A 52,294-nucleotide genomic window follows, 5' to 3' on the forward strand; every position below is an offset into this window, starting at 1 on the left:
GAGAACCCGGCCGTCGTCGAGGAGATCCTCTCCGCCCTCAAGTTCTGGCTGGACCTGGGCATCGACGGCTTCCGGCTCGACGCCGTCCCCTACCTGTTCGCGCAGGAGGGCACCAACTGCGAGAACCTGCCGCCCACCCATGACCTCCTCAAGCGGGTCCGCAAGGAGATCGACGCCCACTACCCGGACACGGTCCTGCTGGCCGAGGCCAACCAGTGGCCGGAGGACGTGGTCGACTACTTCGGCGACTTCGCCTCGGGTGGCGACGAATGCCACATGGCGTTCCACTTCCCCGTCATGCCCCGCATCTTCATGGCCGTCCGCCGGGAATCCCGCTACCCCGTCTCCGAGGTCCTGGCCAAGACCCCGGCGATCCCGTCGGGCTGCCAGTGGGGCGTCTTCCTGCGCAACCACGACGAACTCACCCTCGAAATGGTCACCGACGAGGAACGCGACTACATGTACGCGGAATACGCGAAGGACCCGCGTATGCGCGCCAACATCGGCATCCGCCGCCGACTCGCCCCCCTCCTCGACAACGACCGCAACCAGATCGAACTCTTCACCGCCCTCCTCCTCTCCCTCCCCGGCTCACCGATCCTCTACTACGGCGACGAGATCGGCATGGGCGACAACATCTGGCTCGGCGACCGCGACGCCGTCCGCACCCCCATGCAATGGACCCCCGACCGCAACGCCGGCTTCTCCTCCAGCGACCCCGGACGCCTCTTCCTCCCCACGATCATGGACCCCGTCTATGGCTACCAGGTCACCAACGTCGAGGCATCCATGTCCTCCCCCTCGTCGCTCCTGCACTGGACCCGCCGGATGATCGAGATCCGCAAACAGAACCCCGCCTTCGGCCTCGGCATCTACACCGAACTCCCCTCCACCAACCCCGCCGTCCTCGCCTTCACCCGGCAGTACGAGGACGATCTGGTGCTGTGCGTCAACAACTTCTCCCGGTTCGCCCAGCCCACCGAACTGGATCTGCGCCAGTTCGCGGGACGGCACCCGGTGGAGCTGATCGGCGGGGTGCGGTTCCCGGCCATCGGGGAGCTGCCGTACCTGCTGACCCTGGGCGGTCACGGCTTCTACTGGTTCCGGCTCCGCAAGGACGCCGCGTAGAACTCGCGGGCGGGGCGGTTTCCCCCACCCCGCCCCGGGCACGCATACGTAACACCCCCGCCCCGGGGAAAGGACGCCCGCCATGTCGGAAGCCGTCACCCGTGCCGCCGCCACCGGCCCTGGTCTTCTCCCCGCCCTGGACCCCCTGCTGCGGCCCTGGCTGCCACGGCAGCGCTGGTTCGCCGGCAAGGGCCGTCCCGTCACCGGCTTCTCGCTGGTGGCGGCCACCGAACTGCTCCCGTACACCGGCCGGATCGGCCTGTACCACCTCCTCGTACGGGCCCATCAGCCACCACGCGGCGACTGCTACCAGCTCCTCATAGGGGTGCGCGAGGCACTGCCGCCCCGGCTGGCGCCCGCGCTGATCGGCCAGGTGACCGAAGGTCCGCTCGCCGGACGCACGGTGTACGACGCCCTCCACGACCCCCGGCCCGCCGCACTGCTCCTGGAGGCCCTGCGCTCCCGGGCCCGCATCGGCGGGCAACTGCGTTTCGACCGCGCCCCGGACCGCGAGATCGGCCCCGACCTCACCCCCCGGATGCTCACCGCCGAGCAGTCCAATTCCTCCGTCGTCTTTGGAGATACGTTCATCCTCAAGCTGTTCCGCCGTATCTCGCCCGGCGTCAACCCCGATCTGGAACTCCCCCTGGCCCTGTCCGAGGAGGGCTGCGCACGCGTCCCCGCCCCCACGGCATGGATCCGGGCGGAGCTGGGCAGCGACCCGTACGTCCTGGGCGTCCTCCAGCCGTATCTGCGCGGCGCCATCGACGGCTGGGAACTGGCGCTGCGCGCTCTGGCCAAGGGCGAGGACTTCACCGCCGAGGCCCATGACCTGGGCCGGGCCACGGCCGAGGTGCACACCGCCCTCGCCCGCGCACTGCCCACGGTGACCATGGGCCGGGCCCAGCTGGAACCGCTGGTCGCGGGGATGCGGTCACGGCTGACGGCGGCCGTGCGGGCGGTACCGGCACTGCGCGGGTACGAGCCGAAGCTGCGGCGGGTCTTCGACGCGCTGGCCGGAGCGGACGGGGAGGGCCGGGAGCGGCGTGCTCAGCGCGTCCACGGGGACCTGCACCTCGGACAGTGCCTGCGCGCCCCCTCCGGCACCTGGTCGCTGATCGACTTCGAGGGCGAACCGGCCAAGTCGCTCACCGAACGCCGGCTGCCGCAGCCGGTGGTCCGGGACATCGCGGGCATGCTGCGGTCCTTCGACTACGCCGCCCACTCGGTCCGCCCCCCGCTGCCGGAGCGGGCGGCGGCGGCCTGGGCGGACACCTGCCGGGACGCCTACTGCTCAGGCTACACGGAGGTGACGGGCGACGATCCGCGCGGTGACGCCGTACTGCTGCGGGCGTACGAGACCGACAAGGCGGTGTACGAAGTGGTGTACGAGGCACGGCACCGCCCCGACTGGCTCGCCGTGCCCCTGGCGGCGATCGACCGCCTGGCCGACCCGTCCTGACGATCCCCACCCGCGCCCAGGAGGCTCCTCCGTGACCGCCCTCCCCCCGTCCAGCACCCCGAACCCGAAGGTCACCCCCGCCCTCGACGCCACCGACCGCGCCCGGCTGCTCTCCGGCACCCACCACGCGCCGCACTCCGTCCTGGGCGCGCACCCGGCCCCCGGCGGAGTGGTCTTCCGGGCGTTGCGCCCCTACGCGCTGGCGGTCACGGTGGTGGCGGGCGAGCTGCGCACCGCTCTCCACCACGACGGCGACGGTCTGTTCTCGGGCCTGCTGCCCCTGCGGGACGTACCGGGGTACCGCCTTCAGGTGACGTACGAGGGGACTGTGCTGGAGACGGAGGACCCGTACCGTTTCCTGCCCGCGCTCGGGGATGTCGATCTGCATCTGATCGGCGAGGGCCGCCATGAGCAGCTGTGGAAGGCGCTGGGCGCGGAGCCGATGACCCACCAGGGCGTGACCGGCACCCGTTTCGCGGTGTGGGCGCCGAACGCCCTGGGGGTGCGCGTGGCCGGGACCTTCAACCACTGGGACGGCACGGGCTTCCCCCTGCGGTCGCTGGGCGGCACCGGGGTGTGGGAGCTGTTCGTGCCGGGGATCGGCGTGGGCGAGCTGTACAAGTACGAGATCACCCGGGCGGACGGTTCGAAGACCCTGCGCGCGGACCCGCTGGCCCGCCGGACGGAGGTACCGCCGGACACGGCGTCGGTGGTGACGGCGTCGGCGTACGAGTGGGGTGACGCGCGGTGGATGGCCCGGCGGGGCGAGGTCCCGGTGCACGAGGCGCCCTTCTCGGTGTACGAGCTGCACCTGATGTCCTGGCGACCGGGCCTGACGTACCGTCAATTGGCCGAGCAACTCCCCGCGTATGTGAGTGACTTGGGCTTCACGCACGTGGAGCTGATGCCACTGGCCGAGCACCCGTTCGGTGGCTCCTGGGGGTATCAGGTCACCGGCTTCTACGCGCCCACGGCCCGCCTGGGCACCCCCGACGACTTCCGGTTCCTGGTGGACGCCCTGCACCGGGCGGGCATCGGGGTGATCATGGACTGGGTGCCGGCGCACTTCCCGAGGGACGACTGGGCACTGGCGGAGTTCGACGGGCGTCCGCTGTACGAGCACGGGGACCCCCTGCGGGCGGCGCATCCGGACTGGGGGACGCTGGAGTTCGACTACGGCCGCCGTGAGGTGCGCAACTTCCTGGTGGCGAACGCCGTGTACTGGTGCGAGGAGTTCCATGTCGACGGCCTGCGGGTGGACGCGGTCGCCTCGATGCTCTACCTGGACTATTCGCGCGAGCCGGGCCAGTGGACGCCGAACGAGCACGGTGGCCGGGAGAACCCGGACGCGGTGGCGTTCCTCCAGGAGATGAACGCGACGGTGTACCGCCGGACGCCGGGGGTGGTGACCATCGCCGAGGAGTCGACGTCCTGGGACGGCGTCACCCGGGCCACCCACCACGAGGGCCCGAGCGGCTTCGGCGGCCTGGGCTTCGGTCTGAAGTGGAACATGGGCTGGATGCACGACTCGCTGGCGTACCTGTCCCACGACCCCGTCCACCGCAGTCATCATCACCAGGAGATGACGTTCTCGATGGTGTACGCGTACAGCGAGAACTACGTCCTGCCGATCTCGCACGACGAGGTGGTGCACGGCAAGCGCTCCCTGGTGTCGAAGATGCCGGGCGACTGGTGGCAGCAGCGGGCCGACCTCCGGGCGTATCTGGCCTTCATGTGGGCCCACCCCGGCAAGCAACTCCTCTTCATGGGCCAGGAGTTCGCGCAGGGCGCGGAGTGGTCGGAGGCCCATGGCCCGGACTGGTGGCTCCTGGACCCGGCGTACGGGGCGGAGCCGGACCACCGGGGAGTACGGGACCTGGTACGCGACCTGAACACGGTCTACCGGGGTACGCCGGCCCTGTGGCAGCGCGACACCGACCCGGCCGGGTTCGAGTGGATCGCCGGGGACTCCGGGGACTCCGGGGACTCCGTGGACGACAACGTCTTCGCCTTCCTCCGCCGGGCCGCCGACGGGACACCCCTGCTGTCGGTCAGCAACTTCTCGCCGGTCGTCCGCGCCGACTACCGTCTGGGCGTCCCGGACGACGTCCCCGCCTGGCACGAGTCCCTCAACACGGACGCCGTACGGTACGGGGGCGGCGGGGTGGGCCGGCCGGACCCGGTCAAGCCGGAGGCGGTCGCCGCGCATGGCCGTCCGGCGAGCATCAGGGTGACGTTGCCGCCGCTGTCCACGGTGTGGCTGCGTCCGGCTTGATGTCAGGGGGTGGGACGTCCGGCGGGACGTCATGAGGTGAGACGTCCGGCGGGACGTCATGACGTGAGACGTCCGGCGGGAGGTCATGGGTCGAGCTGACGGAGACGGGGTGGTCTCAGCGCTCCGGGGCCGTCGTCCCGCGGACCCAGCGGTACACCAGCTCCGGCCGCCCCACCTGCCCGTACAGCGGGCTGCGGCCCGCCCACCCGGCCTCGACCAGATGCTCCAGGTAGCGCCGGGCCGTGATGCGCGAGATGCCGACCGCCTCGGCGACCCCGGCCGCGGTGAGGCCCTCGGCTCGGGTGCGCAGCGTGGCGGTGACCCGCTCCAGGGTCGGGCCGCTCAGGCCCTTGGGGAGGGCGGCGGGGCCGGGGGCGCGCAGGTTGGCGAGGGCGCGGTCGACCTCGTCCTGCCCGCTGGCCTCGCCCGCCGACGCGCGGAACTCGGCGTAACGGACGAGGCGGTCGCGCAGGGTGGCGAAGGTGAAGGGCTTGAGGACGTACTGCACGACACCCAGGGAGACTCCTTCGCGGACCACGGCCAGGTCGCGGGCGGACGTCACCGCTATCACGTCCGCGTGGTAGCCGGCCGCGCGCAGCGAGCGGGCCAGTTGCAGTCCGTGCACATCGGGCAGATGGAGGTCCAGGAGGAGCAGATCGACCGGGTCGCGCTCCAGCGCGCGCCGCGCCTCCGCGCCGGTGTGGGCCTTGCCGACGGCGGTGAAGCCGGGCACCCGGCCGACGTACATGACATGCGCGTCGGCGGCGACGGGGTCGTCCTCCACCACCAGGACGCGGATCGGCCGCTTCCCGCCCCGGTCCGCCCTGTCCGCGCCGGTCATGCCCGTCCTCCCGTCACTGCGTCCCGTGTCTCCGTCGCCGTCTCTGGCGCTGTCGCCGTCTCTGTCGCCGTCTCTGTCGCCGGTAGGGGCAGCCGTACCTCGAACCGTGCCCCGCCGTCCGGCGCCTGTGTCACCGTCAGTGTCCCCTCGTGGCGGTGGACGGCCTGGCGGACCAGGGCGAGGCCGAGCCCCCGGCCGCCCGGCCCGGCCGGTTTGGTGGAGTAGCCGCGCTGGAACACCAGGTCGGTGTGGGCGGGGTCGACGCCCGCCCCGGTGTCGGTCACCCGCAGCACGAGTTCCTCGCCGGTCTCCTCCTGGCGGGACTCCGTGTACGCGGCCACCGTCACCCGCGCCCCCACACTCCCCTGCGCCGCGTCCACGGCGTTGTCGATCAGGTTGCCCAGGATGGTCACCAGGTCCCGGGCGGGCAAGGCCCGTGGCAGCGGTCCGTCGTCCAGGCCGCCGCTCTCCCGGGAGACCTCCAGCTCCACGCCCCGCTCATTGGCCTGGGCGGTCTTGCCCAGCAGCAGCGCGGCGAGGACCGGTTCGCTGACCGCGGCCACCACCTGGTCGGTGAGCGCCTGGGCCAGCTCCAGCTCGGCGGTCGCGAAGGCGATGGCCTCGTCCGCGCGGCCCAGTTCGATGAGGGAGACGACGGTGTGCAGCCGGTTGGCCGCCTCGTGGGCCTGGGAGCGCAGGGCCTGGGTGAAGCCGCGCTCGGAGTCCAGCTCGCCCATCAGGGACTGGAGTTCCGTGACGTCCCGCAGGGTCACCACCGTGCCGCGCCGCTCACCGCCGGAGACCGGTGAGGTGTTGATGACGAGCACCCGGTCGGCGGTCAGCTGCACCTCGTCCACGCGCGGCTCGGAGGACAGCAGCGCCCCGGTGAGGGGGGCCGGGAGTCCGAGGTCGGCGACCGAGCGGCCCACCACCTCGCCGCTGACGCCGAGCAGCTCACGCCCGCCGTCGTTGATCAGCGCCACCCGGTACTGCCCGTCCAGCATCAGCAGTCCCTCGCGCACCGCGTGCAGGGCGGCCTGGTGGTAGTCGTGCATCCGGCTCAGCTCGGACGCGTTCATGCCGTGGGTGTGGCGGCGCAGCCGGGCGTTGATGACGTACGTGCCGACCGCGCCGAGGGCGAGCGCGCCGCCCGCGACCCCGATCAGGGCGGTGACCTGCTCCTGCACCCGGCGGCTGATCGCGTCGACCCGGATCCCGGCGCTGACCAGGCCGATGACCTTGCCGTCGACGGTGATCGGGGTGACCGCGCGGACGGACGGGCCGAGGGTGCCGGTGTAGGTCTCGGTGATGGACTCGCCCTTGAGGGCGGCGTCGATGTGGCCGAGGAACGGTTTGCCGATCTGGCTCTCGTCGGGGTGGGTCCAGCGGATGCCCTGCGGATCCATGATCGTCACGAAGTCGATGCCGGTGTCCTCCATGACCCGTACCGCGTAGGGCTGGAGCTGGGCGGTGGGGTCGCTGGTGTGGATCGCCTCGGCCACCGAGGGGGCGTCGGCCACCGCGCGGGCGACCGCCATCGCCTGCTGTCCGGCCGCGTCCTGGGCCTGGCTGCGGTCGCTGACGTAGGTGAAGAGCGCGTACCCGGCCACGAGCACGGCTATCAGCACCGCCTGCATGGCGAACAGCTGACCGGCCAGGCTCCTCGGCCTCAGGAAGGGGATACGCGGCATGACGTCAGTGTGCCTCGCGACTTAAGCGTGAACTAAATGAACGTAAGGGTGACCGGCCTCACACGCCGGGAGATAGTCACCGCAATCCTCAAAAACTCCCGGACGTGAGCCGCACTCCGGTGATGCCGACGACGACGTCAAGGAGGGCCGCCGTGAGCAGCCGCACGCCCGAAACGGCACCAGCCGCACCTGCCGCGCCCGCCGCGAAGCGGGACCGCACCCATTACCTCTACATCGCGGTGATCGCCGCGGTCGCGATCGGCATCGCCGTGGGTCTGATCGCCCCCGACTTCGCCATCGAGCTGAAGCCGATCGGAACAGGCTTCGTCAATCTGATCAAGATGATGATCTCGCCGATCATCTTCTGCACGATCGTGCTCGGCATCGGTTCGGTCCGTAAGGCCGCCAAGGTGGGCGCGGTCGGCGGTATCGCCCTGGTCTACTTCGTCGCGATGTCGCTGGTGGCGCTGGCCATCGGTCTGGTCGTCGGCAACATCCTGGAGCCGGGGACCGGCCTCGCGGTGACCGACGCGATCCGGGAGACCGGACAGGCCCAGGTGGACGCCGAGGCCAAGGACACCACCGAGTTCCTGCTCGGCATCATCCCGACCACGATCGTGTCCGCCTTCACCCAGGGCGAGGTGCTCCAGACGCTGCTGATCGCGCTGCTGGCCGGCTTCGCGCTCCAGTCGATGGGCAGCGCCGGACAGCCGATCCTGCGGGGCATCGAGCACATCCAGCGGCTGGTCTTCCGCATCCTCGCGATGATCATGTGGGCGGCCCCGATCGGCGCGTTCGGCGCGATCGCCGCCGTCACCGGTTCGGCGGGCGTGGACGCCCTCAAGAGCCTCGCGGTGCTGATGCTCGGCTTCTACGTGACCTGTTTCCTGTTCGTCTTCCTGGTGCTGGGTACGCTGCTGAAGCTGATCTCCGGGCTGAACGTCCTGTCGCTCTTCAAGTACCTGGGCCGGGAGTTCCTGCTGATCCTGTCGACGTCCTCGTCCGAGTCCGCGCTGCCGCGGCTCATCGCGAAGATGGAGCACCTGGGGGTCAGCAAGCCGGTGGTCGGCATCACCGTCCCGACCGGCTACTCCTTCAACCTCGACGGCACCATGATCTACATGACCATGGCGTCCCTGTTCATCGCCGACGCCATGGGTACGCCGATGTCGGTCGGTGAGCAGATCTCGCTGCTGCTGTTCCTGCTGGTCGCCTCGAAGGGTGCCGCCGGTGTCACTGGCGCGGGTCTGGCGACGCTGGCCGGTGGCCTCCAGTCGCACAAGCCGGCCCTGGTGGACGGCGTCGGCCTGATCGTCGGCATCGACCGCTTCATGAGCGAGGCCCGCGCCCTGACGAACTTCGCGGGCAACGCGGTGGCCACGGTGCTGATCGGCACCTGGACCAAGGAGATCGACAAGGAGCGGGTCAACCAGGTGCTCGCCGGTCAGCTGCCCTTCGACGAGAAGACGCTGCTGGACGACGGTCACGGCGGTCCCGCGCCCGCGCCCGAGTCCACGGGCGGTGCGGACGGGGTGCCCGTCCAGCCGCAGGACGGCAAGACGCTGACCAGGGCCTGACCAGACGTGGGGGGCGGGGCCTGCCAACCAGGCAGTACCGCTCCCCGCAGGGTGCCCGTTCCCGCCTGAACCGGGGCCGGACACCCGACCCGGGACCCCGGGCAAGCCGAGTTCTCCCCCCGCCTCGGCAGGCCCGGGGTCCTTGCCGTGCGCCGACGAGGGGGGGGCGGCGCTTGCCATGACGCCGACGTCAAGTCGTACGTTCATCGGTATGCGAATCGGCGAGCTGGCCGAGCGTGCGGGGACCACCACCCGGGCGCTCAGGTACTACGAGTCACGGGGGCTGCTGCCCGCGAGGCGGGACGCCCAGGGGCACCGCACCTACGACGAGCGGGATCTGAGACTGCTGCGGCAGATCCGGACGCTGAAGGACTTCGGGTTCGAGCTGGAGGAGACCCGGCCGTTCGTGGAGTGTCTGCGCGCCGGGCACCCGGAGGGCGATCTGTGCCCGGCCTCGCTCGTGGTCTACCGGCGCAAGCTGGACGAACTCGACGCGCTGATCGGCGAGCTGACCGCCGTACGGACGCAGGTCGGGGCGCAGTTGGCGCGGGCCGAGCGGGAGCGGGCGGAGCTGGCGGCCGAGGCGGAGGTTCCGGGCGGTCCGGAACCCGTGTGCGAACTGGGACGGGGAGGACGGCCATGAGCAGGGCGGCGGGCGTTGCCGAGGTGACCGACGCGGACTTCGCGGACGAGGTGATCGGGGCGGAATTGCCGGTGCTGGTGGAATTCACCGCCGACTGGTGTCCGCCGTGCCGACAGATGGCGCCCGTGCTCAGCGCGCTGGCGGTGGAGGAGGGCGCGCGGCTGAAGGTCGTACAGCTGGATGTGGACCACAATCCGGACACCACGAATCGGTATCAGGTGCTGTCCATGCCGACGTTCATGGTGTTCCGCGGTGGTGAGCCGGTGAAGGCGATGGTGGGGGCCAGGCCCAAGCGGCGGCTGCTGGAGGAGGTGGCGGAGGTGCTCTGGGCTGCCGCCCGGGGCTGAGGGAGGGCTTCTGGGCCCTGGTGCGCCTCTTCGCCTCTCGAACGCCTCCGCACCTCTCGAACAGAGAAATCCCCCGAGCCAATTGCGCTCGGGGGATTTCTCTGCGTATATTCAAGAGTTCGCGACTTCGGAAATAGAAGCGGCGAAAGCAAGTCACTGAGCACAGTATATCCGGGCGGGAGCGGAATTGTCAAACAGTGAATTTCCAGATGATGAGCCGGACGTCGAAATGCGGGACGAGCAGGAATTCATCGACGGCCTGTATGCCCGGGTCGACGTGCTGCGCGGAGCCACCGAGGCGTCGGTCACCGACGCGCTCGCCCGGGGCGACAAGCCCATGCAGGCCCGGCTGGAGCGGGACATCCAGGTCGCCGAGCACTCGGCGACGCTCGCCGCGCTGAACGCGGTGGACGGCTCGCTCTGTTTCGGCCGGATCGACCTCACCGATGGCGCCACCCACCACATCGGCCGGATCGGGCTGCGCGCCGACGACCCCCACCGCACCCCGATCCTGATCGACTGGCGGGCCGGGGTCGCACGCCCGTTCTATCTGGCCACCGGCCACACCCCGATGGGCCTGCGCAGACGCCGTCACCTCACCACCGACGGCCGCCGGGTCACCGCCCTGCACGACGAGATCCTCGACCTCGGCGACCGGGAGCGCACCGGCCACGAGGACCCGTCCGGGGACACCGTGCTGCTGGCCGCCCTGAACTCGGCGCGCACCGGCCGGATGGCCGACATCGTGCAGACCATCCAGGCCGAGCAGGACGAGATCATCCGCGCCCCGCACCGGGGTGTCCTGGTGGTCGAGGGCGGACCGGGCACCGGCAAGACGGCGGTGGCCCTGCACCGGGCCGCGTACCTCCTCTACGAGCACCGCGAACTGCTGGCCAAACGCGCGGTCCTGATCGTCGACCCCAACCCGGCCTTCCTGGGCTACATCGGCGAGGTGCTGCCCTCCCTGGGCGAGACGGGCGTGCTACTCGCGACGGTCGGCGAGCTGTTCCCCGGCGTGAGGGCGAGTGCGACCGACAGTCCCGAGGCCGCCGCGGTGAAGGGCGGCGCCGGGATGGCCGAGGTGCTGGCCGCCGTCGTACGGGACCGGCAGGCGCTGCCCGATCCGGTGATCGCGATCGAGCACGACCGCGAGATCCTGATGCTGGACGACGGGCTGGTCAATGTCGCCCGCGAGCGCACCCGCGCGGCCAAGCTGCCGCACAACGCCGCCCGGGAGCATTTCGAGGGCCACATCCTCAACACTCTGACCGAGCTGTACGCCGAGCGCATCGGCACCGACCCCTACGACGGTTCCAGCATGCTGGACGCCGCCGACCTGACCCAGATCCGGGACGACCTGGCCGAGAACGCCGAGGTCTGGTCGGCCATCGACCAGCTCTGGCCCCGGATCACCCCGCGCCGCCTGATCGCCGACTTCCTGGCGGCGCCGGAGGGATACGTCGGCGACACCGAGGCCGCCGCGATCCGCAGGCCGGTGACGCGGGCCTGGACCACGGCGGACGTGCCGCTCCTGGACGAGGCGGCGGAACTGCTGGGCGAGGACGACCGAGTGGCCCGGACCCGGGCGGAACGCGAACGGGAGACCCAGATCGCGTACGCGCAGGGTGTGCTGGACGTGTCGTACGCGTCGCGGACGTTCGAGTTCGAGGACAAGGAGGACAGCGACCCGGAGTCGTCCGAGGTCCTGTCGGCGCACGACATCATCGACGCGGAACGCTTCGCGGAGCGCCACGAGGAGGCGGACCACCGCAGCGCCGCCGAACGGGCGGCGGCGGACCGCACGTGGGCCTTCGGGCACATCATCGTGGACGAGGCGCAGGAACTGTCCCCGATGGCGTGGCGGCTGCTGATGCGGCGCAGCCCGACCCGCTCGATGACCCTGGTCGGCGACCCGGCCCAGACGGCGGACCCGGCGGGTGTCGGCTCGTGGGCGGACATCCTCACGCCGTATGTCGAGGACCGCTGGACCCACACCCGCCTGGGCGTCAACTACCGCACCCCCGCCGAGATCATGGACCTGGCGGCGGCCGTGGTCCGCGCGCAGCACCCGGACTTCGAGCCGCCGAGTTCCGTACGGTCCACGGGTGTACGTCCCTGGATCCGCGCGGTGGACGACGTACCGGGCGCGATCGCCGAGGCGGTGGAGGAGCTGACCCCCGAGGAGGGCCGCCTGGCCGTCATCGCCCCCCGCGGCCTGCACCGCCGACTCGCGGCACGGCTACCGGGCGTGACGGCGGGCGCGGAACCCGACCTGACCCACCGGATCGTCCTCCTGGACCCCCGCCAGGCGAAGGGCCTGGAGTTCGACTCGGTGCTGGTGGTGGAGCCGGGCGTGTACGGGGTGAGCGACCTGTATGTGGCGCTGACCCGGGCGACGCAGCGGTTGGGGGTGCTGCATTCGGGGGCGTTGCCCCCGGCGTTGAGGTGACGGCCGCCCCGTGACGGCCCGGCCCGCAGGCCCGGAGCCCTGCGGGCCACGACGCCCGCTCCGTCCGGACGCGTCACGGGGTGCCGTGCGAGCCGGCCAGGGCATGTCGCCGGTCTAGGTGGTCGCGTCCCGTCGGCACGGGATGCCGGTGCGCATGTTGGAAGATGCACCGGCGATGACGGAATCGAGCCGGTCCCGGGTGCGGGCGAGGTCCGCGATGTGCCGGTCGAGATGGTCGCGCTCCTCGGCCAGGCGCTGGAGCAGCTCGGGGGTGGCCTTGCCGTCGATGACGCAGGACGTCAGCTCGGCGATGGCCTTGCTGGACAGCCCGGCGGCGTACAGCTGACGGATCAGACGGATCCGGTCGACGGCGCCTTCCGGGTAGTGGCGCTGGCCGCTGCCGCTGCGCTCGGAGGTGAGGAGGTCCTGCTCCTCGTAGTAGCGCAGGGCCCGGGTGGTGACGCCGGTGCGGCGGGCGAGTTCCCCGATACGCATGTCGGGCCCCCTTCTCATGACCTGAGCAAGTCTCATGACCTGAGCAAGAGATCTCATGACCTGAGTCACAGACCCTTGCCCTTCACGTCAACGTGAGGTTCTAGCGTAGCTGACGTGCCCGGTACCGGGTGATTCATCCCTTCGATGAGCAAGCCCGGACGAAGCCCGCTCGCCTCACCTCACCTGACCGCTGAGCGCGGCCTCAACCTCAAGGCAGCCTGAACCTCGCGCCACACCTGAAAGGCATCGCATGACCACGTACCAGGCGACCGGTCTCACCGGTCCCGAGCCCACCCCGACCGTATCGGTCAAGCCTCTTGTGCTGCCCGACCCGCGGCGCGGTGAGGACCTGCACGTACGCGTCTCCGCCCCGGTCACCGGCACCGGTCTGCCCGTCGTGCTGTTCGCCCATGGGTTCGGCTCGGACCTGGACGGCTACGCGCCGCTGGTCGACCACTGGGCTTCCCGTGGCTTCGTGGTCGTCCGGGCCACCCACCTGGACTCCAAGCGGCTCGGCCTGGCCGCGGACGATCCCCGCAGGCCCCGGATGTGGCGCCAGCGGGTGCGCGACATGCGGCACATCCTGGACGAGCTGGGGACTCTGGAGGCGTCCGTGCCGGGCCTGGCCGACCGGGTCGACCACAGCCGTGTCGTCGCGGCCGGTCACTCCTTCGGCGGCCAGACCGCGGGCATCCTGGTGGGCCTGCGCGTCAAGGACCCGGACACCGGCACCGCCGAGGACCTCTCGGACCCCCGGGTCATGGCCAGCATCCAGCTGGCCACCGCCGGCAAGGGCGGCGACGAACTGACCCCCTTCGCCCACGAGAACCTTCCCTGGCTGCGCGACCAGGACTTCTCCCACATCACCGCCCCCGGACTCGTCGTCGCCGGCGACAGGGACGACCTCCCGCTCTCCACCCGGGGACCGGCCTGGACGACCGACCCCTACACCCTCAGCCACGGCAACAAGAGCCTTCTCACCGTCCACGGCGCCGAGCACTTCCTCGGCGGCATCTCCGGCTATCGGTCGGCGGAGACCACCGACGAGGATCCCGCCCGAGTCGCTCTCGTCCAACAGGTCACCCTCGCCTACCTGCGCCACATCACCGGAATCGACCACACCGACTGGGAGCGGGCCCAGAAGGTCCTCACCGACGGCCACCCGCTGGGACGACTCGAATCCAAGTAACCTCTGGGACCGCCGCACCTTGCCGTTCTCAGCTACGAGCGAGGCCTGACCCCCTTGACCGACATCGACGTCCTGCGCGGGTTCGCGACCGTACTCGGGATCGACCCCGTCGAGCTGGGCCTGACGCCCTCCGTTCCCGCATCGGCGCCTGCGGAGAGTGCGGGCGGCCGGTCCGGGGCCGTGGGACCATGGCCGCGCCGGACTTCCCCCGACCTGCGCCCAGCGGAACGAGAAGGAGACGACCCCGTGAGGCGACGACGCCTGCTGGGTGGCCTGGCGGTCACGGCCGCCGCCGCAGCCGGAATTCCCCTCCCCTCCGGAGGCCCTCCGCCTGAGACCGACGCCGCCGCCGGCGACGCCCTGGTGGCCGGACTCCGTGACGCCATGCTGGGCATCGGCACCCGCCCGCCTGGTACGGAACTCCCGGACACGCTCGTGAAGCGGGCGCTCTCGGCGTTCCACGCCTGCGACTACACCGCGCTGGCGGTCCTGCTCCCGGCCGCCATCCGCACCGGCCATGCCGACGGCACCGACACCAGTCTCGCCCGCGCCTACGTCCTCGCCACCCGGATGCTCGTGAAGCTGGACGAGCATCAGTTGGGGTGGATGGCCGCCGACCGCGCCCGCCAGTACGCGGGCTCGACGGGCGACCCGATGCAGTCGGCGGAGGCCGCCCGGCAGCTCGCCGTGCTGGCACGCCGCGCCGGTTGGCACGACCAGGCGCTGTCCATCGCACTGGCCGCCGCCGCCGACCCCGCGCTTCGCACAGCCGGCCCGGACGGCGCGGCCCAACGCGGCCTCCTCGTCCAGTCCGCCGCCTACACCGCCGCCCGCGCCGGCGACGCCGACGGGATGCGGGAGCTGACCGGCGAGGCCGTGGCCATCGCCACCGCCCTGCGCGGCACCACCCGGCTCCGCCAGCACGGCGGCTTCTCCCCCGCCACCGTCCAACTCCACCTCGTCTCTGCCGAGAACTCCGCGGGCGACCCCAGCCGCGCCCTGACGGCCGCCAAGGCCCTGAACCCCGGGCAGCTTCCGACGGTGGAGCGGCAGGCCCGCTACTACAGCGACGTGGCCACCGCCTACGCGGCATCGGGACGGCGGGACGACTGCGTGCGCGCCCTGCTGGCCGCCGAACGCATGGCCCCGCAGGAGACCCACACCCGGCCCGCCGTGCGCGCCATGGTCCAGGGCCTGCTCGTCTCGGGCCGGACCACCACCGAGCTACGGAGCTTGGCCGCCCGCTCCAGCCTCACCTTCTGACCGGTCCATGCCCGAGCGGAGACCCGCACCACGACCAGCGTCGTGTCCAGGGGCCACAATCTTCGGCGCAGCGGAGAGGGCGGCATGTTCGACACCTGCACCAGCAGCTTCGACGCGGTGTGGGAGATCGCGACCCCGACAAAAGAAGGGTGACCATGGCACGAACCGAGTACTACGACGACCCAGCCGCACCGGAGCCGAACAGTCTGGTGGTCGCCGCGTCCGCCGTGGTCACCGACGACGAAGGCCGCGTGCTCCTTCAGCGCCGCCGGGACAACGATCTCTGGGCACTACCGGGCGGCGGCCTGGAGATGACCGACTCCCTGCCGGGAACGGCCGTCCGGGAGGTGAAGGAGGAAACGGGTCTGGACGTGGAGATCACCGGCCTCGTGGGCACCTACACCGACCCTCGCCATGTCATCGCCTACTCGGACGGTGAAGTGCGCCGACAGTTCAACGTCTGCTTCACCGCCCGCGTGACCGGCGGCCGACTCGCGATCTCGGACGAGTCCACGGAGCTGCGGTTCGTCCAGCCGTCGGAGATCGATCAACTGCCGATGCACCACACTCAGCGGCTCCGGATCCGTCACTTCCTGGAGCAGCGTGAGCGGCCTTATCTCGGCTGACCTCGCGGGTCGCGGTGGCGGCGAACCTGCGCTGGGCTCCAGGCTCTTAGGGCATCACCGCACGCGCAATCAATGTGCCGATGTGCCCTTGGGTCGGAGCCTCCCATACTCGCACTTCGGCTTCCCGGAATCCGGCTTTGGTCAGGAGGCTCACCCATCTCCGGGGGGTGTAGCTGTACCGGTACGCATACATGGCTTTGGCCGCGAATCCGCCCTTGTACATTCCCTGCGGTCCATACGCCCCGGGGATGGCCGGCGGGTGGGAGAATGCGAGCACTCCGCCCGGATTCAATCGGGAAATGATCAAGGGAAGTAGCTTTGCCGGGTCAGTGAACCACACAGCCCCAAAGATCGAATAAACGGCGTCGTAGGACTCGTGACTGGTCCTCAGATGATCCAGCACTTCGGCGCAGATGAACTGCGCTCCAAGAGGGCCCCACCGTTTCGTGGTGTTGCCGGTCATGACAGGAGAAAGATCCAACCCCGTCGCCTTCACGCCTTGTTGTGCTAGGTAGGCAAGTGCCCGCCCTGTGCCGCACCCGATTTCCAGTACGGTTTCCGGGTCTCCCAGCAGTTCGGGACCGGGCCCATGTCCGGCGTACTGCGTCCAACAAAACACGGGCTCGGATTCGAACACCTTGTCCTTGGTGCTCTCTGCGTAGGTGTCCCAGAGTTCGCGTTCACTGTCGATATCGTGTCGGGCTGGCAACGAAGCGTCCTTCTGATGGGTGAGGTTTGGCAATACTGCGGCCCCCGTCCTCGAATGCGTCGGGAGAGGACGGGGGCTGTGACCGTACCGCCGGTTCAGTGGCTGTCGGGGACCTTGTCGTTGCACGGTGAGCAGTCGGAGGCGTCCGTCTCCCACAGTTCGTCGTCGACAGCGAACCCGTTCGCGCGCATCAGCCGGGCCGTACGCTCCACGACCCCGTCACGACGCCGCTCGATCAACGGCGCGTGGTGCTTGTATCGGCCGTTGTTGTGGGCGTCGCACAGGGCGAAGTAGAGGGGGGTGTCGAGGATGAGCTGGTGAACACCGATGTCCACGGTGTACCCGACGCCCATATCCGTACCGGGGTTCTCCATGGCGGTGACGACATAGGCAATGCCCTGCCCGAGGATGCGTTCCGCCAGGCTGCGCACAGCCACGCTGTCCCGGAGGAGGAGGCGAACCTCCCGTTCCCACAGGTCGGCCACGCCCACATCGGCCACGAGGTGCGGAACGCGCTCTTCCAGCGCGTTCAGAATCGTACGCGGGTCACGGGTCCGCGTCTGGACTGCTGTGTTCATCCTGCGCATCCTCCTGCTGGCGGAGTGGTGCATTGCGGTTCGTCGCACACCATCCTCTGTCCAGGGTGGAACTCCTTCTAGTTTCTTTCCTGTTGCGGCAAGAATCCGTCTCGGATGCGCTCCACCAGAGTTCTCATCTCGTCCCCGTATACGGCGACCGCAGCGAATCTGTCGAATGTGTCGGCGTACAGCTGTACATCTCTCGGATCACGAGTGGTGACCTCCGAGTGGAATGTCTCCACGATCACGAGACGATCGTCATGGAGGCTGAAGCACGTCATCGGGAAGTCCGGCTTCCTCCCTGCCTGGGGCACGATGCCGAGACGGATTCCAGTCAGCCGGGACAGGGACAGGAGCCGATCGAGCTGTAGTGCCATGACTACCGGATCGCCGATCTGCCAGCGCAGTACGTGTTCACAGATCAGGAAGTGAAAGGTACGCCCAGGGGTGTGCAGCACGGCCTGGCGCTCCAACCGGGCGGCGACTGTCTTCGTGTGTGTCTCCTCCGGCAGCGCTGGAGGCAGGCTGAATACTGCCGACGCGTACTCCGGGGTCTGGAGCAGACCGGGAATGAGCTGTCCCTGAAACAGTCTGAGTCTCTGGGTGCCGGCCTCGATGGCCCGGATGGTCCTCTGGTGCTTCCATGGGCCCATGCGTCGCAGGACACGCCATGCGGTCTCTTCTGTGGCCGCCGCCCGAGCAGCGGTGAGGAATTGTTCCTTGGCGTCATCGGAGACACCGAGGGCCGTCAAGATCAGGTCAACATCCTGGACTGTTGGCCGGACCTTGCCGTTCTCGATCTTTGAGAGCTTGCCCGCCGACATGGAAGCCCTACGGGCCACCACGTCCCCCGTCCGTCCGGACGCGTGACGCAGTGCCCGCAGAGCAGTGCCGATTGAGTCGGTCAGCGGTGTCGCTCCCAGTACGCGGCGAACGGCACGGCGGCGGTCAGGGCCCGGTCGCGGTACCCCCGGTACTCCGTGAGCCTGTCCGGCGACAGCAGTTCACCACCGACGAACGCGCCCGCCTCCGTGTAGTGCATCCGGTACACGTCCCGGTCGTCGAAGAGCCAGAAGTCGTGGTCGGCCAGGCCCGCGACCGCCTGCTCGGTCAGGTCGATGATGCCGATGTCCTCCCCGGCCTTGATGTTGCCGGGGTAAGCGGACAGCTCGTACCGAAGGTAGTCCGTGAGCGGCGATCTGAGCACATGAACCCGGGAGACCCGCTTGCCCTTGTCGGTCATCGACCGCACCCAAGGGTTGTCCGCCCACTCCGGGCCCATGTCCGCACCGGCCAGGAACCGCGCGATCTCCTCGCGCTCCTCCTCGATGTCGTACACGTCCAGCGTCTCCAGCCGGAACGCGGTCCGTTCGAAGGTCTCGAAGAGACGGCCAAACTCCTCACCCACGAGCACGGAAGTACTCCTCAAGCACTGCGGCGGGGACGATCACTGCGGCTTCACCGTCGGGCAGCGCCAACTGTGCCAGCCGCCCGGGATCCGTCTCGATGTACCCCTGGACCACGTAGTTCTCCCGATCCTCCGTGCCCCACAGGGTTGGGCAGGTGCCGTTCTTGCAGTCCGGGTCTCCGGAGAGCTTCCGTAACGCTCCGCCCATGGCTTCCCCTTGGTCGTCGGTCGTCGGTCACGCTTTGTACCGATGCTCTCGACCCCTCGGATCACGGTCAAGATCCTGAGCTTTCCAGAACGGGAAAGCGGCCCAGGTATCCCAGAACGCCGGAACCCCGCCCGGCTTTGCGTGACCGGACGGGGCTCAAGGGAAACAGACGTACTCAGCCGACATCGGCACTGCGGGCCAACGCCACCAGTCCGGCGAACGCTCCAGGGGTGAGCATGAGGACCGGGCCGTCAGCGCGCTTACTGTCCCGGACGGGGACAACGCCGGTAGCGGCCACGTTCTCGGGGGCCCACTCGACGCACTGACCACCGTTGTTGCTGTAGGAGGACTTGATCCAGTTGCGGGGTTCGGTCGTGCTCGTCACGGGGTGCCCTTTCGTACCTCATTGATCATGGCCACGGACTCCGCCTGCGGAAGCGCGTATTTCTGCAACTGATGGTAGGCCGTCAACGTAGGCACCACAGAACTCGCTTCACGTTCGAGATGCCCCCGAGCCGCAGATTCCGCATAGAACAGGAGCGAACGGTCAGCCAGCGTCAGCAAGGTTATCGGCAGGTCGAACGGACGGCGTTCCCCCATGCTGAAGGGGGCGATCTGAAGCATCGTGTTCGGCTGCTCCGCGAACTCAAGCAACCGGTCGTACTGCGCGCGCATCACTTCGCGTCCCCCGACGAACCTGCGAATGCAGCCTTCGTCCAGCACCACGTAGATCAGCGGTGGAGGTGTCCGGACCAGCGCTGCTTGCCGCGTCACGATCAGATCGGTTCGCTCCCGCGCCTGGTCCTCCGTGATCGCTCCCCGCTCGACGTACGAGTCCGCCAGCACTACCGCGTACTCGGCCGTCTGTAGCAGACCCGGGATGACACCCACCTCGTACAGTCGGATTTCCACGGCCCGGCCCTCGTACGCGATGAACCCCGGAAAGCCTTCCAGCAGCGCGCCGTACTTCATCCCCAGCCACTCGCGCTCGAAGGACTCATCGGTCCCCGCAAGCTCCAGTACGGCATCAACGGCGCGACAGAACCGCAAAGTCGCATCCTTCAGAGCAGTTTCGACGTGCGAGATCTGCGTAGGCGAATAGTCCATTCGGGCGGCTAACTCACGCTGCTTCCAGCCACGTTTCTCTCGTTCACGGCGGAGACGCGCCCCCATTGCCTCCCGTGGACCATCGTCCGGGTTCAGCTCTTTCAGATTTGCCATGGGCATGCCCTCAACTTTGTTTGCCAGTTCACATAGTTGAACTACCCCTGACTCTACGCCACGCTGACTGCTCCTGGTAGTGGAGTCACTACGGAGAGGAGTGGTCCGCGTGGGAATCGGCAACGTGGGCGAAGTGGGCACCCTGCCAAGGGTGTTGAGCCTGTGGGTACGGGACGCGGTGAAGCGTGTGCGTCTGGTCTTCGGTCGGCGGTCGCGGTCGTTGCCGCCACCGCTCGGAGCAGCTTCCCCCGACGCGTCAGACGCCGGTACGGCCGCGCCAATCCGTCCATACCTCCCGGTGCCCGAGGCCGCCCAGGAGCGGGAGCGGCAGCGGATCCGGGACTGGCAGGAACAGGAGCGGCAGCGCTTGCGCGGGCTGGGGCTTGTCCTGGCGCATCAGCGGCGGGCGACTGACGGGCCGGCCGGTCCCGCGTGCGGGGACGTGTCCACGCCCCGGGCGATGCCGGGAGGTGGGGTGTGGTCTCGCTGATCAAACAACCCCGGCCCCGGCCCCAGGTCTGTGGCGCCACCGCGCTGACACCGGTCGGTCTGATCGCGGCCATGTTCGCGTCGGTCCACGACTCCAGCGCCCCCGGCAACGTACGACCGGTGCTCCGCTGCCTGCTCCAGGAACACTCCGTCGGACGCCACCACGACCTCGTATGGGAGCTGGAAGACGCCAGCGAGGGTGAGGTGTGGGCCCAGTGGACGGACGGCCGGCGCCCCGACGCCTTCCGGGTCGTCCCCGACTGCAACACCCTGTCCGGGCCGACCCCCCAGGACGAGGCGTGCATCCTGTACGCCGGTCACCCCGGCTGCCACACCTGGCAGTACACCGACCCCGAACACGAAGCCATCGAAAACAGCCCGGAACTCCAGCGGGCCCTCTCCCACATCCTCAAGGCTGTCATCCAGCGCACCCCTGACGGCGAGGCCACCCGATGAACGCCGGTACCCCGCCCGCCCCGGGCACCTCCCACCTGACCATCGAGACGTACCGGGTCCGGCCCGACGGCGAGCGCGTGGACCGTACCCGCACACGCGTCTACCGGCCCGGACCCGGCCCCCTCACCCTCGCCGACACCCTCCGCTGGCCCCCCTGCAACTGCCCCCGCTGCCGCACCGGCCACCCACCAGCCGGAGCCTGGTAGCCGCCCAAGGCCGCCGCCCGTGTGCGTCACGAAGCCACTGCGGGTGCGTGTCGCACAGGCCGCTCGTAGGCTCGCAGTACGGGTGAGCCGAACCCGGCGATCAGTACGGATCGCACGAAGGGGGCGGAGAGCGGAGCGGGACCGATGGCTCAGGACCAGGTCAGCCGCAATCTCAAGGGCATGGACGACCTCGATTTCACCGGATGGAACACGGCCGACTGGGACGGTGTGTTTGCCCACCACCACACCGACGATGTCCTGGTCGACTGGAAGGGCCAGCCACCGACCCACGGAGTCCAGGAGCACATCGACGCCATGAAGGCCTACGTCGAATCGGCCGGTGGCACGCCCACACAGATCACCTCGCATCCCATTGCCTTCGGGTCGGGTGAGTGGACCTGTGTCATCGGCGAGTTCGAGGGTGGCGGTCGCATGGTCACCGTCGCGAAGTGGCACGACGGTGCGATTGCCGAGGAGTACATCTGGGCCTAGCCCACATCGAAGACGGGCGAGGTGGACCTGTCGCTGGTCAGCGTCCATTGCCTCCGCTCCGTCACCATGCGCGCCCATCACGACACGGTCGGTATCCATCACCCGAGCCAGGGCGTCCTCATCGCCTGGCCGCAGGCTGCCACCGGGTAGGTCACAGGGAGCCGCCTCGAAGAACCACGCGGACGCGACGCCCACGCGAGCAGACACGGCGTCAACGCGGATCCCGAACACGGCGGGCCATCCCGCAAGGTCCGTAATCCCGCACATGCCAGCGACGGGTGCCGCGTTCGGGCGACCTCCCAGCACGCCGCGTTGACCGCCCCGGCGGGCGGAGCCCCCTCGCCCTCCGGGCTCCGCCCGTCCACCACCCCCGCAGGCCCCGCAAGCCTTCACCGCACGCGCATTGACCGCACCCGACCGCCCCTCTTACCTTCACCGGGCAGTCGTCTCCCTGCCGGACCCCACCCCCACAGTGTTCCGCTGGAGGTCATGCCCGTGCGCCCCACCGCCGTTCTGCTCACCGCCGCCCTCACCCTGACCGCCGCCTCCCTCACCGCCTGCGGGGGAGGTTCGGGCAGTGATCCCGACACCCTGAAGGTCTCCTTCAAGCAGTCCACGGACAACTCCATGAAGGTGATGGACACTCACCTCGCCGGCATCAAGGAACAGTTCGAGAAGGAGTACCCGGGGAAGAAGGTCGAGTTCGTGCCGATCAAGGCGGCGGACTCCGAGTACTACACCAAGCTCCAGCAGATGCTCCGCTCCCCGAAGACCGCCCCCGACCTGGTCTACGAGGACACCTTCCTGATCAACTCGGACATCACCAGCGGCTATCTCACCCCCCTCGATCCCTATCTGGAGAAGTGGGCGGACTGGGACCAGTTCATCGACACGGCGAAGGCCGCCGCCCGGGGCGAGGACGGCAAGACGTACGGCGTCCCGGACGGCACCGACACCCGGGGGCTCTGGTACGACAAGGCAATCTTCGCCAAGGCCGGGCTCCCCGCCGACTGGCAGCCGAGGACCTGGGACGACGTGCTGTCCGCCGCCCGCACCATAAAGGACAAGGTGCCGGGCGTCACCCCGCTCAACGTCTACACCGGCAAGCCCGCCGGTGAGGCCGCCACCATGCAGACCTTCGAGATGCTGCTCTACGGCACAGGTACAAGCACAGGCACAGGCACAGGCACAAGCACAGGCGCAGGCCGAGACGGGGGCGACGACCCGCTGTACGACAAAGACAGCAAGAAATGGGTCGCCGGGAGTCAGGGTTTCAAGGACGCCCTCGGCTTCGTGGAGACCGTCTACGAGGAGGGGCTGGGCCCCGACGTCTCCGACGCCCTCGACCCCAACTTCGGTACCCGCGTGCGCGGCGAGCTGCTGCCCGAGGGCAAGCTCGGCATCGCCCTCGACGGGTCCTGGCTGCCGCAGGACTGGCTGCCCGGCAGCGGGCACGAATGGCCCGAGTGGTCCGAGAAACTGGGGCTCGCCGCGATGCCGACCCAGCACGGGCAGGCACCCGGCAAGGTGAGCATGTCCGGTGGCTGGACCTGGTCCATTCCGGCCGAGGCGGCCAACCCCGACCTCGCCTTCGACTTCATCAGGACGATGCAGACCAAGGCGAACGCCCAGCAGTGGTACATCGCCAACTCCGGGATCGCCGTCCGCGAGGACGTGGCCGCCGATCCCGCGTACGTCGCCGCGCAGCCCGGCATCGAGTTCTTCACCGAACTGGTCTCCGCGACCCACTACCGGCCGGCCTACCCGGCGTACCCGAGGGTGTCCGTGGCGATCCAGGAGGCCATGGAGGGGGTCACCACCGGTGATCTGTCCGTCGCGGAGGCCGCGCGCGGCTACGACGACACCCTCAAGGACGTCACCGACAACCAAGTGATCGAGAAGTAGCGTCGTGACCAGTGCCTCCCTCGACGGGTCCTCCGCGCCCGACGGCGGCCCGATCCTCAAGACCCCGCCGCCGGTGTACGAGATCCCCGCGCCCCCTCCCGCGCCGCCGCGCCGCCGGGCCCGTACCGTCTCCCGCTTCCTGCCCCTCTCCCCCGCACTGCTCCTGCTGGTCCTCTTCCTCGCCGCGCCGATCGGCTACTGCGGCTACCTCGCCTTCACCGACCTCCAGCTCACCGGACAGGCGGAGTCGTCGTTCATCGGGCTGGAGAACTTCCGTACGGCGTTCCAGGACGAGGCGTTCCTGAACGCCGTCTGGCTGACCCTCGTCTTCACCGTGCTGTCGTCGCTGATCGGGCAGAACACCCTGGGGCTGTCGCTGGCCCTGCTGATGCGGCGGGCGTCGAAGCCGGTCCGTACGCTCGTCGGCGGCATCGTCGTCACGGCGTGGGTGCTGCCGGAGGTCGTCGCCGGGTTTCTCCTGTACGCGTTCTTCCGCCGGGAAGGGACCCTCAACGCCGTACTCGATCTTCTCCAGCTGCCGTCCCAGAACTGGCTGTTCACGCTGCCGATCCTGGCCGTGTCCTTCGCCAATGTGTGGCGTGGCACGGCGTTCTCGATGCTCGTCTACTCCGCCGCGCTCAACGAGATCCCCCAGGAGATCACCGAGGCCGCCGAGATGGACGGGGCCGGTGGCCTGCGGCGGCTGTGGCACATCACCCTGCCGATGATCCGCCGCTCGATCGGCACCAATCTGATGCTCAACACCCTCCAGACGCTGTCCGTCTTCGGGCTGATCTGGGTGATGACCCGGGGCGGGCCGGGCGGCAAGAGCCAGACCCTGCCGCTCTTCATGTACGAACAGGCCTTCCAGAACAGCATGATCGGGTACGGCACGGCGGTGGCCCTGCTGCTGCTCCTGGTCGGCTCGCTGTTCTCGGTCATCTACATGCGGCTGCTGCGGATGGAGGTGTGAGGGGCATGGCACGTGAGCGAATCTCCCGTCGGCTCGCCGCCGACGCCGGGCTCCTGGTGGCCGCCGCCGCGTTCGTGCTGCCGCTGGCCTGGGTGGTGCTGTCGGCGGTCGATCCGCACGCCGACCTGCGGGTCAAGGCGCCGGACGGTCTCACCTTCGGCAACTTCGACGCCGTACTGACCCCGGACATCACCTTCCGGCCGCTGCTCAACAGCCTGATCCTGTGTGGCGGCGCGACCCTGCTGACCGTGGTGTGCGCGGCGCTGGCCGCGTACCCGCTGTCCCGGTTCCGGTCCCGTCTCAACCGGCCGTTCCTGCTGACCATCCTGTTCGCGACGAGTCTGCCGATCACCGCGATCATGGTGCCGGTCTACGCACTGTTCGTGCGGGTCGATCTGATCGACACGATGCAGGGCACGATCTTCTTCTTCGCCGCGTCCCAACTGCCGTTCGCCATCTGGCTGATGAAGAACTTCATGGACGGGGTGCCGAAGGAACTGGAGGAGGCGGCCTGGACGGACGGCGCGTCCTCGCTCCAGTCCCTGGTGCGGATCGTGCTGCCGCTGATGGGACCGGGCGTGTCCGTGGTGACCGTCTTCGCCTTCGTGATGATGTGGGGGAACTTCTTCGTCCCGTTCATGCTGCTGCTCACCCCGGACCAGCTCCCGGCCGCCGTCAGCATCAACGAGTTCTTCGGCAACCGGGGCATGGTGGCGTACGGGCAGCTCGCCGCGTTCTCGATCATCTACTCGACGCCGGTGATCCTGCTGTATGTGCTGGTGGCGCGCAGGTTGGGGGGTGGGTTCGCGCTGGGTGGGGCCGTGAAGGGGTAAGGGGTACGGGGTACGGGGTCTAGAACACCGACTCCGCCTCGTCCATCCGGTCCTTCGGGACCGTCTTCAGTTCGGTGACCGCCTCGGCCAGCGGGACCATCACGATGTCCGTGCCGCGCAGGGCGGTCATCCGGCCGAACTCGCCCCGGTGGGCGGCTTCCACGGCGTGCCAGCCGAAGCGGGTGGCGAGGACCCTGTCGTACGCCGTCGGCGTGCCGCCGCGCTGGACATGGCCGAGGATGACCGGCTTGGCCTCCTTGCCGAGACGGCGTTCCAGTTCGAAGGCGAGGGCCGTGCCGATGCCCTGGAAGCGCTCATGGCCGAACTGGTCGATCTCGCCCTTGTCGTAGTCCATGGTGCCCTGCGCGGGGTGGGCGCCCTCGGCCACGCAGACGACGGCGAACTTCTTGCCGCGCGCGAACCGCTCCTCGATCATCTTGGCGATCTCGGCCGGGTCGAAGGGCCGCTCGGGCAGGCAGATGCCGTGCGCTCCGGCGGACATGCCGGACTCCAGGGCGATCCAGCCCGCGTGCCGGCCCATGACCTCGACGACCATCACGCGCTGGTGGGACTCGGCGGTGGTCTTCAGCCGGTCCATCGCCTCGGTGGCGACGCCGACGGCGGTGTCGAAGCCGAAGGTGCGGTCCGTGGAGGAGATGTCGTTGTCGATGGTCTTGGGGACGCCCACGACCGGCAGCCCGGCGTCGGACAGCATCCGGGCGGCCGTCAGGGTGCCCTCGCCGCCGATCGGGATGAGGGCGTCGATGCCGAAGTCACGGATCATGTCCGAGGCGTTCTCGCACGCCTCGCGCAGCCGGTCGCGCTCCAGCCGGGAGGAGCCGAGGATGGTGCCGCCCCGGGCGAGGATGCCGCTGACCGCGTTGAGGTCCAGGGCGCGGTAGCGGCCGTCGAGGAGACCCGCGTACCCGTCCTCGAAGCCGATCACCTCGTCGCCGTACTGGGCCACGGCCCGGTGCACGACCGACCGGATCACTGCGTTCAGGCCGGGGCAGTCGCCACCTGCGGTGAGAACTCCGATACGCATCGTGCTGTGTCTCCTGCTCGCTGTTGAGACCGGTGAGCCGCCTTCGATTCTTCCACGTCCCCGGGGTGGGTGTCGTACACCACCACAGACGGGCGCCTTAGCCATCTGCGAGAGTACTGTCAAGAGGATTCACTCGATGGATCTCGATAGATCAAAGATCTCAATAGATCAATAGATCAAGAGATCAAGAGGACTACCGGATGGACCGGACAGGCCGGACAGAACAGGCCGGACAGAGAGGAACAGCGCACGTGACGCGCAGCGTGTACGTGACCGGGATCGACCGCGGGGACGGCCGGCAGGTCGTCGAACTGGGGGTCATGGAGCTGCTGACCCGGCAGGTCGACCGGGTGGGGGTGTTCCGTCCGCTGGTGCACGACGGCCCCGACCGGCTCTTCGAGCTGCTGCGCGCCCGCTACCGGCTGGCGCAGGACCCGGCGACGGTCTACGGCGTGGACTACCACGAGGCGTCCGCCCTCCAGGCCGAGCGCGGCACCGACGAACTCGTCTCCACCCTGGTCGACCGCTTCCACCTGGTGACCCGGGACTACGACGTCGTCCTGGTCCTCGGCTCCGACTACGCCGGCACCCAGCTCCCCGACGAGCTGTCCCTCAACGCCCGGCTGGCCAACGAGTTCGGGGCGTCGGTGATCCCGGTGGTGGGCGGTCGTCAGCAGAGTGCCGAGTCGGTCCTCGCCGAGACCCGCAACGCGTATCGCGCCTACGACGGGCTGGGCTGCGACGTACTGGCCATGGTCACCAACCGGGTGGCCCGCGAGGACCGCGACGAGATCGCCGAGCGGCTCGCCGGCCGGCTCCCGGTGCCCTGTTACGTGCTGCCCGACGACCCCGCGCTGGCCGCGCCCACGGTCTCCCAGATCGCCCACACCCTCGGCGCGCGGGTGCTCCTCGGCGATGAGTCGGGGCTGGCCCGGGACGCGCTGAACTTCGTGTTCGGCGGTGCGATGCTGCCGAACTTCCTGGCCGCCCTGACCCCGGGTTCGCTGGTGGTCACCCCCGGCGACCGGGCCGACCTGGTGATCGGGGCGCTGGCCGCGCACAGCGCCGGGACCCCGCCGATAGCGGGGGTGCTGCTCACCCTGAACGAGGTGCCGCGCGAGGAGATCCTCACCCTCGCCGCCCGGCTCGCCCCGGGCACCCCGGTGCTGTCGGTGCCCGGCACCAGCTTCCCGACCGCCGAACAGCTCTTCTCCCTGGAGGGCAAGCTCAACGCGGCCACCCCGCGCAAGGCGGAGACCGCGCTCGGCCTGTTCGAGCGGTACATCGACACCGGCGATCTGCTGGGGCGGGTCAGCGCGCCGAGCAGCGACCGGGTCACGCCGATGATGTTCGAGCACAAGCTGCTGGAACAGGCGCGCGCCGACCGGCGCCGGGTGGTGCTCCCGGAGGGCACCGAGCCGCGCGTGCTGCACGCCGCCGAGGTGCTGCTGCGCCGGGGCGTGTGCGATCTGACGCTGCTGGGCCCCGTCGACCAGATCCGCAAGCGCGCCGCCGACCTCGGCATCGACCTCGGCGACGCCCACCTCATCGACCCGGCCACCAGCGAGCTGCGCGACCCCTTCGCCGAGCGCTACGCGGCGCTGCGCGCCCATCGGGGGGTGAGCGTGGAGCTGGCGTACGACGTCGTCTCGGACGTGAACTACTTCGGCACGCTGATGGTGGAGCGGGGCTTCGCCGACGGCATGGTGTCGGGGTCGGTGCACTCCACGGCGGCGACCATCCGCCCGGCGTTCGAGATCATCAGGACCCAGCCGGGCTCGTCGATCGTCTCGTCCGTGTTCTTCATGTGCCTGGCGGACAAGGTGCTCGTCTACGGCGACTGCGCGATCAACCCGGACCCGGACGCCGAGCAGCTCGCGGACATCGCCGTCCAGTCGGCGGCGACCGCCGCGCAGTTCGGGGTCCGGCCCCGGATCGCGATGCTGTCGTACTCCACCGGTACGTCGGGGTCGGGCGCCGATGTCGACAAGGTGCGCGAGGCGACCCGGCTGGTGCGCGAGCGGCGTCCGGACCTCAGCGTCGAGGGGCCGATCCAGTACGACGCGGCCGTGGAGCCGACCGTCGCCGCGACCAAGCTGCCGGAGTCCGAGGTGGCCGGGCAGGCGAGCGTGCTGATCTTCCCCGACCTGAACACCGGCAACAACACGTACAAGGCCGTGCAGCGTTCGGCCGGGGCGATCGCCGTCGGCCCGGTGCTCCAGGGGCTGCGCAGGCCGGTCAACGACCTGTCGCGGGGCGCTTTGGTCTCAGACATCGTGAACACCGTCGCCATCACGGCGATCCAGGCCCAGTCCACCGACCAGAAGGCGCCCCGGCTGTGACCGCGACCTCGACCGCGACCCGTGTCCTCGTCCTCAACTCCGGCTCGTCGTCGCTCAAGTACCAGCTCCTCGACATGTGCGACGGCGACACGCCCGGCAGCGACCTGCCCGACAGCCACGCGCCCGGCGGCGACCCGCAGGCCGGCGGCCGGCTCGCGCAGGGCCTGGTCGAGCGGATCGGCGAACGGACCTCCCGGCTCCAGCACACCCCGGCGGACGGCGCGACCCGCGAGCGCGGCGGCCCGATCGCCGACCACGACGCCGCCCTGAAGGCCGTGGCGGCGGAGCTGGCGCGGGACGGACTGGGCCTGGACTCCCCCGAGCTGGCCGCGATCGGGCACCGGGTGGTGCACGGCGGCCGGTCCTTCACCGAGCCGACGGTGATCGACGGCGCCGTGCTCGCCGAGATCGAGCGGCTGATCCCGGTGGCCCCGCTGCACAACCCGGCCAACCTCACCGGCATCCGTACGGCCATGGCGCTGCGCCCGGATCTGCCGCAGGTGGCGGTGTTCGACACGGCGTTCCACACCACCATGCCGGAGTCGGCCGCCCGCTACGCCCTCGATGCCGAGACCGCCGACAGGTACCGCGTCCGGCGCTACGGCTTCCACGGCACCTCGCACGCGTTCGTCTCCCGGGCGACCGCCGCGCTGCTGGGAAAGGCGCCGCGGGACGTGAACGTGATCGTGCTGCACCTCGGCAATGGCGCGTCGGCGTCGGCGGTGCGCGCCGGGCGGTGCGTGGACACCTCGATGGGGCTGACCCCCTTGGAGGGACTGGTGATGGGTACGCGTTCCGGTGACCTGGACCCGGCCGTCATCTTCCATTTGATGCGTGTTGGCGAAATGTCCGCCGACGAGATCGACAATCTCCTCAACAAGAGGAGCGGCCTGATCGGGTTGTGCGGGGACAACGACATGCGGGAGATCCGCCGCCGGGTCGACGAGGGCGACGAACAGGCACGGCTCGCCTTCGACATCTACATTCACCGTTTGAAGAAGTACATCGGCGCCTATTACGCCGTGCTCGGCCGGGTGGACGCCATCGCGTTCACGGCCGGGGTCGGGGAGAACGCGGCGCCGGTGCGCGCGGCGGCCGTCGCGGACCTCGGTGAGCTGGGCATCGTGGTGGACGCCGGGCTGAACGAGGCACGCGCGCGGGGGCCCCGGCTGATCTCGCCGCCGTCCGCCCGGGTGGCCGTCGCCGTGGTGCCGACCGACGAGGAACTGGAGATCGCGACACAGACCTACGCGCTGGTCGGAAAGAGCGGTTCCGAAAAGAACTAGCGAATACTCGGCTGAGCACCAGGCCGCCCATTTGTATCTCATCGCGACTTCCACCACGACTTCCACCAGGCGGAATATTCCGTGGCGAAACAAACCGATAGGATCGTCCTATGCGCCGTTCGAAAATCGTCTGTACTCTCGGCCCCGCGGTCGACTCCCACGAGCAACTGGTCGCGCTGATCGAGGCCGGCATGAATGTGGCCCGCTTCAACTTCAGCCACGGCTCCCACGCCGAGCATCAGGGCCGCTACGACCGGGTCCGCGCCGCCGCCAAGGAGACCGGCCGGGCCATCGGAGTCCTCGCCGACCTCCAGGGCCCCAAGATCCGCCTGGAGACCTTCGCCGAGGGCCCGGTGGAGCTGGTGCGCGGCGACGAGTTCACCATCACCGCCGAGGACGTCCCCGGTGACAAGACGATCTGCGGCACCACCTACAAGGGTCTGCCCGGCGATGTCTCGCGCGGCGACCAGATCCTGATCAACGACGGCAATGTCGAGCTGAAGGTCCTGGACGTCGAGGGCCCCCGGGTCAGGTCGATCGTCATCGAGGGCGGTGTGGTCTCCGACCACAAGGGCATCAACCTGCCCGGCGCCGCCGTCAACGTCCCCGCGCTCAGCGACAAGGACATCGACGACCTGCGGTTCGCGCTGCGCATGGGCTGCGACATGGTCGCGCTGTCCTTCGTCCGGGACGCCAAGGACGTGGCCGACGTCCACCGGGTGATGGACGAGGAGGGCCGGCGCGTCCCCGTCATCGCCAAGGTGGAGAAGCCGCAGGCGGTGGAGAACATGGAGGACGTCGTGATGGCGTTCGACGCCGTGATGGTCGCCCGGGGTGACCTCGCCGTCGAATACCCGCTCGAAAAGGTCCCCATGGTGCAGAAGCGCCTGATCGAGCTGTGCCGCCGCAACGCGAAGCCGGTGATCGTGGCGACCCAGATGATGGAGTCGATGATCACCAACTCCCGGCCGACCCGCGCCGAGGCGTCCGACGTCGCCAACGCCATCCTGGACGGCGCCGACGCGGTGATGCTGTCCGCCGAGTCGAGCGTGGGCGCGTACCCGATCGAGACCGTCAAGACGATGTCGAAGATCGTCCAGGCGGCCGAGCAGGAGCTGCTGTCCAAGGGTCTCCAGCCGCTGGTGCCGGGCAAGAAGCCGCGCACCCAGGGCGGTTCGGTGGCCCGGGCCGCCTGTGAGATCGCCGACTTCCTCGGCGGCAAGGGCCTGATCGCCTTCACCAAGTCCGGCGACACCGCCCGGCGGCTGTCCCGGTACCGCGCCGAGCCGGAGATCATCGCCTTCACGACGGACGAGTCGACCCGTAACCAGCTCACGCTGAGCTGGGGCGTGGAGCCGCATGTCGTGCCGTTCGTGAACAGCACCGACGAGATGGTCGACCTGGTCGACAGCGAGGTCGTCAAGCTCAACCGCTTCGACGCCGGGGACATCATGGTGATCACCGCCGGCTCCCCGCCCGGGGTGTCGGGCACCACGAACATGGTCCGGGTGCACCACCTGGGCCAGGGCGAGCGCGACTGACGCCCACGGCACGGGCTTTCGTACCCGTCCCACGCGCGAGGCTTTGGTGACGCGTCCCGCGCGGAGGGCTTTCGTACGACACCGAGGGCGCCCCTGGTTTCAGGGGCGCCCTCGGCTGTGTGCGGCTCCCGGACGGGGCTGTACGACGACGCGGTGAGCGTCGGTCGATGACGGCGGTGAGCGTCAGTCGGGGGTGGTGTACATCTGCATGCCCGGGATGTGCAGATCACCGCCGAACTGGGCCGCCTGGACCACCGTGACCTCGGTGAAGTAGAGCAGCGGGATGTTCAGCGGCGGCGGGTTCTCGGGGCTGAACTCCACCGGGATCAGGCCCAGCAGATTGCCGGAGATCTTCTCGGTGTACATCACGGTGTCGCCGTCGCGGATGGTCGAGGTGGAGCCCTCGGCCGCCTGTACGTGATAGGTGGCGCCGACCTGCTCGTCCCGCACCGTCTGGTGCAGATCGCCGATGTCCGTGCCGCCGGAGACGACGTACTTGAGGACCTTCTTGCGGGTCCCGCTCGCCGTCTCCACCTCCACGACGCCCTGGTAGTCGGCGCCCTTGAGCAGCAGCGAACTGGCGTTCAGGTACCAGGGGTCGTCCGGGACCGGGATCGGGTTGTCGACACCGCCCTCGGCGTCGGTGGCGAGCGGGCAGTCGTCGAGGTCGACACCGGCTGAGGCGCTGGGGGTGGGGGTCGGGCTCGGGGAGGCGGTGGGCTCCTCGGGCGGTTCGTCCGCGGGCTCGGTGGAGTCTTCGGCCGGTTCCCCGGTCGGCTCGGTGGGGTCGCCGCCGGGGGTGGTGCGGGAGTCGTCGGTGCCGGAGTCGTTCTCCCCGGAGTCGTCGCCGGAGTCGTCGTCGGAGTCGTCGTCGGAGTCGTCGTCGCCGGGGCCGTCGTCCTGGGGGCCGGCCGGGTCGCCCGGCTGGTCGTCCTCGTCGGTGCCGCCGGAGGGCGGGGGCGTCGGGCCGGGGCTCGCGGGGTCGTCCTCGCCGCCCCCGGTGAGGCCGTCGGCGATCCCGTCGACCACTCCGTCGATGACGTCGCCGACGGTGTCCAGCAGACCGCCGCCCCGTCCGCCGCTCTGCGCGGGCGACGGCGAGGGCGAGGATCCGCCGGGGGGCGTCGGGGACGGGGTGGGCTCGGCCCTGTCGTCGGAACCTGAATCCGGCGAAGGGGCGTCGCCCGGCGGGTCCTCGCCACCGTCGGCGGACCGCGGGTCGCCGGAGCCGCCGTCGGGGGCCTCGGGGGGCGCCGGCGCGGGGGAGGTCTCCGAGGCGGAGGGCGAGGCGGACAGGCCGTCCCCGGCGGGCTCCTCGGTTGCCCCCTCCACGGGCTCGGTGGGCTCCTCAGCGGGCTCGGTGGGCCCCTCGGTGGCCTTCCCGGCGTTCTCCAGCGCGCTGAGGCAGGCCGCGTACTCGTCGGCCGTCAGCTCGTCGGCCGTCAGGCCGAGGGAGACCGGCTGGTCCTCGGCGAGGGCGAGCCTCGGGGTGAACCCCATCCCCATGAGGACCGCGGTCGGCATCGCCGCCAGGGCGATGGCCTTCCCGGCGGGCACCTGGAACCTGGTGAACAGCGGCTTCCTGGGCGCCGCGTGGCGCGGCCCGGTGCTGACCCGGGCCCCCTCCGCACCGGTCCCGGGGGCCACCTCGTCAGCCGGCACTGTGCCTCCCGTTCGCCTCATGGGCCGGGGCCGGTCCCGGCAGGCCGTCGCGCTCCCCCGCCTGGCGCGGCACGTCGGTGACCCCGGCGGACGCGGCCCCGGCGGTCTCGCTCCCGGGTGCGCCGCCCTTGCCGGTCACGTCCTGCCGTACGGGCTCGCGCGGCGCGTCCTGCCGTACGGGATCCCGCGCCGTGTCCTGCCGTACCGGCTCCTGGGGCGCGGCCGGCTCGCCCTCTACCCAGGCGACGGCCATCGCGCCGCCGACGAGGGCGAGCAGAAAGCCGATCAGAAAGCCGCCGAAGTTGGACACGGGGATGGACACCAGCGCCAGCAGGATCGCCGCGACCCCCGCGAAGGTGCGCACATGCCGCTGGAGCCAGAGGCTGAAGCCCAGGACGACGAGCAGCACGCCGATGATGAGCGACCCGGCCCCCGCGGTGGTCGCCATCGCCAGTGTCAGATGGCCGATCTGGAGATTCGCGTACGGGAAGTAGGCGATGGGGAGTCCGCCGAGCATGACGAACAGCCCGGCCCAGAACGGCCGGGAGCCCCGCCAGCCACGGAACTGGAGCCTGCGGCGGGTGAACCTGCCGACTGCGGCTGGAGTCTCGGCGCTCATCGAAACGTCTCCCTGGAACGGCGTTGCTGTGGTGGAGAGTTGTACCGCGCTGGTGTGCGCGATCGGTGAAGGGGTTCTTCGGCACCGGTGAACGCGCGTGAAGAACACGCGGAGCGGGCGCGAGGGCACGCCGGTGGGCGGGGTCACCGTCGGCGGCCCCGCCCGTCAGCCGGTGCCTAGAAGCACTCCTCGGCATCCGTCGACAGCGACATCCTCAGGTCGCTGAGCTTGAAGGTTCCGGCGGTGGTCGCCCATGCCGTCTGCTCCACGTCCGTCAGCACGACTTCCTCGGCCTGCTGGGCGAAGCCGTACCGGTTGGCCTGCTCCCCGCCCCCCTTCATGCCCGGACCCTGATCGGCGCTCCCGGCGGCCACACCGATGTCGATGTTCTTGAAATCGGCGTCGGCTTCGAGCTGGGCGATGTCGATGTACAGATTCGTCGCCTCGACCGGTTCGCCACTGCCACCCGCGCGCAGGATCAGGCTGACCTTCCCGAACACCGGGACGTTCGGGGTGACGACGGACTGGCACAGGTCCGTGATGGTGGCGGACCTGAAGGCCGAGACGGCGACCGGGTGTTGCACCTTCTGCCCGGTCAGCGTGTAGCCGTTGTCGAGGGCCCCGTACTGGGCGAAGCCCTTGCCGTCCAGTTCCTTGGTCGTCACCTTGAACGACTGCCCGGACACACTGAACGACGCGGCGAGAGCACCCTGAGCGAGGGCCATGCCTATCGCCGCCGTGGCGGCCAGGCTCGGCACCATGACCACGGCGAACCGCCTCCATCTGGTCCCACCACGCACCTGGGACTCCATATTTCCTCCTTCTCGGACGTACATCTCCTGACCCCGGCCCACCGGGGAAGCGGCTCGACCGCGGCAGGGATGGGAGAAGTGCTACGTCCCCGGGAAGGAGAGCGCCCGCGCCCCGCGGCGCGAACCGCGCCCCGGTCACCGGCGTTCACCCCCGAGCGACAACCACTGGTCGCGCCTGACACGCATCACGCACAACCCTGCCGGACAGGCTTCGCCGGCGGGCGAAGACCCCCCTGCCCGAGAGCCGGCGGCGGCGCCGCCCGCTCTGCCCGGTGGGGACCCCGAAGGTCCCGCGGCCCGGCCGGCTGCCGGGGAACGGGAAGGGACCGGGCGTCGCCGATCGTGGTGCATTCTCGTCGCCCGCACAAGGGGGTTCATTACCGGCCGGTAACGGGCGGATGACCACACAACGACACAGGGGTTCGGATCGACGACGCTGGGTGGTACCGATGGGCAGAACAATCCACGGATCGCCGGACAGATTCCGACACAACGACGGGCCCCACCCACATGCGGTGACAGCGGCCGTGATTACCAAGATTTGGTAAAGCACGGCCGCTTTGTGTCACCTCCGGCACCCACACCACAGGAACACCGGACAACTCACCCCGGACGAGCGGTAAATGGGCGATAGACGGACGACTGACGGACGGTGGACGGACAGCGGACGGAGGCTCAGAACAGGGCGCGCGCCAGCGCACGCCGGGCGGCGGCCACGCGCGGATCCTCGCCCCCGACCACCTCGAACAACTCAAGGAGCCGCAGCCGTACGGCGTCCCGGTCGTCGCCCGCCGTGCGCCGCACGGTGTCGATCAGCCGCCCGAAGGCGTCCTCGACATGTCCGCCGACCAGATCGAGGTCGGCGGCGGTGATCTGGGCCTGGACGTCGGCGGGCCGGTCGGCGGCGTCCTTGCGCACCTGCTGCGGGTCGAGGCCCTGCACCCGCTGGAGCAACTCGGCCTGGGAGAGGCCCAGGGTGGCCTCGGGGTGGCCGGGGTCGTCCGCGAGCACGTTCTTGTACGCCTGGACGGCACCGGCGAGGTCACCGTCGTCCAGCGCCTGGGCGGCGGCGTTGAGCAGGGCGTCGTACGGCCCTGCGGGTGTCTCGGCGACGGCTTCCGGGGCGGCGCCGGGCTCGGCGTCGGGGTCGATGGTCAGCCCGGTCAGGCCGAACCGCTCCTCGGCGACCTGCACCAGCTGATCGAGGGTCTGCCGGATCTGGGCCTCGGGGGCGGCCCCCTGGAAGAGCGGGAGCGCCTGCCCGGCCACGACGGCGAACACCGCGGGGATCCCCTGGATCCCGAACTGCTGCATCAGCAGCTGATTGGCGTCGACATCGATCTTGGCGAGGAGGAAGCGCCCGTCGTACTCGACGGCCAGGCGCTCCAGGACGGGGCTGAGCTGCTTGCAGGGCTGGCACCACTCCGCCCAGAAGTCGATGACGACCGGTACTTCGGCGGAGCGCTGGATGACATCGCGCTCGAAGCCGGCCTCATCGACGTCGATGACGAGATCGGCCGGGGAGACGGCACCGCCCCCACCCTGCCGGGCGGCTTCGGCGCGCGTCTGCTCCGCCTTGGCCTTGGCCTCCTGGGCCGCCTTCACCGCGGCGAGGTCGACGACCCCGCTCATGGACATGTTCCGTGGCTGCATGCGTCTATCCTCCCCCGTTCCCGCGCGTGTGTGAAAACACCGTGGAACACCGGCCGATCCGGCCGCGGAACACCGGCCGATCCGGGTGCCTCCCGACCCCCGCCGGGCAGGCCGTACGGCACCGGGTCCCCACCCGCGCCGCCCGGTCGCCGCCGCGTACGTCCGGCACGGGCGGCGGCACGAGCCGCGGCCGACGGCCTCCACCGAGCTTTCGCTACGAGCCGAAGCGAAAGGGGACCGACCGGCCCCGGGAAAGCACCCTCCGGTGATCTTCCGCACGGCACGTGCCCGCCTCTGCTCGTGGGCCTCCCGGGCGCGACGGGACCAGAGCCCGACCGGCAAACCGGCGCGGCGCCTCCCCCCTGAACCCCCGGTCAGAACCCGGCGGGCTCGGTGTACACCCCCCACTCCTCCCGCAGCACCCCGCAGATCTCCCCCAGGGTCGCCTCGGCGCGGACGGCGGTGAGCATCGGCTCGATCATGCGGGAGCCGTCGCGGGCGGCGATGAGCAGCGCGTCCAGCGCGGCCCGCACGGCGGCCTCGTCCCGCCGCTCCTTGCGGATGCCCAGCTCCCGTACCTGCTCGCGCTCCACCTCGTGGCCGACGCGGAGGATCTCCAGGTCCCCGGTGACGGACCCGGTGTGGACGTTGACGCCCACGACCCGTTTCTCGCCCTTCTCAAGGGCCCGCTGGTACTGGAAGGCGGCCTCGGCGATCTCGCCGGTGAACCAGCCGTCCTCGATGCCGCGCAGGATGCCCGAGGTGACGGGCCCGATCGGGTGACGTCCGTCGGGGTGGGCCCGTAGCCCCCGTTCCTTGATCTGCTCGAAGATCTTCTCGGCGTCGGCCTCGATGCGGTCGGTGAGCTGTTCGACGTACCAGGAGCCGCCCAGCGGGTCGGCGACATGGGCGACGCCGGTCTCCTCCATCAGGACCTGCTGGGTGCGCAGGGCGATCTCGGCGGCCTGTTCGGAGGGGAGGGCGAGGGTCTCGTCCAGGGCGTTGGTGTGCAGGGAGTTGGTGCCGCCGAGCACCGCCGCGAGCGCCTCCACCGCCGTCCGTACGACGTTGTTGTACGGCTGCTGCGCGGTCAGGGAGACGCCGGCGGTCTGGGTGTGGAAGCGCAGCCACTGCGCCTTGTCGGTCCTCGCCCCGTACACGTCCCGCATCCAGCGCGCCCAGATCCGGCGTGCGGCGCGGAACTTGGCGATCTCCTCGAAGAAATCGAGATGGGCGTCGAAGAAGAAGGAGAGGCCGGGGGCGAAGACATCCACGTCGAGGCCGCGGCTGAGGCCCAGCTCCACGTATCCGAAGCCGTCGGCCAGCGTGTACGCCAGCTCCTGCGCGGCCGTGGAACCGGCCTCGCGGATGTGGTAGCCCGAGACGGAGAGCGGCTTGTAGTCGGGGATGTGCTCGGCGCAGTACTCCATCAGGTCGCCGATCAGCCTCAGGTGCGGCTCGGGCTGGAAGAGCCACTCCTTCTGGGCGATGTACTCCTTGAAGATGTCGGTCTGGAGCGTGCCGTTGAGGACGGACGGGTCGAGGCCCTGCCGCTCCGCGGCGACCAGGTACATGCAGAACACCGGGACCGCCGGGCCGCTGATCGTCATGGACGTGGTGACGTCCCCGAGCGGGATGTCCCGGAACAGCGCCTCCATGTCGGCGGCGGAGTCGATCGCCACCCCGCAGTGCCCGACCTCGCCGAGCGAGCGCGGGTCGTCGGAGTCCCGCCCCATGAGCGTCGGCATGTCGAACGCGACGGACAGCCCGCCCCCGCCCGCCGCCAGGATCATCTTGTAGCGGTCGTTGGTCTGCCCGGCGTTCCCGAACCCGGCGAACTGCCGGATCGTCCAGGTCCGCCCCCGGTACCCGGTCGGATGCAGCCCGCGTGTGAAGGGGTACTCCCCGGGCCAGCCGATCCGCTCGAAACCCGTGTACGTGTCCCCGGGCCGGGGCCCGTACACCGGCTCCACGGCATCCCCGGAGAGCGTGGTGAAGTCGGCCTCCCGCTTCCGCGCGGAGTCGAACCGGGCCTGCCAGCGACGGCGGCCCTCCTCGATGGCGTCAGCATCCATGCCATCGAATTTACTGGGATGTCCAAATAAATGCCGACCGGCGGGCGGATCGGCGATACATCCCGATCACCGGTATGTCCCGATCACCGGTCTGTCCCGGCGATCCGCCGGGAGCCTGGACCAGCCCTAGACCTTCACGGCCGCCGGAGCACCCTGCTCGACCTTGCCGTCCAGTTCCCGCGAGATCTTGCGCTCGACGAAGAAGACGGCCGTCGGGACGGTGCCCGCGAGCAGCACCCACAGCTGCTTGCCGACCGGCCACTTCGCCTTGGAGCCCAGATCGAAGGCGAAGAGCAGGTAGACGACGTACAGCCACCCGTGTGCCATGGAGACGACGAAGGTCGCGTCGTCGGCGCCGTCGATCTCCAGCACGTACTTGCCGATCATGCACAGGCACAGCAGGACCAGGAGCACGCCGGTGACGTAGGCCATGACGCGGTAGCGGGTCAGCACGCTCTTTTTCATGCCGCCGAGCGTATCGGCATGTTCCGGGCGATCTTCCGGCGGGTCAGCGTGGTGGAAGCCCCCATTCCCCGCCGCCCGGACTCCCGGTTCACTCCTCGTCGAAGTCCTCCGCCGCCACCCGCAACGGCCGCAGCATCGCGAAGATCTCCGTGCACTCCTCGGCGTCGTACACACCCAGGCCGAAGTCCATCGCCATGAGGTCACGGGTGGCGGACTCGACGACCTCGCGGCCCTTGTCGGTGATGACGGCGAGGGTGCCGCGGCCGTCGTTGGGGTTGGGGCGCTTGGCGACCAGGCCGGATTTCACCAGGCGGTCGACGGTGTTGGTGACCGAGGTGGGGTGGACCATCAGCCGCTCGCCGATCTTGGACATCGGCAGTTCGCCCTCTTTGGAGAAGGTGAGCAGGACCAGGGCCTCGTACCGGGCGAAGGTCAGACCGTAGGGCTTGACCACCGCGTCGACCTCGGCGAGGAGGATCTGGTGCGCCCGCATGATCGAGGTGATCGCGGCCATGGACGGCACACTGCCCCAGCGCCGCTTCCAGAGTTCATCGGCGCGGGCGATGGGATCGAACGGGAGACTGAGCGGCTTCGACACGGCATCAGACCCTACCCGTCGGTCATATCGTGGTCAGCTCTGTCTCGTCCTTCGGTATCGCCCTCCGGCCCGCTCGCGGGCGGCGGCGCCCTGGGCCCGCCGGGCAGGTCGACCTCCAGGCGAGCCTGTGGACCGGCGCCCTGATCCTGGCCGCGCTGTGGGCGGCGCGGGCCGGCGGATCGGCCCGTTCGCCACGCTGGGCACCCCGTCGACCTGACAAGGAACGCGCACCACCCCCCACCCAGGGGCGCGGGGAACCGCGCGATCAGCCCACCACGACCCGCACACCGCCCCGCACCCACCACGCCCCGCCCCCGCCCCGCACCCCCACGGCGCAACCGCCCCCGCCCCGCGGCTCAGCGTCGGGCGGTCCGCCGCAACCGATGCCGCACAGCCCGCTGGGCCACCGGCCCGAGATCCTCCAACGCGGCGACGAGGAAGCCCAGTTGCTCAAGAGCCGCCAGCGCGGCCCCCGCCCCCAGCGCGTCCACCCCCTCGTACAGCTCGATCCCCACGAACGACGCCGCCACCGCCCGCGCCAGCCCCGCCGCGTCGGCGAACTCCCCGAACGGCGTGTCCACCAGGACCCGCCCCAGCACCGCCTCGATCTCCACGATCCACAGCTCAAGCCCCGCACTGGTGGCGGGCCCGAGGCTCGCGTGCGTCTGGGCCCCGGCGAGCAACTGGCCGAGCAGCGCCACATGCCCCCCGGTCCGCTCGCGCTCATGGATCTCCCGCCCGAGCGCGAGCAGCTCGCTCAGCGAGGTGACATCCGCGAACCGTTCGCGGTAGCGGGCGACCGAGCGCTCGGCACCGTACCGGCAGGCCGCCGCCAGCAGTTCGTCCACCGAGCCGAAGTGATAGAAGACCAGCGCCTGATTGACCCCGGCCGCCGCCCCGACCGTACGGGCCGAGATCTTGGCGATGCCCTGCTCGGTGAGGACCCGCAGGGCGCCGTCCAGCAGTTTGGTCTTGGTCTCCAGGGACTTCGCGGTCTCGGGGCTCACGCGCGGACCTCCTCGCGCACCGGCCGCAGCCCGGCCCGTACGCCGTCACGGCGGACGTCGGAGTAGGTCGCGGTGAAGCTGCCCTCGTACCCGAAGAGCGGCCCGAACCGCTCGTTGACCACCCGCACCCGGATCCGGAAGCGCCCCGAGGATTCGTCGTACGACTCCCTGACCTCCGCGCTCGCTCCGATCAGCGCGGGCACCCGGACGTCCACCGGCCCCTCCCGGAACCGGTGCTCGCCGGACCGGATCAGCAGCGAGCCATCGGGCTCGGCGTGAAAGCGCAGGTCGGTGGCGAGGTGCTGGTGGGTGCCGAGGTAGTCGAGGACGCGGTCGCCCTGGGGGCCGAGGACCATCTGGGCGTCGAAGCGGCGGGGGCGGCCGGGCAGAGCGAAGGTGCGCACGAAGGTCACGGTCTCACGGCCGAAGGTGTCGGCGTAGGGCACGTTCTCGATGGTGAAGGGGACCCGGCGGCCCTCGCGCGGGACCAGGATGTTGCGGGTGGCGCCGAGCGCCAGGAACGGCTTGACGAAGGCCCCGCCGTGCCAGATCCGGTCCATCACGCCCCGGCCGACACAGGCCTCCCCACTGTCCAGCCCGACGGAGAAACGTCGCCGCAGCTGCGGGTGGAGCCGGTCGAAGGCGGGGCCCATGGCGGTGCGGAAGATCGAGGCGGGGGTGGCCGGGGGCGGCGCGGTCTCCGTGCTCGTCGCGGTCGCCGTGCTCGTCGCGGTCACCGTGCTCATCGCGGTCACCGTGCTCGTCGCGGTCACCGTGCTCGTCGCGGTCATCGCGGGTTCTCCAGCGCGCACAGCAGCCGAGGGGCCCGCACCCGGGTGGCCGGGAGGCGCAGGCAGCGGCGGGCGGCGGGCGTACCGGCCCGGGGCGGCAGGAACAGCGCCAGGCAGACGCCCGTCAGGAACAGCACCGGCAGCGGATACGCCATCGGCGCGGCGAACGGACCGAAGGACCCCAGCAACGGCTCCAGGCCGAGCCCGGTCACGGCCACCATGATCACCAGCGCCCGCACGGTGATCTCCGCGAGCCAGTTGACCAGGGCGCGCTCGGGGGTGATCCCGCGCTCCAGCCAGAGCCGCAGCCGGTCGAAGGACCAGGCGGTGGCCCAGCCCATCAGCGGGCGGAACAGCAGGCGGTCGGCGAGGGCGCCGAAGCGGCCCCAGCGGGGGCGGTAGTCGTAGCCGGTGAGGAAGCGCACGCCGTCGCCGTCGGGGACGTACCGCCAGTAGCCGCTGCCCTCGGCGAGCGGGGAGAGCGGATGCGGGCAGGCGAAGCGCAGGGCGGAGGTGCGGGTGCCGTCGGGGCGCTCCTTCTCCCCGGCCGACACCCCGGTCCCGGCGATGGTGAGGAAGGGCGGCACGCGGGTGGCGTAGCGGAAGCGCTGCGGCTCGCCGTCGCCGCGCGGGAGGTGGTCGATCTCCGTGAAGCGCAGGTCCCAGCGCTGATGCCGGGACGGCTCCTGGGTCGCCGACCAGAGTGTGTCGAGGTCGGTGCGGATGCGGGTCTCTATGTAGAGCGCTGCGGCTCCGCCGGCTCCCATGACGCGTCCCCTCGTTCAGCTGCGGGTTTGAGCGAGTGCTCAAACTCTGTGGGGGTGAGGGTAGCTGTTTTTGAGCGAGTGCTCAATAACGAGGGCGGCGATGCTCGGTCATGGGGATCGCCAGACACGAGAAAACCCCGGCCCTTGAGGGGGCTGGGGTTTTCCGGATGTGAGGCGGGGCGCCTCGGATGCCGTCGGCGTCAGTCGCCCGTTTCGGCCGAGAGGTGCCGTTCCACGGTCTCCACCTTGGCGGTGAGGCCGTCGGTGACGCCGGGCCGGATGTCCGCCTTGAGGACCAGGGAGACGCGGGGCGCGCGCTCCTCCACGGCGGCCACGGCACGCTTGACGACGTCCATGACCTCGTCCCACTCGCCTTCGATGGACGTGAACATGGCGTCGGTGCGGTTCGGCAGCCCCGACGCGCGGACCACCCGCACGGCGTCGGCGACGTACTCCCCCACGTCCTCGCCGACACCCAGCGGTGTCACGGAGAAGGCGACGATCACGCGTTCACGACCCCTTCATTGCGGACGCGCGAGGCGATGACCGCGTCCTCGGCCTCCCGCTTCAGCATCCGCTCGGCGAAGAAACCGCCGGTGGGCAGGATCGACAGGACGAAGTAGAGGGCGGCCTTGCCGAGCGGCCACTTGGTCCGGTTCCAGGCGTCGGCCCAGAAGATCACGTACAGGACGAACAGCACGCCGTGGACCATGCCCATCACGGGCACCGCGTCGAAGTCGGTCGTCCGCTTCAGCACGGAGCACACGAGCAGCAAGAGGAACGAGATGGCCTCGGGGGCCGAGACCAGGCGGAGGCGGCGCAGCGCGCCGGCGGTCTTGATGTCCACGGGTCACCTTCGCTGTGTCGGGGGTATGTCGGGGTACGTCGGGGGTGTCTCGGTGCCTCCGGTGGCCGGCCCGGCACGGACCGGCGGCTTTGTGAACGGAAGCACAAACGATCCCCCATTGTGGCAGGCGGGTGCGGGCCGGTCGGACGGGGGTCGGGCGGGGAGCGGACGGGGGGCGGGCGGGTCGGCGGGCGGGGGGGCATCACCCGCGCGGTGGCGCGTACGGCGGCCCCGGCGGGTACCGGATCGCCGGTTCAGCGGATCAGCGGATCAGCGGGGGCGGCGTCAGCACGTTCGGCGTTCGTGGCCGGGGGTGCCGGGCGGGGTGACGTCCAGGTCCCGCAGAACCACCGAAAGACGGTCGCCCCAGGTGCCGCAGGCGGTGGTGAGTCCGGCCCGCTCGTACTCGATGACGAAGACCCGGTCGTCGTACGCGCGCGCGTAGGCGGCGCACTCGTCGTACTGGCCGCATTCCTCGGCGACCGCGAAATCGAAGCCCAGCGCGCGTCCCCGCGCGGCCAGTTCCGCCGCGTTCTTCTGGCCCATCGCGAGGCCGGCGGCGTGCGCGCGGGCGATCAGCAGTTCGGCGAAGGCGAAGTCGTCGGCGGCGGTGAGCAGCCCCTTGGAGCGTTCGTGGGAGTCGAGGTTGTCGGCCTCGATGGCCTGGTACCCGGAGTCGGCGCACCCGTCGAACCACTCCCCCACGATCCCGGCGAGCCGCTCGCGCTTGGCGGGGGTGGAGATGTCGAAGAGGACTTCGTCCCAGTTCTCGTCGATGACGAGGGCGCCGCCGGTGGTGCGCAGGAGCAGATCGGGGTGGTGCTCCTGCCACCAGCCGGTGGCGTCGGCCTGCGCCTGGAAGGCGTTGACGTAGCAGATGTTGTAGAGGCCGGGGGCGGGCTTGGCGCTGCGGTCCCGGGAGACCGCGCCGACGCCCTTGGGGGGCGGGTAGGCGCCGCCTATCTGGTAGTCGAAGCCGATGCCGGGGGTGGGGAGGGTGACGCCGCCGCCGGACGGGGTGGGGGCGGGGGGCGCGGTGGTGGCGTCGGGGGTGGCGGCCGGGGTGGTGGCGACCGGGGTGTCGGCGGTGGGGGCGGGGGTGGCGTCTTTCGTGGCGTCAGGGGTGGTACTGGCGGTATCGGCGGTGGCGTCAGGGGTGGTGTCGGCGGTGGCCTCGCGGGTGGAGCCGTCCGCCCGGTCCGGGGCGCCGGAGCCGGAGCCGGAGCCGGAACAGCCGCTCAGGGCGAGGACGCCGCACAGGGTGAGCGCCGTCAGCACGCGCGGGAGGGCGGGACGGAGACGGTGGGGCATCGGGCGGGGCTCCTCGGTCGGGGGGACGGGCGGGGCACTGCTGCCGTACACGCGCACGCCCATGATGCTGCCCCAACGCCCCGACGCACCGCGCCCTGGGCCTCCTTCGTCCCGTGCATGGCCGTGCGCGGCCATGCACGGCCATGCGGCGGGACGGGGACGGCCGTGCGGCGGGACGGGGATGGCCGTGCGGCGGGACGGAGATGGCCGTGCGGCGGGACGGAGATGCCCCAGGGCGGCTGCGGAGCCGGACAGGGACGCGGACGGGGACTGCGCCGGGGGCTGGGACCGTTCAGTCCGTGCCGAGCGCCGTGCGCAGGGCGGCGACGGCCTGCTGGATGGCGGCCTCGGCGGCACGGGTCTCGCGCAGGGCGTCCACCATCACGAAGTCGTGGATGATGCCCTGGTAGCGCACGGCCGTCACCGCCACCCCGGCCTCGCGGAGCTTGGCGGCGTACGCCTCGCCCTCGTCGCGCAGGACGTCCGCCTCGCCGGTGATGACCAGTGCCGGAGGCAGCCCGGTGAGCTGCTCGACGGTGGCGCGCAGCGGGGAGGCGGTGATCTCGGCGCGCTGCTTCTCGTCGGTCGTGTACTGGTCCCAGAACCACCGCATGCCGTCGCGGCGCAGGAAGTAGCCCTCGGCGAACCGGTGGTAGGACGGCGTGTCGAAGTTCGCGTCGGTCACCGGGTAGAACAGCACCTGCTGGACCAGGTCGAGCCCGCCGCGCTCCTTGGCCATCAGGGTCAGGGCCGCGCTCATGTTGCCGCCGACCGAGTCCCCGGCGACGGCGATCCGTCCGGCGTCCAGGCCCTTGCTCGCGCCGTCGGTGACGACCCAGCGGGCGACCGTCCAGTTCTGCTCGATGGCGACGGGGTAGCGGACCTCCGGGGAGCGGTCGTACTCGGGGAAGACCACCGCCGCGCGGGCGCCGACGGCGAGTTCGCGGACCAGCCGGTCGTGGGTGTGGGCGTTGCCGAAGACCCACCCGGCGCCGTGGATGTAGACGATGACGGGCAGCGGGCCCCGCGCGCCCTTCGGCTTGACGATCCGGGCCCGGACGCTGCCGGTGGGGCCGCCCTCGACCGTGACCCACTCCTCGTCGACCTCGGGCTTGGCGATGTCACCCGACTGCACCTCGTCGACGGTCTTGCGGCCCTCGGCGGGCGGAACCTGGAAGAGGAACGGCGGATTGGCGGTGGCCTCGGCGAACGCCTTCGCGGCGGGTTCCAGAACGACCGGGCGGGGCGCGGTGGTGTCGGACATGACGACCTCCTCGGATCGGTGCCGTGGGCCGGACCGGCTGTCCGTCGCCCTGGGACGCGGCACCCTACGAAAGTAGCGTGCGACTAGATCGTGCGCAACTTATTAGGGCACGATAAAATTGAGAGAAACCCGAACGGTAGGGTGGACGGACACGGGACCGACACCCGCCGGAGCACACCGAGTCGCCCGAGCCACCCGAGCCACCCGAGCCACCCAAGGAGGCAGCCGTGACCAGCGAGAAGTGCGAGACCGGGGCGCGGACCGACGCCGGGTCGGGAAGCGACGCCAGGTCCGGAAGCGACGCCGGGACCGGAAGCGACGCCGGTATCGCGACCGGCGTGGAGCGCGAGGGCTCGACCGGCGTGCGGCCCGAGGGCGACGGCCCGGGCGATGGCTCCCTGCTCCTGGACGACCAGCTCTGCTTCGCCCTGTACGCCGCCTCCCGCGCGGTGACCGCCCGGTACCGCCCGCTGCTGGACGCGCTCGGGCTGACGTACCCCCAGTACCTGACGATGCTGGCGCTCTGGGAGCGCGACGCGGTCTCCGTGGGCGCTCTCGGTACCGCGCTCCAGCTGGAGTCGAGCACGCTGTCGCCGCTGCTGAAGCGGCTGGAGGCGAACGGGCTGGTCCGGCGGGAGCGCCGGGCGCAGGACGAGCGGTCCGTTGTGATCCGACTCACGGACGCGGGCGCGCGCCTGCGGGAGAGGGCGCGCGGCGTGCCCGTGGGCATCGGCGACGCGATGGCGCTGACGCCGGAACAGGATGCGACGGCCAAACAGTTGCTGCGGCTGCTGACGGCGAACGTGAGCCGGGGCTAGGAACCCCGGGGTCGGTCGATCGGATTCCCTAGGGGGCGGTTCAGGGTGGGTCTCCACCCCTGGGCCCTGTTCGCCGGACCGTCGCTGGGTCTACCTTCCCTTTCGTGGCGATGTTTCGACTTCAAGGCAGCAAGGTGCTGGCCGTCGAGATGACCGGGGACGCCGTGAAGGCGAAGAACGGCTCGATGGTGGCCTACGACGGCCAGATGGCCTTCAAGAAGCTCAGCGGCGGCGGTGAGGGCATACGCGGGATGGTCACCCGGCGGCTCACCGGCGAGCAGATGACCGTGATGGAGGTGCGCGGCCAGGGCATGTGCTGGTTCGCGGACCGGGCCTCCGAGATCAATCTCGTCAGCCTCCAGGGCGACACGCTGTACGTGGAGTCGAGCAACCTGCTCGCGACCGACGCCGGTCTGCGCACGGGCACCTCGTTCACGGGCCTGCGCGGCGCGACCCAGGGCAACGGCCTGTTCACGACGACCGTCGAGGGACACGGCCAGGCGGCGATCACCTCGGACGGCCCGGCCGTGCTGCTGCGGGTGAGCCCGCAGTACCCGCTGACCGTCGACCCGGGCGCGTATGTGGCGCACCAGGGGAATCTCCGGCAGTCCTTCCAGTCCGGGGTGACCTTCCGCACCCTGCTCGGCGAGGGCGGCGGGGAGGCCTTCCAGATCCGCTTCGAGGGCGACGGCCTGGTCTACGTCCAGCCCAGCGAGCGGAACACGATCGCGGGGGATGTGTGAGATGACCTTCCGTGAGATCAACTCCAAGATGATCGAGGCGACCGTGACGCCGGGCGGGCGGCTGTTCAGCCAGCGCGGCGCGATGCTCGCCTACCGGGGCGAGGTGAGCTTCACGCCCAGCATCGCGGGCGGCCAGGGCGGCGTCAGGTCGATGATCGGGCGCCGGGTGGCCGGCGAGGACACCCCGCTGATGACCGTCGAGGGCAACGGCACGGTGCTGTTCGGGCACGGCGGGCACCACATCCAGGTGATCGGCCTCGCGGGCGACACCCTGTACGTGGAGGCGGACCGGCTGCTCGCCTTCGAGGGCACCCTCCAGCAGGGCACGATGTTTCTCGGCGCGCAGGGCGGCGTCATGGGCATGGTCCGTGGCCAGGTCTCCGGCCAGGGCCTGTTCACCACCACCCTGAAGGGCCACGGCGCGGTCGCCGTGATGGCGCACGGCGGGGTCTTCGAGATCCCCATCACCCCCCAGCGCCCGGTCCATGTCGACCCGCAGGCGTACGTCGCCCACCACGGCGACGTGCGCAACAAGCTCTCGACCGCCCTCGGCTGGCGGGACATGGTGGGCCGTGGCTCCGGCGAGGCGTTCCAACTGGAGCTGAGCGGCAACGGCGCGGTGTATGTGCAGGCATCGGAGGACAAGCTGTGACCGCCTATCCGGGTGCGGGTCCCGTCGTGCACGACCCCATGACCCTGCCGGTCGACGACAACGTCAACGCGTACACCTTCTGCGTGGAGCTGAAGGGCTCCCAGTGGTTTCTCCAGAAGGGGAAGATGATCGCGTACTACGGCGCGATCGAGTTCAACGGGATCGGGCACGGCCGGCTGGACCGGCTGGTCCGGACCTCGTTCCATTCGCCTCTGCACGCGTCGGACTGGGTGGTGGCGGAGGGCAGCGGCAAGATGCTCCTCGCCGACCGGGCCTTCGATGTGAATTCGTTCGACCTCGAAGACGGCAATCTGACCATTCGCTCCGGCAATCTGCTCGCTTTTCAGCCAACTCTCGCTCTGAAGCAGTCGATCGTGCCGGGCTTTCTGACCCTGATCGGAACCGGAAAGTTCGTGGCCGCTTCGAACGGTCCGGTGGTGTTCATGGAACCCCCGATCCGGGTGGACCCACAGGCCCTCGTCGGCTGGGCCGACTGCCCCTCGCCGTGCCATCACTACGACCACGGCTATATGACAGGTCTGATGGGCGGTCTACGTGCGATGACGGGCCTGGGCGGGGCCTCCGGGGAGGAGCACCAGTTCGAGTTCGTCGGGGCCGGCACGGTCCTGCTCCAGTCGTCCGAGGCGCTGCTGGCCGAGCAGAGCACGGGGGCGGTCCCGCATCAGGCGGGGGTGCCCGGCGGCGGGGCGCCCGGCGGGCACGGAGCGCAAGGCGGCGCACCGCGCCTTCCCGGACAGCTCGGAGACCTCCAGCGTCGCTTCGGGCTGTGAGCGGTAGTCTGCGGAGTGTGACATCGAACGCGTGCGCACCGTCACACCACCCTTACTAGTTCGCCTTTCAACTTTTTAGGTAGACTTCATTCATGGAGACCGAGACGGCCACGCGCTGGCTGACCGATGCGGAGCAGTGTGCCTGGCGCACCCATCTGGAGGTCAACAAGCTGTTGACGTACCAGCTGGAAAGGGACCTGCACCCGTTCGGCCTGACGATGAACGACTACGAGATCCTGGTGAATCTCTCCGAGTCCGAGGATCTGCGGATGCGGATGAGCGATCTCGCCTCCGCCACCCTCCAGTCCAAGAGCCGCCTCTCGCACCAGATCACCCGCATGGAGAACCAGCAGTTGGTGCGCCGGGAGAACTGCGAGTCCGACCGCCGGGGGCTGTACGCGGTCCTCACCGACCACGGCATGGAGATCATGCGCAAGGTCTCCCCGCATCATGTGGCATCCGTCCGCAGACACTTCATCGACCTGCTGCCCCCCGAGTCCCTGACCGAACTGGAGAAGTCCCTCAAGCCGATCGCGGACCATCTACGGGGACAGCGCGGACGCCCCTGACCACCACCCCACCCGGGCGTGGCAGCCCACCGGGCCTGTCCGGTGGCCGCCCACCGGGCGTCCCTAGGCGAGCGGCAGCCGGAGGGTGAAGAGGGCTCCGCCCGCCGGGGCCGTTGCCACGGTGAGCGTGCCGCCGTGCCGTACGGCGACATCGCGGGCGATGGCCAGACCCAGCCCGGCGCCGCCGTCGTCGCGGCTGCGGGCGTCGTCGAGCCGGACGAACCGCTCGAAGATCCGCTCCCGGTCCGCCTCCGGCACCCCGTCCCCGTCATCGGCGACCTCCACCACAGCCTTGCCGCCCGCCGTGCGGACGCTGACCGTGACCTCGCTGCGGGCGTGCCGCCGCCCGTTGTCCAGCAGATTGCCGAGCACCCGCTCCAGCTGGCTCCGCGACCCGGCGACCTCGACCGGCTCGACCGGCTCCTCCGCCATGACCCGCACCCCGGGGCGATCCGCCCCGGCCTCCCGGGCCAGCGCCGCCAGATCCACCCGCGCGTCCAGCGGACGCTCCCCCGCGTCGAGCCGGGCGAGCAGCAGCAGATCGGCGGCCAGATGCTGAAGCCGTACGGTGTCCGCGACCGCGCCCGGCACGTCCAGCAGCTCGGGATGGGCGGCGCCCACCTCCAGCTGGGTGCGCAGGGAGGCGATGGGGCTGCGCAGTTCGTGCGAGGCGTCGGCGACGAAGCGGCGCTGCCGGTCCACGGAGGTCTCCAGCGCGGCCAGCGTCTCGTTGGTGGTGCGGGCGAGGCGGGCGATCTCGTCATGGGTGTCGGGTTCCGGCACCCGCCGGGTCAGATCCTCCGAGGCGGTGATCTCGGCCATCTCCTGCCGAATGTCCTCGACGGGCCGAAGGGCCCGCCGGGTCACCAGCCATGTCACCCCACCGACGATCCCCAGCAACAGCGGGAACCCGACCAGCATGACCTTGAGCGCGGTGTCGACGGCGCTCTGCTCGGTGGCCAGCGGGGCTCCGGCGAACACGGTGAAGGTGCCCTGGCCGGGCACGTCGACCTCGACACGCGCGAAGCGGTAGTCCCCGGACCGGCCGTCGATGGTCGCGGAGCCGTTGGACAACGGCGCCGCGTCCCCGATCTCACCGGGCCCGAGGCTGCTCCCACTCCCACCGTCGTCATCACCGACATCGTCGGCCTCGGTGTCGGCCTCGGTGTCGTCATCGTCGTCCTCACCCCCGGCCGTGGGCGTGGGCGTCGGGGACGGTTGGGGGCTGGGCCGCACCTGGCCGGTGGCCGTGCCGCTGATCCGCTCCAGGCCGTCGGTCGCCGCGACCAGCGTGCCGTCGGCCGAGAGCACCTGCACCGGCTCGTCCTGGTCGTCCAGTTGCAGATCGCGGTACGGCACTCCGCCGGCGAGGTCGGCGGCGACCGTACGGGCGTTGCGCTCGGCGTCCGCACCGGCCTGGCCGGTCAGATTCGCGTACAGCGAGAACAGCACGGCGGCCCCGGCGGCGACCAGCGCGACCGCGACGACCAGGGTGGCGCCGAGCGTCGCCCGCGCCCGTACGGAGGCGAACGGACGGCTCACCTCGGCGCCTCCAGCCGGTATCCGGCGCCCCGCACGGTCCGGATCAGCCCGGCGCCGAGCTTGCGGCGCAGGGCGCTGACGTACACCTCGACGATGTTCGGATCACCGTCGTAGGCGAAGTCCCACACGTGTTCGAGGATCTCGGCCTTGGAGACGACCTCCCCCCGGCGCAGCACCAGCTGCTCCAGCACGGCGAACTCCTTCGCGGTCAGCGCGATCTCGTCCTGGTCGCCCGGGTCCGCGCCGCGCAGCACCCGCCGGGCGCCGGTGTCGATCCTCAGGTCCCCGATCGTGTGCACCGGGGAGGAGCCCTTGGCCTGCGCCCGGCGGCGCAGCAGCGCGCGGACCCGGGCGACCAGGACGACGTAGGAGAACGGTTTGGTGAGGTAGTCGTCGGCGCCGGTGTCCAGTCCCTCGGCCTCGTCGTACTCGCCGTCCTTGGCGGTCAGCATCAGGATCGGCACGTCGTGGCCGGCGGCCCGCAGGGTGGCGCAGACCCGGTAGCCGTTCATGCCGGGCAGCATGATGTCCAGCACGATCAGGTCGTACGGGGTCTGGGTCGCCCGGTGCAGACCCTCCAGGCCGTCGTGGACGACGTCCACGGCGTAGCCCTCCGCCGTCAGGCCCTTGGCCAGGGACAGCGCGAGTCGTTTCTCGTCCTCGACGATCAGCAGCCGCATGCGCACCAGGTTCCCAGACCGAAGCTGAAGTGATCTTCAGGTGCCTTCAGCGTGGCTTCAGGTGGCTCCAGGCAGCTTGGTGGACGTCGGAACGAACCGACGCCCAGCTACGGGGAGGAACTCCATGAAGCGCAACATCGTCATCGCCGCGCTGACCGCGACGGCCGTGATCGGCGGCGGGGCCACGCTGGCCTTCGCGGGAAGCGGCGACGGCGGCTCGGCGGCACCGTCCACGACGACCTCGCCCGCGTCGTCGGTCACGCTGCCGGCGGAGGACGACGACGACCGCGACGACGACGGTACGGAGGCGAAGAACACGGCCAGCGCCAAGGTCACGGCGGCGCAGGCGATCGAGGCGGCGCTGAAGGAGCGGCCGGGCACGGCGGTGTCGGCCGACCTCGACCACGAGGACGACGGCGACGACGGCCCCGCCGGCCTGCACTGGGAGGTGGACGTCCTGGGCAAGGGCGACACCTCGTACACGGTGTACGTCGACCCCGCCTCGGGGCAGATCCTGGACAGCCGGAGCGGCCAGGACGACGACGATGACGCCGAGGAGCGGAAGGCCGCGCAGGGCGCCGGTGTGAGCGCCGCCGAGGCCGCGACCGCCGCCGCCGCGAAGGGCTTCGTGACGTCCATCGACCTCGACGACGATGACCGCGCGGTCGCATGGGAGGTAGAGGTCTCGGACCCCAAGGGCACGGAGTCCGACTGGACCGTGAACACGAAGTCGGGCACGGTGACGGCGGACCGGAGCGACGACGACGGGTCGGACCGGGCGGACGACGACGGGTCGGACGACGGCACGAACCGGGCGGACGGCGACTCGGCGGACGACGGCACGAACGACGACGGGGCGAACGATTCCTCCGACGACGCCTCGGACAACCGTGGGGACGACGACTGACGGACCGGAACAGCGCGGCTGGGCGGCGGGGGCGATCCAAGAG

The 52,294-nt window shown here is 70.4% G+C and carries 52 protein-coding genes; 25 read left to right on the forward strand and 27 right to left on the reverse strand.

Translation table 11 applies throughout. The annotated features are described in order from the left end of the window. The 3 genes from ACFXAZ_RS14580 to glgB all read left to right on the forward strand — a co-directional run. The coding region (locus ACFXAZ_RS14580) for an alpha-glucosidase C-terminal domain-containing protein (RefSeq protein ID WP_384589666.1) at positions 1-1,128 on the forward strand (1,128 nt) is incomplete at its 5' end. Between the two features lie 82 nt (positions 1,129-1,210). Next, a complete protein-coding gene (locus ACFXAZ_RS14585; RefSeq protein WP_384589669.1) occupies positions 1,211-2,590 on the forward strand; it encodes a maltokinase in 1,380 nt (459 codons plus the stop codon). Positions 2,591-2,621: 31 nt separating this feature from the next. Beyond that, positions 2,622-4,865, forward strand: coding sequence for a 1,4-alpha-glucan branching enzyme (glgB, locus tag ACFXAZ_RS14590; RefSeq protein ID WP_384589672.1), 2,244 nt, complete (start codon positions 2,622-2,624; stop codon positions 4,863-4,865). A gap of 115 nt (positions 4,866-4,980) precedes the next feature. On the opposite strand, the gene ACFXAZ_RS14595 is transcribed toward glgB, so the two are convergent. Both ACFXAZ_RS14595 and ACFXAZ_RS14600 read right to left on the reverse strand, forming a co-directional pair. After that, the gene (locus ACFXAZ_RS14595) at positions 4,981-5,706 is read right to left on the reverse strand and encodes a response regulator (protein ID WP_384589675.1); all 726 of its coding nucleotides are present in this window, start codon (positions 5,704-5,706) and stop codon (positions 4,981-4,983) included. After that, the gene (locus ACFXAZ_RS14600; protein WP_384589678.1) at positions 5,703-7,397 is read right to left on the reverse strand and encodes an ATP-binding protein; all 1,695 of its coding nucleotides are present in this window, start codon (positions 7,395-7,397) and stop codon (positions 5,703-5,705) included. The genes ACFXAZ_RS14595 and ACFXAZ_RS14600 overlap by 4 nt, the downstream gene beginning before the upstream one ends. A 122-nt stretch (positions 7,398-7,519) precedes the next feature. On the opposite strand from ACFXAZ_RS14600, the gene ACFXAZ_RS14605 reads away from it, so the two are divergent. The 4 genes from ACFXAZ_RS14605 (at position 7,520) to ACFXAZ_RS14620 (ending at position 12,413) form a co-directional block, all read left to right on the forward strand. After that, entirely contained in the window at positions 7,520-8,974 is a 1,455-nt protein-coding gene (locus ACFXAZ_RS14605) for a cation:dicarboxylate symporter family transporter (protein WP_384589890.1), read from the forward strand. Between the two features lie 211 nt (positions 8,975-9,185). Further along, positions 9,186-9,617, forward strand: coding sequence for a MerR family transcriptional regulator (locus ACFXAZ_RS14610; protein ID WP_384589681.1), 432 nt, complete (start codon positions 9,186-9,188; stop codon positions 9,615-9,617). After that, positions 9,614-9,964 (forward strand): thioredoxin family protein, encoded by a 351-nt coding sequence (locus ACFXAZ_RS14615; protein ID WP_384589684.1) that lies wholly within the window; start codon positions 9,614-9,616, stop codon positions 9,962-9,964. Before ACFXAZ_RS14610 ends, ACFXAZ_RS14615 begins: the two co-directional genes overlap by 4 nt. A 229-nt stretch (positions 9,965-10,193) precedes the next feature. Beyond that, positions 10,194-12,413 carry a HelD family protein gene (locus ACFXAZ_RS14620; RefSeq protein ID WP_384589687.1) on the forward strand — a complete coding sequence of 740 codons (2,220 nt, stop codon included), beginning with the start codon at positions 10,194-10,196 and terminating at the stop codon, positions 12,411-12,413. A 114-nt stretch (positions 12,414-12,527) separates the two neighbouring features. Here ACFXAZ_RS14620 and ACFXAZ_RS14625 read toward each other — a convergent pair whose 3' ends face one another. Next, positions 12,528-12,908 (reverse strand): MerR family transcriptional regulator, encoded by a 381-nt coding sequence (locus tag ACFXAZ_RS14625; protein WP_384589690.1) that lies wholly within the window; start codon positions 12,906-12,908, stop codon positions 12,528-12,530. Positions 12,909-13,158: 250 nt separating this feature from the next. Between ACFXAZ_RS14625 and ACFXAZ_RS14630 the strand changes: the two genes are divergently transcribed. From ACFXAZ_RS14630 to ACFXAZ_RS14640, 3 genes are all read left to right on the forward strand, one after another. Next, a complete protein-coding gene (locus tag ACFXAZ_RS14630; RefSeq protein WP_384589693.1) occupies positions 13,159-14,097 on the forward strand; it encodes an alpha/beta hydrolase family protein in 939 nt (312 codons plus the stop codon). A gap of 246 nt (positions 14,098-14,343) precedes the next feature. Further along, positions 14,344-15,360, forward strand: coding sequence for an XRE family transcriptional regulator (locus tag ACFXAZ_RS14635; RefSeq protein WP_384589696.1), 1,017 nt, complete (start codon positions 14,344-14,346; stop codon positions 15,358-15,360). Positions 15,361-15,515: 155 nt separating this feature from the next. Beyond that, positions 15,516-15,986, forward strand: a complete 471-nt coding sequence (locus ACFXAZ_RS14640; RefSeq protein ID WP_384589699.1) for an NUDIX domain-containing protein — start codon at positions 15,516-15,518, stop codon at positions 15,984-15,986. A gap of 46 nt (positions 15,987-16,032) precedes the next feature. On the opposite strand, the gene ACFXAZ_RS14645 is transcribed toward ACFXAZ_RS14640, so the two are convergent. From ACFXAZ_RS14645 to ACFXAZ_RS14675, 7 genes are all read right to left on the reverse strand, one after another. After that, entirely contained in the window at positions 16,033-16,695 is a 663-nt protein-coding gene (locus ACFXAZ_RS14645) for a class I SAM-dependent methyltransferase (RefSeq protein WP_384589702.1), read from the reverse strand. A 95-nt stretch (positions 16,696-16,790) separates the two neighbouring features. Next, entirely contained in the window at positions 16,791-17,273 is a 483-nt protein-coding gene (locus tag ACFXAZ_RS14650; RefSeq protein WP_384589705.1) for a hypothetical protein, read from the reverse strand. 77 nt (positions 17,274-17,350) lie between these two features. Continuing rightward, positions 17,351-18,196 (reverse strand): helix-turn-helix domain-containing protein, encoded by an 846-nt coding sequence (locus ACFXAZ_RS14655; RefSeq protein WP_384589893.1) that lies wholly within the window; start codon positions 18,194-18,196, stop codon positions 17,351-17,353. Beyond that, positions 18,178-18,681, reverse strand: a complete 504-nt coding sequence (locus ACFXAZ_RS14660; RefSeq protein ID WP_384589708.1) for a DUF6879 family protein — start codon at positions 18,679-18,681, stop codon at positions 18,178-18,180. The genes ACFXAZ_RS14655 and ACFXAZ_RS14660 overlap by 19 nt, the downstream gene beginning before the upstream one ends. After that, the gene (locus tag ACFXAZ_RS14665; RefSeq protein ID WP_384589711.1) at positions 18,674-18,889 is read right to left on the reverse strand and encodes a hypothetical protein; all 216 of its coding nucleotides are present in this window, start codon (positions 18,887-18,889) and stop codon (positions 18,674-18,676) included. Before ACFXAZ_RS14665 ends, ACFXAZ_RS14660 begins: the two co-directional genes overlap by 8 nt. 175 nt (positions 18,890-19,064) lie before the next feature. Further along, positions 19,065-19,274 carry a DUF397 domain-containing protein gene (locus ACFXAZ_RS14670; protein ID WP_384589714.1) on the reverse strand — a complete coding sequence of 70 codons (210 nt, stop codon included), beginning with the start codon at positions 19,272-19,274 and terminating at the stop codon, positions 19,065-19,067. After that, complete coding sequence (locus tag ACFXAZ_RS14675; protein WP_384589896.1) at positions 19,271-20,110, reverse strand: helix-turn-helix domain-containing protein; 840 nt, start codon at positions 20,108-20,110, stop codon at positions 19,271-19,273. Before ACFXAZ_RS14675 ends, ACFXAZ_RS14670 begins: the two co-directional genes overlap by 4 nt. Positions 20,111-20,587: 477 nt before the next feature. Between ACFXAZ_RS14675 and ACFXAZ_RS14680 the strand changes: the two genes are divergently transcribed. The 6 genes from ACFXAZ_RS14680 to ACFXAZ_RS14705 all read left to right on the forward strand — a co-directional run bounded on the left by ACFXAZ_RS14680 (position 20,588) and on the right by ACFXAZ_RS14705 (position 25,464). Then, positions 20,588-21,055 (forward strand): hypothetical protein, encoded by a 468-nt coding sequence (locus ACFXAZ_RS14680; protein WP_384589716.1) that lies wholly within the window; start codon positions 20,588-20,590, stop codon positions 21,053-21,055. After that, positions 21,052-21,261, forward strand: coding sequence for a hypothetical protein (locus tag ACFXAZ_RS14685; protein WP_384589719.1), 210 nt, complete (start codon positions 21,052-21,054; stop codon positions 21,259-21,261). The genes ACFXAZ_RS14680 and ACFXAZ_RS14685 overlap by 4 nt, the downstream gene beginning before the upstream one ends. A 144-nt stretch (positions 21,262-21,405) precedes the next feature. Beyond that, entirely contained in the window at positions 21,406-21,753 is a 348-nt protein-coding gene (locus ACFXAZ_RS14690; RefSeq protein WP_384589722.1) for a hypothetical protein, read from the forward strand. A 489-nt stretch (positions 21,754-22,242) separates the two neighbouring features. Beyond that, complete coding sequence (locus tag ACFXAZ_RS14695) at positions 22,243-23,658, forward strand: extracellular solute-binding protein (RefSeq protein ID WP_384589725.1); 1,416 nt, start codon at positions 22,243-22,245, stop codon at positions 23,656-23,658. Between the two features lie 82 nt (positions 23,659-23,740). After that, positions 23,741-24,631, forward strand: coding sequence for a carbohydrate ABC transporter permease (locus ACFXAZ_RS14700; protein WP_384589899.1), 891 nt, complete (start codon positions 23,741-23,743; stop codon positions 24,629-24,631). A gap of 5 nt (positions 24,632-24,636) precedes the next feature. Then, positions 24,637-25,464, forward strand: a complete 828-nt coding sequence (locus tag ACFXAZ_RS14705; protein WP_384589728.1) for a carbohydrate ABC transporter permease — start codon at positions 24,637-24,639, stop codon at positions 25,462-25,464. A gap of 19 nt (positions 25,465-25,483) precedes the next feature. On the opposite strand, the gene ACFXAZ_RS14710 is transcribed toward ACFXAZ_RS14705, so the two are convergent. Next, the gene (locus tag ACFXAZ_RS14710; RefSeq protein ID WP_382685575.1) at positions 25,484-26,509 is read right to left on the reverse strand and encodes an ATP-dependent 6-phosphofructokinase; all 1,026 of its coding nucleotides are present in this window, start codon (positions 26,507-26,509) and stop codon (positions 25,484-25,486) included. A 251-nt stretch (positions 26,510-26,760) separates the two neighbouring features. Between ACFXAZ_RS14710 and pta the strand changes: the two genes are divergently transcribed. The 3 genes from pta (at position 26,761) to pyk (ending at position 31,678) form a co-directional block, all read left to right on the forward strand. Next, positions 26,761-28,851: a phosphate acetyltransferase gene (pta, locus tag ACFXAZ_RS14715; RefSeq protein WP_384589731.1), complete on the forward strand. Its 2,091-nt coding sequence runs from the start codon at positions 26,761-26,763 to the stop codon at positions 28,849-28,851. Next, entirely contained in the window at positions 28,848-30,137 is a 1,290-nt protein-coding gene (locus ACFXAZ_RS14720; RefSeq protein ID WP_384589734.1) for an acetate kinase, read from the forward strand. The genes pta and ACFXAZ_RS14720 overlap by 4 nt, the downstream gene beginning before the upstream one ends. A 110-nt stretch (positions 30,138-30,247) precedes the next feature. After that, the gene (gene pyk / locus ACFXAZ_RS14725) at positions 30,248-31,678 is read left to right on the forward strand and encodes a pyruvate kinase (RefSeq protein ID WP_384589737.1); all 1,431 of its coding nucleotides are present in this window, start codon (positions 30,248-30,250) and stop codon (positions 31,676-31,678) included. A 183-nt stretch (positions 31,679-31,861) separates the two neighbouring features. Here pyk and ACFXAZ_RS14730 read toward each other — a convergent pair whose 3' ends face one another. The 14 genes from ACFXAZ_RS14730 to ACFXAZ_RS14795 all read right to left on the reverse strand — a co-directional run bounded on the left by ACFXAZ_RS14730 (position 31,862) and on the right by ACFXAZ_RS14795 (position 45,549). Then, positions 31,862-33,340, reverse strand: coding sequence for a hypothetical protein (locus ACFXAZ_RS14730; protein ID WP_384589741.1), 1,479 nt, complete (start codon positions 33,338-33,340; stop codon positions 31,862-31,864). After that, positions 33,330-33,959, reverse strand: coding sequence for a DUF6114 domain-containing protein (locus tag ACFXAZ_RS14735; protein WP_384589743.1), 630 nt, complete (start codon positions 33,957-33,959; stop codon positions 33,330-33,332). The genes ACFXAZ_RS14730 and ACFXAZ_RS14735 overlap by 11 nt, the downstream gene beginning before the upstream one ends. A gap of 176 nt (positions 33,960-34,135) precedes the next feature. After that, positions 34,136-34,771 carry a DUF6230 family protein gene (locus ACFXAZ_RS14740; RefSeq protein WP_384589746.1) on the reverse strand — a complete coding sequence of 212 codons (636 nt, stop codon included), beginning with the start codon at positions 34,769-34,771 and terminating at the stop codon, positions 34,136-34,138. 675 nt (positions 34,772-35,446) lie between these two features. Then, positions 35,447-36,424 carry a tetratricopeptide repeat protein gene (locus ACFXAZ_RS14745; RefSeq protein WP_384589749.1) on the reverse strand — a complete coding sequence of 326 codons (978 nt, stop codon included), beginning with the start codon at positions 36,422-36,424 and terminating at the stop codon, positions 35,447-35,449. Positions 36,425-36,798: 374 nt separating this feature from the next. After that, positions 36,799-38,499: a methylmalonyl-CoA mutase gene (locus tag ACFXAZ_RS14750; protein ID WP_384589752.1), complete on the reverse strand. Its 1,701-nt coding sequence runs from the start codon at positions 38,497-38,499 to the stop codon at positions 36,799-36,801. 126 nt (positions 38,500-38,625) lie between these two features. Further along, positions 38,626-38,964 carry a DUF3817 domain-containing protein gene (locus tag ACFXAZ_RS14755; RefSeq protein WP_384589755.1) on the reverse strand — a complete coding sequence of 113 codons (339 nt, stop codon included), beginning with the start codon at positions 38,962-38,964 and terminating at the stop codon, positions 38,626-38,628. Positions 38,965-39,052: 88 nt separating this feature from the next. Then, positions 39,053-39,562 carry a MarR family winged helix-turn-helix transcriptional regulator gene (locus tag ACFXAZ_RS14760; protein ID WP_384589758.1) on the reverse strand — a complete coding sequence of 170 codons (510 nt, stop codon included), beginning with the start codon at positions 39,560-39,562 and terminating at the stop codon, positions 39,053-39,055. A 356-nt stretch (positions 39,563-39,918) separates the two neighbouring features. Beyond that, complete coding sequence (locus tag ACFXAZ_RS14765; protein ID WP_384589761.1) at positions 39,919-40,569, reverse strand: TetR/AcrR family transcriptional regulator; 651 nt, start codon at positions 40,567-40,569, stop codon at positions 39,919-39,921. Continuing rightward, on the reverse strand, positions 40,566-41,222 hold the full coding sequence (locus tag ACFXAZ_RS14770; RefSeq protein ID WP_384589902.1) for a DUF4166 domain-containing protein: 657 nt from the start codon (positions 41,220-41,222) through the stop codon (positions 40,566-40,568). The genes ACFXAZ_RS14765 and ACFXAZ_RS14770 overlap by 4 nt, the downstream gene beginning before the upstream one ends. Positions 41,223-41,356: 134 nt before the next feature. Next, entirely contained in the window at positions 41,357-42,127 is a 771-nt protein-coding gene (locus ACFXAZ_RS14775; RefSeq protein ID WP_384589764.1) for a hypothetical protein, read from the reverse strand. A gap of 200 nt (positions 42,128-42,327) precedes the next feature. After that, the gene (locus ACFXAZ_RS14780; protein WP_384589767.1) at positions 42,328-42,633 is read right to left on the reverse strand and encodes an MTH1187 family thiamine-binding protein; all 306 of its coding nucleotides are present in this window, start codon (positions 42,631-42,633) and stop codon (positions 42,328-42,330) included. After that, positions 42,630-42,974, reverse strand: a complete 345-nt coding sequence (locus ACFXAZ_RS14785) for a DUF3817 domain-containing protein (RefSeq protein ID WP_384589770.1) — start codon at positions 42,972-42,974, stop codon at positions 42,630-42,632. The genes ACFXAZ_RS14780 and ACFXAZ_RS14785 overlap by 4 nt, the downstream gene beginning before the upstream one ends. Before the next feature lie 285 nt (positions 42,975-43,259). Continuing rightward, on the reverse strand, positions 43,260-44,285 hold the full coding sequence (locus ACFXAZ_RS14790) for an endo alpha-1,4 polygalactosaminidase (protein WP_384589773.1): 1,026 nt from the start codon (positions 44,283-44,285) through the stop codon (positions 43,260-43,262). A 292-nt stretch (positions 44,286-44,577) separates the two neighbouring features. Beyond that, entirely contained in the window at positions 44,578-45,549 is a 972-nt protein-coding gene (locus ACFXAZ_RS14795) for an alpha/beta hydrolase (protein ID WP_384589776.1), read from the reverse strand. A 398-nt stretch (positions 45,550-45,947) separates the two neighbouring features. Here ACFXAZ_RS14795 and ACFXAZ_RS14800 point away from each other — a divergent pair, with 398 nt between their 5' ends. From ACFXAZ_RS14800 to ACFXAZ_RS14820, 5 genes are all read left to right on the forward strand, one after another. After that, positions 45,948-46,367, forward strand: a complete 420-nt coding sequence (locus ACFXAZ_RS14800) for a MarR family winged helix-turn-helix transcriptional regulator (RefSeq protein WP_384589905.1) — start codon at positions 45,948-45,950, stop codon at positions 46,365-46,367. 110 nt (positions 46,368-46,477) lie between these two features. After that, entirely contained in the window at positions 46,478-47,110 is a 633-nt protein-coding gene (locus ACFXAZ_RS14805; RefSeq protein WP_384589908.1) for an AIM24 family protein, read from the forward strand. 1 nt (position 47,111) lies between these two features. Then, positions 47,112-47,762, forward strand: coding sequence for an AIM24 family protein (locus tag ACFXAZ_RS14810; protein ID WP_384589779.1), 651 nt, complete (start codon positions 47,112-47,114; stop codon positions 47,760-47,762). Further along, positions 47,759-48,553, forward strand: coding sequence for an AIM24 family protein (locus ACFXAZ_RS14815; RefSeq protein ID WP_384589782.1), 795 nt, complete (start codon positions 47,759-47,761; stop codon positions 48,551-48,553). Before ACFXAZ_RS14810 ends, ACFXAZ_RS14815 begins: the two co-directional genes overlap by 4 nt. A 92-nt stretch (positions 48,554-48,645) precedes the next feature. Then, positions 48,646-49,122: a MarR family winged helix-turn-helix transcriptional regulator gene (locus tag ACFXAZ_RS14820; RefSeq protein WP_384589785.1), complete on the forward strand. Its 477-nt coding sequence runs from the start codon at positions 48,646-48,648 to the stop codon at positions 49,120-49,122. A gap of 63 nt (positions 49,123-49,185) precedes the next feature. On the opposite strand, the gene ACFXAZ_RS14825 is transcribed toward ACFXAZ_RS14820, so the two are convergent. Both ACFXAZ_RS14825 and ACFXAZ_RS14830 read right to left on the reverse strand, forming a co-directional pair. Continuing rightward, positions 49,186-50,664: an ATP-binding protein gene (locus ACFXAZ_RS14825; protein ID WP_384589788.1), complete on the reverse strand. Its 1,479-nt coding sequence runs from the start codon at positions 50,662-50,664 to the stop codon at positions 49,186-49,188. Beyond that, the gene (locus ACFXAZ_RS14830) at positions 50,661-51,344 is read right to left on the reverse strand and encodes a response regulator transcription factor (RefSeq protein WP_384589791.1); all 684 of its coding nucleotides are present in this window, start codon (positions 51,342-51,344) and stop codon (positions 50,661-50,663) included. Before ACFXAZ_RS14830 ends, ACFXAZ_RS14825 begins: the two co-directional genes overlap by 4 nt. 124 nt (positions 51,345-51,468) lie before the next feature. Between ACFXAZ_RS14830 and ACFXAZ_RS14835 the strand changes: the two genes are divergently transcribed. Then, complete coding sequence (locus ACFXAZ_RS14835) at positions 51,469-52,251, forward strand: PepSY domain-containing protein (protein ID WP_384589794.1); 783 nt, start codon at positions 51,469-51,471, stop codon at positions 52,249-52,251. Positions 52,252-52,294 lie beyond the last annotated feature (43 nt).

The organism is Streptomyces sp. NPDC059477, assembly GCF_042749375.1.
Lineage (GTDB): Bacteria > Actinomycetota > Actinomycetes > Streptomycetales > Streptomycetaceae > Streptomyces.

What these genes read in the sequence shown, in the direction of transcription:
- ACFXAZ_RS14690 (WP_384589722.1), top strand. Translation starts at nt 21,406, where the DNA reads ATGGCTCAGGACCAGGTCAGCCGCAATCTCAAGGGCATGGACGACCTC.
- ACFXAZ_RS14610 (WP_384589681.1), top strand. Translation starts at nt 9,186, where the DNA reads ATGCGAATCGGCGAGCTGGCCGAGCGTGCGGGGACCACCACCCGGGCG.
- ACFXAZ_RS14705 (WP_384589728.1), top strand. Translation starts at nt 24,637, where the DNA reads ATGGCACGTGAGCGAATCTCCCGTCGGCTCGCCGCCGACGCCGGGCTC.
- ACFXAZ_RS14595 (WP_384589675.1), bottom strand. Translation starts at nt 5,706, where the DNA reads ATGACCGGCGCGGACAGGGCGGACCGGGGCGGGAAGCGGCCGATCCGC.
- ACFXAZ_RS14685 (WP_384589719.1), top strand. Translation starts at nt 21,052, where the DNA reads ATGAACGCCGGTACCCCGCCCGCCCCGGGCACCTCCCACCTGACCATC.
- ACFXAZ_RS14600 (WP_384589678.1), bottom strand. Translation starts at nt 7,397, where the DNA reads ATGCCGCGTATCCCCTTCCTGAGGCCGAGGAGCCTGGCCGGTCAGCTG.
- ACFXAZ_RS14605 (WP_384589890.1), top strand. Translation starts at nt 7,520, where the DNA reads ATGCCGACGACGACGTCAAGGAGGGCCGCCGTGAGCAGCCGCACGCCC.
- ACFXAZ_RS14630 (WP_384589693.1), top strand. Translation starts at nt 13,159, where the DNA reads ATGACCACGTACCAGGCGACCGGTCTCACCGGTCCCGAGCCCACCCCG.
- ACFXAZ_RS14740 (WP_384589746.1), bottom strand. Translation starts at nt 34,771, where the DNA reads ATGGAGTCCCAGGTGCGTGGTGGGACCAGATGGAGGCGGTTCGCCGTG.
- ACFXAZ_RS14695 (WP_384589725.1), top strand. Translation starts at nt 22,243, where the DNA reads ATGCCCGTGCGCCCCACCGCCGTTCTGCTCACCGCCGCCCTCACCCTG.
- ACFXAZ_RS14835 (WP_384589794.1), top strand. Translation starts at nt 51,469, where the DNA reads ATGAAGCGCAACATCGTCATCGCCGCGCTGACCGCGACGGCCGTGATC.
- ACFXAZ_RS14620 (WP_384589687.1), top strand. Translation starts at nt 10,194, where the DNA reads ATGCGGGACGAGCAGGAATTCATCGACGGCCTGTATGCCCGGGTCGAC.
- ACFXAZ_RS14665 (WP_384589711.1), bottom strand. Translation starts at nt 18,889, where the DNA reads ATGGGCGGAGCGTTACGGAAGCTCTCCGGAGACCCGGACTGCAAGAAC.
- ACFXAZ_RS14745 (WP_384589749.1), bottom strand. Translation starts at nt 36,424, where the DNA reads ATGCAGCCACGGAACATGTCCATGAGCGGGGTCGTCGACCTCGCCGCG.
- ACFXAZ_RS14615 (WP_384589684.1), top strand. Translation starts at nt 9,614, where the DNA reads ATGAGCAGGGCGGCGGGCGTTGCCGAGGTGACCGACGCGGACTTCGCG.
- ACFXAZ_RS14640 (WP_384589699.1), top strand. Translation starts at nt 15,516, where the DNA reads ATGGCACGAACCGAGTACTACGACGACCCAGCCGCACCGGAGCCGAAC.
- ACFXAZ_RS14710 (WP_382685575.1), bottom strand. Translation starts at nt 26,509, where the DNA reads ATGCGTATCGGAGTTCTCACCGCAGGTGGCGACTGCCCCGGCCTGAAC.
- ACFXAZ_RS14820 (WP_384589785.1), top strand. Translation starts at nt 48,646, where the DNA reads ATGGAGACCGAGACGGCCACGCGCTGGCTGACCGATGCGGAGCAGTGT.
- ACFXAZ_RS14625 (WP_384589690.1), bottom strand. Translation starts at nt 12,908, where the DNA reads ATGCGTATCGGGGAACTCGCCCGCCGCACCGGCGTCACCACCCGGGCC.
- ACFXAZ_RS14805 (WP_384589908.1), top strand. Translation starts at nt 46,478, where the DNA reads ATGTTTCGACTTCAAGGCAGCAAGGTGCTGGCCGTCGAGATGACCGGG.
- ACFXAZ_RS14790 (WP_384589773.1), bottom strand. Translation starts at nt 44,285, where the DNA reads ATGCCCCACCGTCTCCGTCCCGCCCTCCCGCGCGTGCTGACGGCGCTC.
- ACFXAZ_RS14830 (WP_384589791.1), bottom strand. Translation starts at nt 51,344, where the DNA reads ATGCGGCTGCTGATCGTCGAGGACGAGAAACGACTCGCGCTGTCCCTG.
- ACFXAZ_RS14735 (WP_384589743.1), bottom strand. Translation starts at nt 33,959, where the DNA reads ATGAGCGCCGAGACTCCAGCCGCAGTCGGCAGGTTCACCCGCCGCAGG.
- ACFXAZ_RS14650 (WP_384589705.1), bottom strand. Translation starts at nt 17,273, where the DNA reads ATGAACACAGCAGTCCAGACGCGGACCCGTGACCCGCGTACGATTCTG.
- ACFXAZ_RS14810 (WP_384589779.1), top strand. Translation starts at nt 47,112, where the DNA reads ATGACCTTCCGTGAGATCAACTCCAAGATGATCGAGGCGACCGTGACG.
- ACFXAZ_RS14585 (WP_384589669.1), top strand. Translation starts at nt 1,211, where the DNA reads ATGTCGGAAGCCGTCACCCGTGCCGCCGCCACCGGCCCTGGTCTTCTC.
- pyk (WP_384589737.1), top strand. Translation starts at nt 30,248, where the DNA reads ATGCGCCGTTCGAAAATCGTCTGTACTCTCGGCCCCGCGGTCGACTCC.
- ACFXAZ_RS14675 (WP_384589896.1), bottom strand. Translation starts at nt 20,110, where the DNA reads ATGGCAAATCTGAAAGAGCTGAACCCGGACGATGGTCCACGGGAGGCA.
- ACFXAZ_RS14755 (WP_384589755.1), bottom strand. Translation starts at nt 38,964, where the DNA reads ATGAAAAAGAGCGTGCTGACCCGCTACCGCGTCATGGCCTACGTCACC.
- ACFXAZ_RS14795 (WP_384589776.1), bottom strand. Translation starts at nt 45,549, where the DNA reads ATGTCCGACACCACCGCGCCCCGCCCGGTCGTTCTGGAACCCGCCGCG.
- ACFXAZ_RS14775 (WP_384589764.1), bottom strand. Translation starts at nt 42,127, where the DNA reads ATGGGAGCCGGCGGAGCCGCAGCGCTCTACATAGAGACCCGCATCCGC.
- ACFXAZ_RS14750 (WP_384589752.1), bottom strand. Translation starts at nt 38,499, where the DNA reads ATGGATGCTGACGCCATCGAGGAGGGCCGCCGTCGCTGGCAGGCCCGG.
- ACFXAZ_RS14770 (WP_384589902.1), bottom strand. Translation starts at nt 41,222, where the DNA reads ATGGGCCCCGCCTTCGACCGGCTCCACCCGCAGCTGCGGCGACGTTTC.